Below are 57,671 nucleotides of genomic sequence, written 5' to 3' on the forward strand. Positions count from 1 at the left end.
CCCACCCCGCAGGACTACCCCATGACCCTTGCCCATCTCCTGGCCCGCCAGGCCCGCGTGGCGCCGCAGCGCACGGCCATCTACGACGGCACGCGCCCCTGGGCCACGCACGCCCAGTGGGCCGCCCGCAGCGCCGGCCTGGCAGGGCGCCTGCGCGGCGCGGGCCTGGTGCCCGGCGACCGCGTGGTGGTGTTCATGCGCAACCACCCGCGCTACCTCGAGATCCTGTGGGGCGCCTGGTGGGCCGGGCTGGCGGTGGTGCCCGTGAACGCCAAGCTGCACCCGGCCGAGGTGGAATGGATCATCGACAACGCCCAGGCCCGCTGGGCCTTCGTGACGGCCGACGTGGCGCCCCAGCCGCTGCGCGGCCTGGAAAGGCAGGTGGACGCCGAATCGCCCGAGGCCGATGCGCTGCTGGCGGCGGGCGACGACGGCGCCGATGCACCGCCCGACGACATGCAACCCGCAGACCGTCAACCCACAGAGCGCCACCCCGACGACCTGGCCTGGCTGTTCTACACCAGCGGCACCACCGGCCGGCCCAAGGGCGTGATGCTGACGCACCGCAACCTCATGACCATGGGGCTGACCTACTTCGTCGACGTGGACCCGGTGGCCGCCGACGACGCCATGGTCTACGCCGCGCCCATGTCGCACGGCTGCGGCCTGTACGCCATCCCGCACCTGATGGCCGGTGCCCGGCACGTGGTGCCGGCCTCGGGCGGGGTGGACCCGGCCGAGCTCTTTGCGCTGGGCCGCGCGCTGGGGCCGCTGTCCACCTTTGCCGCGCCCACCATCGTCAAGCGGCTGGTGGACCACGCCGAGGCCGAGGGCCTGGGCCCGCACGATGCCGCGGCGGCCTTCAAGACCATCGTCTACGGCGGCGCGCCGATGTATGTGGCCGACATCCAGCGCGCGCTGCGGGTGATGGGGCCGCGCTTCGTGCAGATCTACGGCCAGGGCGAGACGCCGATGGTGGCCACCGCCCTGTCGCGCGGCCACATCGCCGACGCCGGCCATCCGCGGCAGCGCGAGCGGCTGGCCTCTGTGGGCGTGGCGCAGACGCCGGTGCAGGTGCGCGTGGCCGACCCGCAGGGCCGCAGCCTGCCGCCGGGCGAACCCGGCGAGGTGCTGGTGCGCGGCGACACCGTGATGGCCGGCTACTGGCGCAACCCCGAGGCCACCGCCGCCGCGGTGCGCGACGGCTGGCTGTGGACCGGCGACATCGGCAGCCTGGACGTCGACGGCTTCCTGACGCTGAAAGACCGCAGCAAGGACCTGCTGATCAGCGGCGGCTCCAACATCTACCCGCGCGAGGTGGAAGAGGTGCTGCTGACCGCGCCCGGCGTGGCCGAGGTGGCCGTGGTGGGCGCCCCCGACCCCGAGTGGGGCGAGGTGGTCGTCGCCTTCGTCGTGCCCCGGCCGGGCGTTGCGCTGAGCGACGCGGTGCTCGATGCGCATTGCCTGGAGCACATCGCGCGGTTCAAGCGGCCGAAGCGGTATGTGTTCGTGGAGGCGCTGCCCAAGAACCACTATGGGAAGGTGCTGAAAACGGAGTTGCGGGAGCGGTTGCGGGGGGAGGGCTGACCGCCCGCGCTTGATCGCGCTGCGGTTTGCAGGGGGAAAGTGAGCGAGCCTCGTCCCAGCGCAATCGCAACGTCTAAGATAGGCGTCCATTGAGTGTGGAATTCTTGCCAAACCAATCGGCTACTTATTGAGGCTCGGGCGTTTCTCGTCTGCCACCCCGTTCTGAAGGTGCAACCAGCTTCAGGTGGAGAATGCCGGCGATGGTTGACGACAAGATGACCTCATGCGTCTCTGGTGGCGCCAATCGAGATTAAAAAGAGGTTGAACCGCAATGGCGAGATCATCGCAACACTTCGACAGTGTCCGCGCATCACGTGATGGCCACGAGTATCACGAAGCATGGGTTGCCCGAAGGTGTTTGGGCCTCCTCTTTTCCGTTGATGATCTCGTCGGCATTACCGTAGAAGGATTTTCGACAGAGGATCGAGGTAAGGTAAGCAAGGAAGCGAATGAGATAGCCGATGCTGTGTTGTACTACGGTGAGGCAGCTTCCTTTGTTGAGGCGCGCAGCGTTGTTGTCGTCCAGGTGAAGTATTCCAAGGCCGCAGAGCTGCTGCCGTTTCGCGCGTCAGATGCCAAAAAGACACTGGGAAAGTTCGCGCGCACGTATCTCGAACACAAGCGCAAGCATGGCGCCGCCAAGACGAGGGAGAAACTCCATCTCCAGCTCGTCACGAACCGAACCGTACTGCCGGAACTGATTGAAGCCGTGCGAGGATTGGCAGCTGGAACGACCCTACGCGGCACCGCGAGGGTCCAGGCCAATCAGGTCCGGGCTGCCTGCAAATTGAACGCAGGTGATCTCAGGGAGTTTGCAGGCCGACTGCAACTGATCGGCCTGACAGGTAACCTGCGGGAAGCAAAACATCAACTCGCAATCGCGCTTGCCGATTGGTCGCCAGCTTGCGACGCGATGGCCCGAGTCCGCTTGAACGACGTCAGAGAACTAGCGCGTGAGAAGGCCGGCCTGGCCAGCCAGGATCGAAACGTCATCTCTCGCACTGACGTCCTCACAGCGCTAGGGATCCAGGACGAAAACGACCTGCTCCCTTGCCCGGCAAGTTTTCCGATGGTAGGCGAGGTTGTCCCACGTCATCAGCTTGCCGAGGTCGTTGCTCGGGTACCGACGCTGACCCAACCGTTGCTTGTGCATGCGGACGGTGGCGTTGGTAAGACCGTATTCGTGAACTCTGTCGCGGCGGGGCTCGCAGAGGAACACGAAGTAGTGCTCTTTGATTGCTTTGGGATGGGCCAGTACCGAGCGCCAGGCGATGCCAGACATCTTCCAAAGCGCGGTTTAGTTCATATCGTCAACGATCTCGCATGTCGCGGACTATGCGACCCACTGCTGCCCACAAGCAGCAACAGTGACGACATCATTCGGACATTTCGTGTGCGACTGAAACAGGCGGCGCAGACCATTAGCAGGTCTCAATCGAACCGCTTGCTGATACTGTTTCTCGACGCGATCGACAACGCCTCAGACCAAGCTCGAGACCGAGACGAAGATGCATTTCCCAGATTGCTTCTTGAGAGCGTGACCGTCTCGGGACAGATTCCTGGAGTCAGGATCGTCGTAAGCGCACGCACTCATCGACGAACTCGTGCAGCCGGCGAAGCTTCCTATGATGAGATTGAACTGCGACCCTTCACACCGGCAGAGACAGAGCAGTTCCTTGCGACTCGCGTGAGCGAGCTGACGGATGTTGGTGTGCAGGTTGCCCAGTCTCGCTCCGGCGGCAATGCACGAGTCCTTGAGCACTTGGCGGCCAAGGGCGCCGAACGTCTTGCTGAGTCGGAAACAGACAAGCCTATCCTTCTTGACGACCTCATTCGGGAGCGCATCGCCAATGCCTTGGCCGTAGCGAAGACGCAAGGCTACCGAGACCAGGATGTCGGGACATTCCTCGCGAGCTTGGCCACATTGCCGCCCCCAGTTCCTGTCAGTGATCTTGCTGCCGCCAATCAACTGGCCATCGGCGCCGTTGAGAGTTTTGCCGCCGACTTGGCTCCGCTACTTGAGCGGACCAAACATGGCTTGATGTTCCGTGATGAACCGACCGAAACACTGATTCGAGAAACGTACTCCACAGACACGACGGCTCTTGGCGTACTGGCGAAAAGCCTCTACGGTATGCAAGGTACGTCGGTCTACGCCGCGGCCACTCTCCCCGTGCTACTGCAGCAACTTGACGACGGTGAGCAACTCTATCGCCTGGCATTCGAGGAACGGTTCCCGGTAGCGGCTGCGAGCACGGTTGGTCAACGAGCCATTCGTATTGCACGAATCAAGGCCGCTATCACGCATTCGGCAGGTCGAGATGATCCGGATCGACTCGTTCCACTGCTGGTAGAGATGTCCACCCTCGCCGCGACGGACCAGCGTGGCACGCAGTACCTCCTTGATCATCCGGATTTGACAGTCGCCTCTGGTGACGTCGAATCGCTGCGCAGACTCTTTGAAGTGCGGACTAAGTGGCCGGGCACAAAGCACGCCCGGCTCGCAATCGCACACGCTTTGTCCGGCGACATAGCCGACGCCTACCGGCATGCGCTGCGGGTTGAGGAGTGGAGATCCCACTACTTCGAACAGGACGAGGACTATCGACGCGACAACGGGAGTCCAACAGCGCTGGATATGGCCTCAATACCGTTTTGCCGACTGGCCAACGGTGATGTGCCAGGCGCAGCTCGCGACATTTCAGGTTGGCGCTATGACAGCTTCGTCTTCGAAGTAGCGGAGCACGTGTTTGCGCTGGCGCGCTGGTGCGCTATCGACCAAGAAGCGCTCACGAAGTTTATGCTTGAGCGTCAGATTCCCGGAGTGTTGATAGCAGCACTCTCAGCCGGCACCGTCAGTGAAGGCCTGCAGCGTACCCTCATCAAGTCGTTGGCACTGGCCCTAAAGAAGCGGCCTGAAGGGCTGAGCCTTGGCGTGGACGAGTTTCGCGCTCATGCTCGACCGATAGTCCGCGGGCTTCTTCACTCAGCCTGTCTGGCTGTCATCGGCGGAATGGACGAGGACGCGCAAACAATCCTTGCGGCGCTTGAAATTCCGACGCCGTCGCTCTTTACATTCATGGACAGTCACTGGACTAGGGATGTCTATCCGTTTGTTGCTAAACAGGTTCTTACCCGGCTCGCTTCTGGCAGACCAATCGCCGAGAGAGACCTTCTCCCCGAAGATCTGGAATCCATCGCGCGAGTCCTACCGCCGGGTCTGGCCGGAACCGACCTCCGCAAGGCGTTGAAGGCAGAGCACGAGAGGATAGAACGTGAGAAAGTTGCCACGGATCGAAGTTCTAGTACCTCCAATGCGCGCACCTCGGTCGAACGCTTTCTCGATAGCCGCCTCGACGGTTGGCTGCAAGTTGCACAAGCATTCTCCTGCGCGTTTCGCGGCGGGCAAGGACGCTCAAAAGCATCGCTGACGCCATTGCTCGATGCATGGACCACGCTTCGAAAGAAGCGCGACTATTACGGCGGTGTGGAGGCGCAACAGCAACACAACGCTGTTGGAGAGCGCTTGTTGTCCATGGCGCTAGGCGCTAATTCCAAACTTTATGCCACGGAAGTCCAGCGATACGTCGACGCACTGAGCGGAGATGGTGTGGTCAACGTATCGAGTCTCATCGAGGTGACTGGGACATTGTCGAGAAGGCCTGCGTTTCATGTCATTGCTGGAAAGCTTGCCACGCGAGTCAAGGCAAAGATCGAGTGTGAGGATGACGTCGACCAACGGGCAGCTGACTTGGCCGAACTTGCGAGAGCCATCGCGCCGGCCAGCGGCAAGGAGAGCATTGAGTACTTTCGGCTTGGGTTGAACCAGATGGACGCGATCGGCTCGGGGGACTACCAGTTCGTGAACGAACTAATGCATTTCGCCAGCTCTCTGCATGGCGAGCGGCTCTCCGATGTCGATAGCCACACGTTGTCGAACATCTGCGAACTCAACCTCGGAGAGGAGCGCAAGTTCAACTGGGGTGTGTATGGCGCCGCCATGGTCAAAGCTGCTGGACCTAGAGGTTTGGCCAAGCTTGCGCGCTGGGAAGATCGAGAGCGAGTCTCGCTTGATTACTCGCTGCTGTCGTACTTGCATGCGCTACTCGACGACGGGCAGATTGACCCATCTCTCGCGCTAACGATGCTGCGCATCTGCAACCCCACGGAGCTCTTTGTTTGCAACACCGCGCACTTGGTCGCATCGTTGGAGAAGTGGAACGACCCTCGCTTGAAAGAGTGGGCCAAGACGCTCTGCGAACAGTGGCTGCGGGACAATCCTGGGCTGTTCATGTCCAGCACGCTTGGTGCGCTGGTGCGCTTGGCAAAGCGAGCTCTTGGTGAGGCTTCGATTGAGTGGAAGTATCTGTCTGAGGCCGCGGCCAGGAACGATTCCACGATCGACACCTACAACGCCTTGAATAACTGGCGGCCTGGTGCCTCAGCAGTTCACGTGAAGAAGCAGGAGGCAGAAAAGGCGGCGGCACAGAAGGCCGTGAGGCGGCTGGCTGCCGAAACGGACCCACTGGACGAAATGGCTGTCGTCAAAGCAGTTGCTACCCTGGAGGCCCAACGCACCGGAGGGCGTCTTGAGTGGGACTTGCTAGCGCTTTTGCGAGCAAGAGTCTCGTATGCAGACTGGCCTGTGTACATCCACTTGGTCGCCAGGCAGCCGACCTTCGATATCTACACCAAGATGCGCGAACTCAGTGCCTGCAAGGAGGCTTGGTGTGAGGCGTCGAACGCGGTTGCCACCGCACTTCGAGAAAGTGCCGAAATTGTTGTACGCGAGAACGCCTCTGATTTCATCTCCTATGAGTACTTGTCGTCTTCGCACCTGAAGGAACTCTCCGACATCTCTGGCGTGAACCGCGAGATGCTTGTGAAATCCCTGACCAGAGAGTTCTCTCGGCCGGATGCCTCAATCCCGGCATCGGTGTGGCTGGGCATCGCGGCCGAGTTCAACGCCAAGGCCAAGCCCGGAGTTGGACAGCGAGCACTGGCGCGCCTGCTCAGCACAGGGCCAGAGAAGCTAGCCTCGTCTGTGGCTGATGGAGCTTACCAGTCGGACCTGTGTCCGCCATCTGATCCCGTAGCCGTCACGGCTGGCCTGATCTGGTTCGCCCTGGGAGCGCCAAAGGCTTCGCGGCGCTGGATGGCGGCCCACAGCCTGCGCACAGCTGTTCGCCTCGGACGAACGGACGTACTAGACCAGGTCGTCAACCAAGCTCACTGGACCAGTGCCGGCGCATTCCAAGCGAGGGAACTGCGCTTCTTTCACTTGCACGCACAGCTTTGGCTGCTAGTCGCACTCGCGCGCTTGGCGATCGACGCCCCACGAGCTGTCGCGAAACACCATAAGCTGCTTCTGAGCCTTGCCACAGACTCGAAGAACCGCCATGTTCTTCAAAGGAATTTTGCGGCACAGGCCCTGTTGGCGTGCCTCCGAGGCGGCACGGTCACGCTAGATTCGGCAACGCTCAAGCAGGTTCAGCAGGTCAATTCTTCACGTCGGCATTTGAAGACGATCTCGGGCAATGCTCGGTCTGCCGCGTATCTGGCCAGGCCGAAGACTTTTCCCGCGCCGACGAGTGAACTCCACCTGGAGTACGAGTTCGACAAGCACGAGGTCGCGAGTCTGAGCGAGTTGTTTGATCGACCGCATTGGGAAACTGCGGAGGCCATCGGCACGTGGGTGCGCCAATACGACAAAGAAATCACCCAAATGTCCGATTCCGATGGTCGCTCGGGTGTTCGTCAAGAGCGCACATATGGCATTAGTCCCGAACACCACTCTTACGGGGAGCACCTGTGCTGGCATGGGTTGCACGGCGTCGCCGGCGACCTCCTCGCCGCCTACCCCGTCGTACGCCACTCTTATGACTGCAGTGACCCTTGGGCCTATTGGCTTGACCAGCGTCTGCTCACGCACTCGCAGGGATTGTGGCTCGCCGACGGTACGGAGATCAGACCACTTGATACCCGCACAAACCTGCGAGAGGCGGGGAAATCGGGGGTGCAGCTGACAGGGAACCGCGACAAGCTCTTGTCGCTCCTGGGTATCTCATCGTCTGTAGGCGACTGGTTGGTTGCGGATGGGAGCTGGAACTCCTTGGACGGCGTAGACGTCCTCGTCCAAACAGCATTGGTTCCCAGTCGAAAGAGTGCGGCTCAGGCTAAGGTTCTGGCGTCAATGGACCCGTTCCAGGCCTACTTGCCTCGTCTGGAGGGGGACGAAGACGAGGACTTCGACTCCTTCCATCGTGAGACTCAGGCTCATCCATGGGTCGTCATTTCGAAGCACGATGGTCGGCTGGACGCAGCGGACGTGCTGGGAGTTACCGCAGCAGCGCGACGAGCCCGTCTCTCGGTCGATGTGAATGCGTCGTTTCGGCTGACGCCCAGGGACCCGTTCCGCCGAGAGTGGAGCGATCCCACAGGGCAGGTTCTCGTCCGATCCGAGGTGTGGGCAACTTCGACTGATCGCAATTCAGGCTCGCGCGACTGTGGAACTCGGCTGCTGGTGCACAGGAAAACGATCCAGGGGCTTCTGGAGGCACGGGCGTCTGACCTGTTGCTACTCCTGATCCTGCGACGCTACGAAGCTAGGTCAGGAGCTGACGACTCGAAGTATTGGCACACGACGGCAGTCGCCCGGGTGACGCAGGCGCTTGAGTTCGAGTTCTATCCGGGCCGGATCAACGCGCTTCACAAGTCGAGGTACTGAGATGCGCCAATCTGAACCAGCGCTTGAGGAGAGCACGGATGACAGCAATCTAGCCTAGACCAGATGCTCAAGCTGTAGCCGCGACAAGCCGCAACCGGTGCATACCGGCACACGGCGGAAGAACGTCGTACCACTGTGATTCGGGTGGACTGCGCACACAGACCCTCGGTTCGCCGCGAGCAAGGACGCACAGGAGCCCAAACGCACGAGGAGGCCTGCTGGACGCAAGCCCCCCCGCGCTCCACCTCACTTCGCCGTCTTCGCAAACTCCGCCGACTGTTCCTTGACCACGGCGTCCACCACGTCGCCGTAGGCGGCGATCCAGCCCGATTGGGGTACCCACTTCGTGCCGTCCCACATGTCGATGCGGGTTTCGCCGCCGCCGCCGTGGTCCTTGGCGGTCACGGTCACGGGGGCCAGCAGGTCGTTGACGTCGAAGTCCTTCAGGCTTTCTAGGCCGGCCTTGATCTTGGCCGGCGTCAGCGGCCAGCCGCCTTGCTTGATGGCCAGGCGGGTGCCTTCGAACATTGCCGAGTACATGGCCAGGCCGATGTTGGCAATGTCCACCTCGTTGAACCAGCTCACGACGATCAGCTTGTCCATCGGGATGCCGTTGCGCTTCATCTCCTTGGCGGCAACCACGTGCATGGCGCTCAGGTTCCAGCTAGCCCGCGGCGGCAGCGCGGCGATGTGCTGCGTCACCGCGGCCGCCAGCGCGTCGATGCCGGCGTCCAGGACGCGGGCGGCCATCACGTCCAGCATCCGTTGTCGAAGCGGCGTCATGAACTTCTCCGCGGTCGTGGCCCGGGCACATGCCCGTGGCGATCAAGGTAGGTTCAGCGGCGATCTCAAGCAAGACGCGCGCGACTCGACCCTTCGGCGGTGGACGCTCTCCTAAAGCGTTGGCGGTTCAGTTCAACGCTTGTTGGGCCATATGGCTTTCACCTAAGGTGCGGCCCGGGGGGGCGCCGACACCGCCGCGCCGCGCCGTCGGCAGGCGGGTGGCACCGAGGCGGGCCGGCCCCATACTCCTGCACTTTGCGCCGCATGCAAGCCTTGCTGAACGCCATCGCGACGATGGCCCTGCCCACCGATGCCCGGCGCGTGTTCCACGGCCGCGGCGGCCTGCACCCGGGCTGCGAGCACTGGGCGCTGGACGCCTTTCCGCCGGTCTTCGTGCTGACCAGCTTCAGGCCGGCCGGCGACGACGAGCTGGCCGCGGTGCACGCGGCGCTGGCCCAGCGCTGGCAGCAGCTGGCCCCGGGGCAGCCGCTGGCCTGGGTGGCACAGTGCCGGTACGACGGCCGCACCGAGACGCGCCTGATGGCCGGCAGCGTGCCCGAGCCGCACGTGGTGACGGAGCAGGGCGCGCGCTATCGGGTGCACGTGCTGAAGGGCCAGAACCACGGTCTGTTCCTCGACATGGCCGAGGGCCGGCGCTGGGTGCGCGAGCATGTGGCGGCGTGCCCCGGTGCCACGGTGCTGAACCTGTTTGCCTACACCTGCGCGTTCTCGGTGGTGGCGCGGCAGGCCGGCGCGCGCCAGGTGGTGAACCTGGACATGAGCGACGGCGCGCTGGCCATCGGGCGGCAGAACCACCAGCTCAACGGCCTGTCCGGCGGCGCCAGCTTCCTGGCCCACGACCTGTTCAACTCCTGGGGCAAGGTGACGCGCGGCGGCCCTTACGACCTGGTGATCGTCGACCCGCCCAGCTACCAGAAGGGCAGCTTCGTGGCCACCAAGGACTACGCGCGGCTGATGCGCCGGCTGCCCGATCTGCTGGCCCCCGGCGGCCATGCGCTGCTGTGCCTGAACGCGCCCGAGCTGGGCCCGGCCTTCCTGCAGGACGCGATGCGCGAACTGGCGCCGACGCTCGAGTTCGTGCAGCGCGTGGCCAACCCCGAGGCCTTTGCCGACGTGTCGGCCGAGCGCTCGCTGAAGGTGCTGGTGTACCGGGCGTCGGATGTTGCGGCTGCGGCCGCTTCTGCGGGGGAGGCCGGGTCTGCACTCGGCGAGCCCGCGTCGCCCGACGCCGCTTGACGCGGGCCCAGGGCGTGGCGCCCGCGGCGGCCGCGCCTCAGCCCTTCGCCGTCTTCAGCGCCGTGGCCATGGCCGTCAGCGCCGTCACCGCCTGCCCCACCGACTGTGCGGCCCGGGTGTCGCGCAGCGCACCGGCCTCGTCGAAGGCCTCGTGTGCCTTGCCCAGCGCAAACTGCTGCGGCACCACGACCATCTGGAAGGCCATCTGCAGGTACTGGCGCACGTAGTTCATCGAGCGCAGCGCGCCGCCGGGCCCCGGCGACGCCGACAGCAGCGCCACCGGCTTGTTGGCGGTGGCGGCCAGCCCGCTGGGCCGCGGGCGGGGCGGCGGCGATGCGCGACAGCCAGTCGAAGGCGTTGATGAACAGCGGCGTGGGAAAGCCGTTGTACTCGGGCGTGACCACCAGCACGCCGTCGCAGGCCAGCATCGCGTCGAGCAGGCGCTGGGCGCCCTCGGGCACGCCGGACGCCGCCTCCAGGTCGCCGTCGTACACCGGCAGCGCCAGCGCGCGCAGGTCGAGCTCGGTGACGCCCAGGCCCGCGGCCCGCGCCTGCCCGGCGGTGAACGCGGCCAACTGGCGGTTGAGCGAGCCCTGCCGCGCGCTGGCGGGGATGACGAGGAGGTGCGGTGTGCTCATGGGCGGCCCGTGCGTCGATCGGTGGACGCGCATGGTGCGGCATGGGCTGCGGCGCGGCAAGCGCGGCGGTTGTCCCTCACGCCGGCAAGGGCTGGATGGGGCTGGGGCGCAAGCCCCGTGGGCGGAGAGCGGGCGGCAGCGCGTCAGCGCCGCCGGCTTTCCGCGAGCATGTTGCAGAACAGCGCGCCTTGCTCCAGCGCGTCGTCGAGCGCCACGTGGGTGTGGGGGTGGTCGTCGAACCAGCGCTTGGGCATCGCGCTCTTGGTGCTGCGCCGGTAGTCGCGCCGCAGCATCACCATGGCCATGGTCTTGAGGTCGAGCGCCGAGAAACTGAAGGGGCTGCGGCCGGCGAAGCGGATCAGGTACCAGTAGACGAACATGAAGTCGAAGGCCGCCGGGTAGCCGACGAACACCGGCTGGCCCGGCAGCGCCTCGAGCCAGGCCACGTAGTCGGCCATCGCCGCGGCGGGCTCGCGCGGGGCGGCGCGGGCCGCCTGCCAGGCCTCGGTACGCTGCGCCCACCAGGCCATCGTGTCGGGGTGGCCGGTGGCGCCGGGCAGCAATTCGAGGTTGGCGGTGAAGGTGCCGAGCAGGGTCTTGTCGGCCAGGTAGGCCGCGGACGCAAAGCTCAGCATCGAGTGCGGCCCGGGGATCGGCCCGTCGACCTCGACGTCGGTGCTGACGTAGACCTCGGTGCGCGGCGTGTCCGTCATGGCGCCCTTGTATCACCGGCGGCCAGTGGGCCGCGCAGCCAGCGCGACACCTCGGCGCGACCGCGCTTCACCAGTGCGGGCGCCGCGCCGGCGCCGGGCCGAGAATCGGTGCCTCGATCCACAGCCGCCGATGCCATGCCGCCCCTGACGACCCCCGCCGTGCGCCTGAGCGAAGTCGGCCCGCCCGGCCAGCCGCCGTACGGCATGACGCCCGAGGCCGGCCAGGCCAAGGGCTGCGTGCATGCCGATGGGCGGCGGGCGGTGCCTGAGTCCAGGCGCGCGAAACCCGTCGGAGGCCGCGCATGACCGACGCGCAGAAGCTGCCGCTGGCCGGCATCCGCGTCGTCGAGTTCACCCACATGGTGATGGGCCCCACCTGCGGCATGATCCTGGCCGACCTGGGCGCCGAGGTCATCAAGGTCGAGCCACTGGCCGGCGACAACACGCGCCGTTTGCTCGGCTCGGGCTCGGGCTTCTTCGCGATGTTCAACCGCAACAAGCTCAGCCTGGCGGTGGACGTGAAGCAGCCGCAGGGCCGCGAGATCGTGCTGAAGCTGGTGGCCGGCGCCGACGTCTTCAGCGAGAACTTCAAGGGCGGCACGATGGAGCGCCTGGGCTTCGGGCCCGACGCGCTGCGCACGCTGAACCCGCGGCTGGTGCACGTGTCGCACAAGGGCTTCCTGCCTGGGCCTTACGAAGATCGGACTGCCCTCGACGAGGTGGTGCAGATGATGGGCGGCCTGGCCTACATGACCGGGCCCGAGGGCCGGCCGCTGCGCGCGGGCACCAGCGTCAACGACATCATGGGCGGCATGTTCGGCGCCATCGGCGCGCTGGCCGCGCTGCACCGGCGCGACAACGCGCGCAGCGGCACCGGGCAGGGCGCCGAGGTGCAGAGCGCACTGTTCGAGAACAACGTGCTGCTAGTGGCGCAGCACATGATGCAGTACGCGGTGACGGGCGAGCCCGCCGCGCCGATGCCCAGCCGCATCAGCGCCTGGGCGGTGTATGACGTGTTCACGGTGAAGGACGGCGGGCAGATCTTCCTGGCCGCGGTGAGCGATTCGCAGTGGGCCGCGCTGTGCGCCGAGTTCGGCTTCGCCGACCTGAAGGCCGACCCGCGCCTGGCCACCAACAACGACCGCGTGCGCGCCCGCGACTGGATGATGCCGCTGCTGCGCGAGCGCTTCGCGCCGCTGGGCGCCGACGAACTGAGCCAGCGTTTCGAGCGCATCGGCCTGCCCTACGCGCCGATCACGCAGCCGCAGGCCCTGTTCGACGACCCGCACCTGCAGGCCACCGGCGGCCTGGCCCCGGTGACCGTGCCCGCCGACGCCAGCAGCGCCGGCCACGCCATCGACACGCAGATGCCGCTGCTGCCGCTGACGCTGGACGGCCAGCGCCTGCCGCTGCGCCTGCCGCCGCCGGCGCTGGGCGCGGACACCGAGGGGCTGCTGCGGTCGCTGGGCTACCGAGACAGCGAGATCGAGGCGTTGCAGGACGCTCGGATCGTCGGTTAGCAGATCCCCGGCACGAACGCGTCCCCGGCCCCGCGCGCCGTCGGGATCACGGCACCACCAGGATGTCCAACCCCAGCGAGGCCGGGTGCGTGGCCACGCCGAGCAGCGCGATGACCACGCCCGCAGCGCCCACGCCCTCGCCATCGGCGTCGTAGGTGATCGCCCCGGTGGCCGGGTTGTAGGCGGTGAAGGCGTTGGTGTCGGGGTCGATCGCCGTGCCCACCGCCCCGGCCAGCGCCGTGAAGGTGGCCGCCGACAGCGCAAGCTTGTCGGTGCCGGGCGTGAAGTCGGTGACCGTGTCCACCGCCGTCAGCGCACCGGCGCCGGCAAAGGTGAAGCGGTCGCCGCCGCTGCCGCCGGTGAGCGTGTCGGCACCGTCGCCGCCGTTGAGGAAGTCGTTGCCCTCGCGGCCGTCGATCAGGTCGTTGCCGGACAGTCCGGTGAGCACGTCGCCGCCGATGTAGCCGACGATCGTGTCGTTGCCCGCGGTGGGCGTGATCACCATCGAGCGCACCACCACCGCCGACCACTGGGCACCGTTGGCGAACACGAAGCGCTCGATCGTCGGCACGCCGAGGGCGAAGTAGTCCCGCACCTCCAACTGGTCGGCCGTGCCGGCGATCGCCAGGCGCAGCGCATCACCCACGCGTGTGGGCAACAGGTTGGCTGTGGTGATGCCACTGGCCAGCGCCACGGTGTCGACATCCCCGCTCGCCGGCAGGTCTCCCAGGCCCACCGCATAGGCCGGCCCGACGCCGCTGAACAGCGCGGCGCCCCAGGTGGCCACCGCCAGCGGCTCGACGATCGTGTCCGAGCCGCTGCCCGGACCGAACTCGTAGCGGTCGCCACCCGCGCCACCGCTCATCGTGTCGTTGCCCGCGTCGCCGACCAGGGTGTCGATGCCCTCGCCACCGGCCAGCAGGTCGTTGCCGGCGCCGCCCAGCAGCCGGTCGGCCCCGGCACCACCGAACAGCGTGTCGTCGCCGCCCAGCCCCGACAGGCTGTCGGCGCCACCGCCGCCCGAGGCCCAGTCGGCCGTGCCGGCGCCGGCCAGGTCACCGGTGATGGTGTCGTTGCCAGGCAGTCCGACGAAGACATGGTTGCCGCCGTCGAAGGCCAGCGCCGCAGCGGCCATCTGCGCCTGGGTGAACACCTGGCCCGAGGCCAGGCGCAACTGGTCGATGGTGCCCGGGGCGATGCCTTCGCCCTGGAAGAAGTCGACGACCACGATCTGGTCCACGCTGGCCCCCACGCTCACCTGCACGACGAGATCGTCGAAGCTGTAGTGGCCACGCGAGAAGCTCACGTTGCCGGCCACGATGCCCGCGCCCAGCACGATGGCGTCGACGCTGCCGACGAGGGTGTCGTTCTGCTCGATCAGGTCNACCGACTGGCTCGACGGCGGAGATGGCAGCGACACCTACGCCTTCGGCCTGGGTGTCGTTCTGCTCGATCAGGTCCAGCCCGCCGCCCAGGCCGAAGGCGTAGGTGTCGCTGCCATCTCCGCCGTCGAGCCAGTCGGTGCCGGGGCCGCCCAGCAGCGTGTCGTTGCCCGCGCCGCCGAGCAGGCTGTCGGCGCCGCCGGCGCCGTCCAGGCTGTCGTTGCCGGCACCACCGTCCAGCGTGTCGCCATCGGCACCGCCGACCAGCGTGTCCGCGCCGGTGGAGCCGATGCTGGCGATCAGGCTGGCCAGCGTGACGACGGGCGCCGCGCCGAACTGAACGCGTTCGACGGTGGACACCAGCACGCTGCCGTCGTTGCCGGCGAAGCGCGCCTGCGTGGCGCTGGGGCGGGTGATGGTGTAGTCCGCCGCGTTGCCGGGCAACTGCAACAGGTCGTCGCCCAGGCCGCCGTCGACCGTGTCGGCGCCGTCGCTGGCCACGATGGTGTCGTCGCCCGCTGCGCCGCCGATCGAGTTGTTGCCGGTGTGGCCGCGCAGTGTGTTCGGCAGCCCGTTGCCGGTGAGGTTGACGATCAGGGGGGTGGCGGCGAACACCTGGGCGTTCTCGATGCCGGTCGGCAGCAGGTAGGTGCCGCCCGCTGTCGGCTCGAACCGGACCAGGTCCACGCCGTCGCTGCCCAGGGCGGTCTCGTTCACCACCTCGGTGGGCAGGTTGATCACGTAGGTGTCGTCGCCCGCGCCGCCGGCCAGATTGTCGGCGCCCGGGCCACCGTCGAGCGTGTCGTTGCCGGCGCCACCGGTCAGCGCGTTGGCGGCGGCGTTGCCGACCAGGTGGTTGGGCAGCGCATTGCCGTTGAGGCCCACGGCCAGGGCCGGTGCCGCGGTGACGGTGCCGTCCTCGACGTTCGGCGGCAGGGTGTAGCTGCCAACGGCGGCAAAGCGCACGTCGACCCGGTCGGTGCCGTCGTCGAGGGCCTCGACCACCACGTCGGCCGGCACGTCGACCTCGAACGCGTCATCGCCGGGGCCGCCGACGAGGCTGTCCACGCCGGCACCGCCGATCAGCGTGTCGTCACCAGCCAGGCCCAGCAGCGTGTCGTTGCCGGCCAGGCCGTCCAGCGCATCGGGGCCGGCCGTGCCGTTGATCAGATCGGCATTGGGGCTGGCGGTGTTGAGCCACAGCGCCGCGATGTCGCGCACGCCGTCGTCGAAGGCCACGCGCTCCACGTTGCGCAGCGTGAAGACCTGCGAGGCGCCGGTGAGCACGGTGTCGGTGGCCGTGGGGCGCGACACCGCGTAGGCTGCCAGGTTGCCAGGCATGACGGCGGTGTCGAGCGCGCCGGCGCCGCCATCGGCGGTGTCGTTGCCGTCGCCGCCGCGCAGGTCGAGCGTGTCGTCACCAGCGTCGCCCAGCAGGCTGTCGGTACCGCCTTCGCCGGCCAGGCTGTCGTTGCCGTCGCCGCCGGCCAGGGTGTCGTTGCCCGGGCCGCCGAGCAGGGTGTCGGCACCGAGCGCACCGCCCAAGCTGTTGGCGCCGGCGCCGCCTGTCAGGTGGTTGTCCAGCGCATTGCCGGTCTGGTTGATGGCCAGGGCGGTCTGGTCGATTGCCCGTTCGAGATTCGGTGCCAGCACGTAGGTGCCGGCCGCGGTGAACTGGATCAGGGCGAGGTCTATGCCGCCGTCGACGGCCTCTGTGACCACGTCGGCGGGCACGCTGAGCTGGTACTGGTCGTTGCCCGCGCCGCCGACCATCGTGTCGATGCCGGCCCCGCCGTTGAGCGTGTCCAGGCCCTCGCCGCCGACGAGGCTGTTGTTGCCGGCGCTGCCTTGCAGCAGGTTGTTCCTCGCATTGCCCGTGACGTGCACGGCCAGGGCGGGGCCCGCGGTGATGACCGCGAATTCGACCTCGGCGGACAGCACGTAGGTGCCCGCCGCGGTGAAGGCCACCTGCACGAGATCGTCGCCGCCGCCCGCGGCCTCGACGATCACGTCGCCGGGCACGTCGACGTTGTAGACGTCGGCGTCGGCGCCACCGACCAGGCTGTCCACGCCGAGGCCGCCGATCAGCAGGTCGGCCCCTTCGCCGCCGATCAGCGTGTCGTTGCCCGCGCTGCCCAGCAGGGTGTCGTTGCCGGCCAGGCCGTCGAGGCTGTCGTTGCCGGGCAGGCCGTCGATCGAGTCGGGGCCGGGGGTGCCGGTGAGGGTGTCGTCGAAGGCGCTGGCCAGGTTCACGACCAGCTCGGCGAAGGTCCGCGTGCCGTCGCTGAACTGCACCTGCTCGACGCTGCGCAGCCACAGCTGCTCGCCGGTGGCGGCGCGGTTGAGGAACACCTCGTCGGCGGCCACGCCCCGGCTGCGGCTGTAGTCGGCCCGGGCCCCGGGCACGATGGCGGTGTCGATGTCTGCGCCACCGTCCAGGCTGTCCGTGGCGCCCGCGCTGCCGCCGCCGATCAGGGTGTCATTGCCCGCGCCGCCGGTCAGCGCGTTGGTCCCGGCGTTGCCCCACAGCACGTTGTCCAGCCCATTGCCGGTGAGGTGGCCGGCCACGCTGCCACTGGGACGCAGGTCGGCCTCGTCGACGCCCGCCGGCAGCACGTAGGTGCCGGCCGCGGCCAGGGTCAGTTCGACCCGGTCGTGGCCGTCGCTGCCAACGGCGGTTTCGTTCACCACGTCGGCCACCGTGTTCAGGCGATAGGTGTCGTCTCCGGCACCGCCGGCCAGGGTGTCGATGCCGGCACCGCCGTCGAGTGTGTCCCCGCCCGCGGCGCCCTGCAGGCTGTTGCCGAGCGCGTTGCCGATGAGCAGATTGTTCAGGCCGTTGCCAGTGAGGTTCACCGCCGCGGTGGACGTGACGGTCGCGCTTTCCACCTGGTCGGGCAGCGCATAGGTGCCGGCCAGTGCGAAGCCGACCTCTACCCGGTCGGCGCCGGTGCCGAGTCCGGCGTTCTCCACCACCTGATCGGCCAGCACGTCAATGCGGAACACGTCGTCGCCTTTGCCGCCGACCAGCGTGTCGACGCCGGGGCCGCCGATCAGCGTGTCGTTGCCGCCCAGGCCGGTGATGCTGTCGTTGCCGGCCAGGCCGTCGAGCAGGTTGGCGTTGTCGTCGCCGATCAGTGCGTCGGGGCCGGTGGTGGCCGGCAGGCCGAGCAGGAAGGCGATGCTGCGCTGGCCGTCGGCAAAGCCCGCGATCTCGACGTTGCGCACGGTGAGGGTCTGGCCGCTGGCGGCGCGCGTGAGCAGCAGGTCGGTGCCGTTCAGCAGCGCCATGCCGTAGTCGGCCAGCGGAAAGGGCAGCACCAGCAGGTCGATGTCGGCGCCGCCATCGAGGGTGTCGTTGCCACTGTCGGCGCGGAAGGTGTCGTTGCCAGCGCCTCCAGCCAGGCTGTCGTCGCCCGAGCCGCCATCCAGGCCATTGGCCAAGCCGTCGCCGGTGAGCGTGTCGTTGCCCTTGCCGCCCCGCAGCGCCTCGATGCCGGACAACGAGTCGGTGTCGCCGTCGCTGAGCGCCACGCCGGTGGCCAGGTTGGCATTGACGGCGTTGCCGTAGATGACCAGGTCGAAGCCGGTGCCACCGACCAGCGTGTCGTTGCCCGTGCTGCCATCGAGCGTGTCGTCGCTCGCGCCGCCATTGATCGAATCGGCGCCGCCACCACCCCAGAGGTAGTTGGCGACATCCGAGCCGGTGAGGGTGTCGTTGAAGTTCGAGCCGTGGGCGTACTCGATGCCAGCCAGCGTGTCGACGTCGGTGCCGCTGGTGGCAAGGCCGGTGGCCAGGTTGAGGGCCACCGCACTGGAGGCATCGTAGTAGAACGCCTGGTCGATGCCGCCCCCGCCGTCGAGCAGGTCGCTGCCCGGACCGCCGGTGAGGAACTCCGGGCCGTTGCCGCCGCGCACGGTGTCGTTGCCGGTGCCGCCGTCGAGGTTGGCGAAGCCGGCTCCGCCGCTGATCGAATCGTCGCCGCCGTTGCCGAACAGCGCCACGCCGTCGGCGCTGCCCACCAGGGTGTCGCCGAAGCCCGAGCCCTGGACCGTCTCGATGCCCACCAGCGTGTCGGTGCCGGCCGCGCCGGCGACCACGCCAGCGCCGCCGTCGAAGGCCACCGGGCCGGGTGCCTCGCGATAGTCGGCCTGATCGGCATCGTCGCCACCGTCGAGCCTGTCGTTGCCTGGGCCGCCCACGAGGGTGTCGTTGCCCGCGCCGCCGGCCAGGGTCTCGCCCGCAGCGCCGCCGGTGAGGCGGTTGTTCAGCGCGTTGCCGGTGAGGTTCACCGCCACGGCCGCGACCACGCTGGCGTCCTCCACGTGGGCCGGCAGGGCATAGGTGCCGGCCAGCACGAAGTCGACCTCGACACGGTCGACGCCTTCGTCGGGCGCCTCGACCACCGCATCGGCCGGCACGTCGACGCGGAACACGTCGTTGCCGGGGCCGCCGACCAGCGAATCGATGCCGGGCCCGCCGATCAGCGTGTCGTCGCCGGCGAGCCCGGTGAGGGTGTCGTTGCCGGCCAGGCCGTCCAGGACGTTGGCGTTGTCGTCGCCCACCAGGTTGTCGGGGCCGCTGGTGGCCGTGGTGCCGAGCAGGAAGGCCATGCTGCGCAGGCCGTCGGAAAAGTTGACCTGCTCGACATTGCGCACGGTGACGGCCTGGCCGTTGGCCGTGCGCGTGAAGAGCACGTCGGTGGCGTTGGGCAGGCTGATGGCGTAGTCGGCCATTGCAGAGCCCAGCACCAGCACATCGGTGTCGGCACCGCCGTCGACGGTGTCGTTGTCGGCGTCGGCGTGCAGGGTGTCATTGCCCTTGCCGCCGACCAGACTGTCGTTGCCCTTGCCGCCGATCAGCCGGTTGTCGAGCCCGTCGCCGGTGAGGGTGTCGTTGCCCTTGCCTCCCTGCAGCGCCTCGATACCGCTCAACGAATCGGTCTCGGCGCCACTGGTGGCCAGGCCGCTGGCCAGGCTGGCGTTCACCGTGCCGCTGAAATTGGCCATGTCGAAGCCATCGCCACCGATCAGCGTGTCGTTGCCGCTGCTGCCCTCGAGTGTGTCGTTGCCCGTGCCGCCGCTGATCGAGTCGGCACCGCTGGAGCCGTAGAGGTAGTTGGCGCCGTCGTTGCCGACGAGGGTGTCGTCCTGCACCGTGCCATGCAGGTTGTCGATGCCCACCAGTGTGTCGACATCGGCACCTGCCGAGGCCAGGCCGGTGGCCAGGCTGGCGAAGACCGCCGCACCGGCGTCGAAGAAGTCGGCCGAGTCGATGCCGCCACCGGCGCCGCCGTCGAGCAGGTCGCTGCCCGGTCCGCCGGACATGAAGTCCGATCCGGTGCCGCCGCGCAGCGTATCGATGCCGTCGCCGCCCTTGAACTCGCTGGCCGTGTCGGCGCCGGTGATCGAATCGTTGCCGCCGCCACCGTACAGCGCGGTGATGGTGGCACTGCCGACCAGCACGTCGGCGAAGGCCGAGCCCTGGACGACTTCGATGCCCACCAGCGTGTCGGTGCCGGCCGCGCCCGTGACCACGCCGGTGGCCCCGGCCAGGGTCACCGGGCCGGCCGCGTCGCCATAGTCGGCCAGGTCGTATTCGTTGCCGCCGTCGAGGCGGTCATTGCCTGTGCCGCCCGCCAGCGTGTCGTTGCCCGCGCCGCCAGACAATGTGTCGGCCGCGGGGCCGCCGGACATCTGGTTGCTCGACGCATTTCCGGTGAGGGTGACGGCCAGCAGGCCGGCATGGCTGACCCGCGCGTTCTCCACGCCCGTGGGCAGCGCGTAGCTGCCGGCCACCGCGAGATTGAGTTCCACGGTGTCGATGCCGTCGCTGCCGGCCGTGGTCTCGTCGACCACGTCGGCCACCACGTTCAGACGATAGGTGTCGTTGCCGGCACCGCCGGCCAGTGTGTCAGTGCCGGTGCCGCCGTCGAGCGTGTCGTTGCCCGCCGCGCCGACCAGGCTGTTGGCGGCGGCGTTGCCGACCAGCAGGTTGTTCAGGCCATTGCCGGTGAGGTTCACTGCCGCGGCGGAGGTGACGGTGGCGTTCTCCACCTGGTCCGGCAGCGGGTAGGTGCCGGCCAGCGCGAACCCCACTTCCACCCGGTCGATGCCGCCGCTGGGTACGGCGGTCTCGTCGACCACGTCGGTCGGCACGTCGATGCGGAACACGTCGTCGCCCAAGCCCCCGATCAGTGTGTCGATGCCGGCGCCGCCGATGAGGGTGTCGTTGCCGCCCAGGCCGCCGATGCTGTCGTTGCCGGCCAGGCCGTCGATCGAGTTGGGGTTGTCATCGCCGATCAGGGTGTCGGCGCCTGTGGTGGCAATCGTCGACAGGATCGACGCTGCCGTGCGGGTGCCGTCGACGAAGGCGATCGACTCGACCTCTCGGAGCGTCACATTCTGCGATGCGGCCGCGTTGACCAGCAGCAGGTCGGTCGCATTCGGGCGGGTGATCGTGTATGTGGCGAAGTTGGCTGACAGCACCACGGTGTCGATGCCGGGGCCTCCGATGGCCAGGTCGATGCCGGTGCCGGGGATCAGCTGGTCGTCGCCGTCGCCGCCGCTCAAGGTGTCGTTGCCCGCATCGCCGCTCAGGTTGTTGGCGGCCGCGTTGCCGGTGAGTGCGTTGTTGAGTGTGTTGCCCGTCAGGTTCACGGCCACGGTGCCGTCGGCCGTCACCGTGGCGTTCTCGACGTTCAGCGGCAATGTGTAGCTGCCCGCCGAGGACAGGCCGACGTTGGCGAGGTCAGTGCCTTCGCCGATGGCCTCGACCACCGAGTCGGTCGTCAGGTCTATGTTGAACTGGTCGTTGCCTGGGCCACCCACCAGCGTGTCGGTGCCGCTGCCGCCGATCAGCGTGTCGTTGCCGCCCAGGCCGCTGATGCTGTCGTTGCCGCCAAGGCCATCGATGAGGTTGGCAGTGGCGTCGCCCACCAGGGTGTCGGGGCCGGCCGTGGGGCCACCAGGCGTCGGTTCCAGTGAGGCGGCCAAACGCGCGCCGTCGGAGAAAACGATGTTCTCGGCATCGCGGATCGTGACGCTCTGCGATGCCGCGGCACTGACCAGCACCAGGTCGCTTGCATTGGGACGGCTGATGACGTAACTGGCGAACGTGGAGCCGAGCACGACGGTGTCGAACCCTGCGCCTCCGATGACCAGGTCGATGCCGGTGCCAGGGGTCAACTGGTCATCACCGTCCCCGCCATCGAGCGTGTCGTTGCCGGCACCTGCGTCGATGAGGTCGTCGCCGCTGCCGCCGTCGACGGTGTCGTTGCCCAGGCCGGTGTGGATGTCGTCGTTGCCGTTGCCTGTGGCCAGCAGGTTGCTGATGCTGTCGTTGCCGCTGCCGGTGCTGATGAGCAGCCGCTCCAGGCCCTGGACCGAGACGCCGTTGACGACCTGAGGCAATGCGGGATCGTTGGCCCAGACGATGGGCGCGGTGGCGGCCGACCAGTTGGCGTAGAAGGTGTCGTTGCTGCCAGCGCCGCCGTTGTAGCGGGTGCCGTTCTGGAAGATCAGCAGGTCGTCGTAGATGGTGCCGGTGAGGTTGATCTGGAACTGCTCGATGCCGGTGGCGGTGGTGTCGCCCAGCGAGCCCAGCACGATGCGGTAACTGGCGTTCGCACCAGCCAGATCCGCGGTGAGCGAGGCATAGGTTGTGCCGAAGCTGCTGCGGAAGCCGCCACCGGCGAAGGCGTAAGACACGCTGGTGAAGCTGGACGTGGTGAGGTCCATGTCGCCGACCAGCTTGTCGGTGCCCGCTCCACCTTGCACCACGTCGGCACCCTCGGACAGCACGATCTGGTCGTCGCCATCACCGGTGTCGATGAGGTCGCCACCACGGCCGCCGTCGACGGTGTCGTTGCCCAGTCCGGTGCGGATGTCGTCGTTGCCGTTGCCGCCGGCCAGCACGTTGCTGATGTTGTCGTTGCCGCTGCCGGTGCTGATGAGCAGCCGCTCCAGGCCCTGGACCGAGACGCCGTTGACGACCTGAGGCAATGCGGGATCGTTGGCCCAGACGATGGGCGTGGGCACGGCTGACCAGTTGGCGTAGAAGGTGTCGTTGGTGCCTGCGCCACCGTTGTAGTGCGTGCCGTTCTGGAAGATCAGCAGGTCGTCGTAGTTGGTGCCGGTGAGGCTGATCTGGAACTGCTCGATGCCGGTGGCGGTGGTGTCGCCCAGCGAGCCCAGCACGATGCGGTAGCTGGTGGCTGCACTGGCCAGATCCGTGGTGAGCGAGGCGTAGGTGGTGCCGAAGCTGCTGCGGAAACCGCCTGTGGCGAAGGCGTAGGACACGCTGGTGAAGCTGGAACTGCTGAGGTCCATGTCGCCGACCAGCTTGTCGGTGCCGGAACCCCCATCGATCAGGTCGCGACCGGTGCTCAACAGGAAACTGTCATTGCCTGCCGTGCCGGTCAGCGTGTCGTTGCCGAAGGGCGCCGTGTTCGAGGTCGGTGTCCCGAAGATCCAGTTGCCGCCGAGAGCTCCGGCGTCGCTCATGGCGGCGCCGCCGGCTCCATTGACCAACATGCCGTACAGGCCCACGCTCTTCGACAGCGTGAGCCGCTGATCGGTCCCGGCGGGCAGGCTGGCCAGGGCTGCCTGCAACGAGATCAATGAGATGGGATGGGTGGGATCGCCGATGGGCGCTCCGTTGCGGTCGCGCAGCACGAGCGACTCGACGGCGTTGCCGCTGAGCGCCTGGCTGGCGATGATGATGCGACCCTCGTCATCGTCCACGAACACCGCGCCCGGGATGTCGAGGTCGATCCAGAGGTCATTGCCCTTCAGCTGGAACACCAGGTCGGACAGGTCGTCCAGCAAGGGGCCGGAGTTCGTGTCGGTGATCTGCAGCACGTCGCTGGCACCACCGAAGTCGAAGACGTAGTAGGTGGGCGTGTTGGCCGTCGTGCCGAAGTCGTAGTCAACCCGCGACACGGCGTATCGGTCGTTGCCATCGCCGCCGGACAACTGGTCGTTGCCGTCCACCGCGCTGAGCGTGTCGTCTCCAGTACCGCCGACCAGCGTGTCGGCGCCGGTGCCGCCGTCCAGCGTGTCGGCGCCACCCATGCCGAAAAGGGTGTCGTTGCCGGCGAAGCCGGTCAGCGAATTGGCGCCATCGCCTCCCGTGAGTTCATTGTCCAGGCCATTGCCGACCAGGTGCACCGGCAATGCGCCGCTGAAGATGGCCTTCTCGACGTTCACCGGCAGGGTGTAGGTGGTGGCCGAAGTGAAGGTCAGTTCGAGGAGGTCGATGCCTTCGTCGATGGCCTCCTGCACCGCATCGTTCGGCACATCGAGCACATAGTGGTCGTCACCGGGGCCACCCGCCACCGTGTCGATTCCAGTTCCGCCGTCCAGCAGGTTGTCCGCCGCGTTGCCGGTGAGCCGATTGGCCTGGGTGTTGCCTACGATGCCGACGGTTGCAGTGCCGAGGGCCGATCCATCTTCGATGGCCAAGGGGAGCGTGTAGCTGGCCGTCGCGGTGAAGTTCAGTTCGACCCGGTCGACGCCGCTGCTGCCCGTGGCGGTCTCGTTCACCACGTCTGCGGGTACGCTCAGCACATAGACATCGTTGCCTGGGCCGCCGGCCAGCGAGTCGACGCCTTGGCCGCCGTCGAGGGTGTCGTTGCCTGCGCCGCCGACCAGGGTGTTGGCGGCCGCGTTGCCGGTCAAGGCGTTGTCGAGGGCATTGCCCAGCAGGATCACGGCCACTGCGCCATCGGACGTGACTGTGGCGTTTTCGACATTGGCCGGTACGCTGTAGGTGATCGCGGCCGACAGCCCGACATTGACCAGGTCCGTGCCGGCACCGAACTCTTCGGTCACCACATCGGTGGGCACGTCGATGTCATAGGTGTCGTTGCCGGCGCCGCCGACGAGGGTGTCGGTGCCGGCCAGTCCGGAAAGCCAGTCGTTGCCGTTGCCTCCTACCAGTGAGTTGGCGAACTCGTTGCCTTCCAGCGTGTCGTCGAATGCCGAGCCTGTTGCATTTTCAATCTGGACGCCATAGGCAATGGTGAGGTTGTCTCGCACCATGGCCTGACCATTGCTGAATGCTTTTCCGATCTCCGACCACTTGCCGGGCGTGAGGAAGATCTTGGCGCCCTCGGCTTGATTGGCTGCGCTGATGACGTCAGTGCCACCCGTGTCCCAGATGGTCTGGAAGACGGGTGTGTCGGTGGGCCAAGAGTAGAGGGGGGAAAGGCCGCCTTCGGTGTCATTGTTCTCGCTGTTAAAGGTGGTGTTCTTCCCGTAGAGGAACTGCAGCGCCAGCACGTCGTTGATCATCGGCGTGGTGGGAAAGTAATCGCCCTTGTATCCACCACCAAACAGTCCATCCAGAGGCTGCCCGTCGTAGGACCGATAACTCATGATCGAGAACTTGAGTTGGTCCTGGCCCGCCGGGGGCGCCAGCGTGACCGGCATCCCTGCGGTGTCGAACTGGTGCGGATGCCGCAGTCCAAGTGCGTGACCCAGCTCGTGCATGAAGGTGACGTATCCCAGGTCACCGGCCACCGGGTTCTTGTACCTGTCACTCACGGTCCCGAACCAGATATCGCCCCCACTGCCCAGATTGCTCGGGAACAATCCGATCGCGGTCTTGAAGTTGTTGTCTGTGTGGCTGGTGTTGCCGAAGCGGATATCCCCCGCTTGCGATGCGTCGTCAACGATGGGTAAGAACGTCAAGCCCGAGATCGCGGCCATGGCGTCAACCGCAATCTTGGCGACCGCTCGCTGAGCATTCTCCAACGGCTCCTTTCCGGTAGCGAAGTCACTCACGTCACCGTATACCGATGCGTCAGTTGCCAGGCTGTAGGTCAGCGGTACAACCGACCCCAGAGACCCACCCCACTTGTATCCTGTCAGCAAGTACTGAAACTGGGGCGCCTGCGGGTCAGCCACCTCGGTCAACGGGTTGAATGCCGACGCCGCTTGGCGGGCGCCTGTGATGCCATTGCCTCCGCCCTCTACGGTGACCAGGTCGGGTGACAGCGGAGCATCCTCGGGCTCGAGTCCCGCGCTTTCAGCAGAGGCCAGCGGTGACGGACCGGCATCGATGCTTTGCCCAGCCGCAAGACCAGCGCCGCCCGCACGCATCCCGAACGACGGCGAGATGCAGCCCGCGCAGCAGCAGCGCAGGCCGGCGTAGGCGCCGACGATTGGATTGGCATCGACCGCCACGAGACGAACAGGAACCGATTCGACGGCGGAACCGCGGTCCGCTGTCATTGATCCAAGGGTGACGGACGCAATCTCGGCCGGTTCACCCAATTGCATGGCCTGTATCGCCCCGAAGTCGAGGCTGTAGCGCGAGCCACCGTCGATGGTCCCGCCGATTTCCCCACCCGTGCCCTGCATCCAGTCCCACGACTCGAGCGACAGTCGGTCCTTGTCGAGGTAGCGGGCAGGCGTGTTGAGTCTGTTCATGTCGGTCTGTCGAATGGTGGGTTCGACGGGCGTTGGGTGGCGTGGGGCGCGGTCATCGGCTGCAGGCGGCCCGGTCGCCTGCGCCGCCCAGGATGGCCATGGCAAGCGCGACATTCGCGGCGTCTTGCGATGGGTCAAGTGGATGGCTCATGCGCGATCGGGGCCCTGTCGACGGGATGAGGGCGTCCCGGCAGGCCAGGGTGACGCGCGAGGCGCAGCCCCCGGTCTAACTCGCTTGCGTGGTGAACTCCCCGGCCGAGTATCGGGGGCGCGCGCTCTTCAAGCCGAGGATGCTTCCCCCGCACTCGGGGGGTATCCGTGGTCAGCTTGAACCTGTCGTTCAGGTCAACGGCGGATTGCCGTCACGGTTGCGGCGGCGCATCCCGCGCCACCGCCCCTCACCCCTTCGCCACCGTCCTGCGCACCGCGTCGATGACGAACGCCTCCCAGTGCGCCATCGCCTCGGGCGAATCGAGGTTCTCGCCCAGGAAGGCCGACAGGGTGTGGCGGTTGGAGAGGTAGAAGTAGCCCATCGCGGCGATCATCAGGTACAGGTCGCGGGCCGACACGTCGGTGCGGAACAGGCCTTGCGCGGCGCCGCTTTCCAGCACGCGGCCGGTGATGCCGAGCGCTGGCGACGAGTACTCGCGCGCCCGCAGGCTCTTGCCGATGTGCTTGCCGCGGTGCAGGTTCTCGGTGTTCAGCAGCGTGATGAATTCGGGGTTCTTCTGGTAGTAGGTCCAGATGAAGCGGATCACGGTGTCCAGCGCGTCGAGCGGGCGCGTGGTGTCCAGCGCCAGCGCCGATTCGGCGTCGTTGAAGCGGCGGTAGGTGTCCTCCAGCACGGCAATAAAGAGGCCTTCCTTGCTGCCGAAGTAGTAGTAGATCATCCGGTCGTAGGACTTGGCCGCCTTCGAGATCTGCTCGATGCGGCCGCCGGCGAAGCCCTGCTTGGCGAAGACCTTGGTGGCGGCGCGCAGGATGGCGTCGCGGGTGGCGTGGGCCGCCAGTTCACGCACGCCGGGCGGGCGCCCGGCGGCGGTGGCCACGGGCATGCGGCCACCGGTGGTTGAGGCCGTCTTGCGTCCATTGGCGCCCGAGGCCGCCTTGCGTTCAGTGGCGGCCGGAGGCACCTTGCGGCTGTCAGCGCCCGAGTCCGCCTTCCGCCCGCCGGGCGCCGCCGCGGCCTTGCGCACGGCGGGCCTGGCCGCAGCCTTGGCCGCGGTCTTGGGGCCGGCGGCAGGCTTGGCCATCGGCCTACTGTTCGACGAAGGCGCGCTCGATGACGTAGTCGCCCTGCGTCGAGGTGTTGCCTTCCTTGAAGCCGCGGGCGTCGAGCATGCCTTTCAGGTCCTTCAGGAGGCCGGGGCTGCCGCAGATCATCACGCGGTCTTCGGCCGGGTTGATGGGCGGCACGCCCAGGTCGGTGAAGAGCTTGCCGTTCTCGATCAGCGTGGTGATGCGGCCGGTGTACTTGAAGGGCTCGCGGGTGACCGTGGGGTAGTACTTGAGCTGATTGCTGACCATCTCGCCCAGGAACTCGTGCTTGGGCAGCTCGGTCTCGAGGTAGTCGTGGTAGGCCAGCTCGGCCACTTCGCGCACGCCGTGCACTAGGATCACCTGCTCGAACTTCTCGTAGGTGGCCGGGTCGCGGCAGATGCTCATGAAGGGCGCCAGGCCGGTGCCGCTGGACATCATGTACAGGCGCTTGCCGGGCAGCAGGTAGTCGATGACCAGCGTGCCGGTGGGCTTCTTGCCGACGATGATGGTGTCGCCCACCTGGATGTGCTGCAGCCGCGACGTGAGCGGGCCGTCGGGCACCTTGATGCTGAGGAACTCGAGGTGCTCTTCGTAATTGGCGCTGACCACGCTGTAGGCGCGCAGCAGCGGCTTGCCGTTGACGCGCAGCCCGATCATCGTGAAGTGCCCGTTGAGGAAGCGCAGCGCCGGGTCTCGCGTGGTGGTGAACGAGAACTGGCGGTCGGTCCAGTGGTGCACGGTGAGGACGCGCTCTTCGAGGAATGCACTCATGGCGGTAGGGCTCTGAGGTTGGGACGGTCGGAGGGTCGGAAAGCAGTGGCGGCGCGCGTTGCGCCGTCCCGGACTATGCGCTACATTCGGCGCCAATGTAGCAGAGGCTACATCAACGTTAAGTGCACGCTACATGAAAAACAGCATTCCGCGGTGGCACGTATTGTGCCTCGAACTCCGGGTTCACCCAGGGGTGCGGATTGACGTCGATCATGGGCCTCGGGCATGACCGAGCACGAGCACACCAAGACCGACGGCCTGGGCGATTCGCCCGCGCTGCCCGCCGCGGCGGCGCTGGGCGAAGCCTGGCGGGTGGCGCCGCGCAACGAGCGCATGGCCGCGCACAAGATCGAGTGCAACGCCTGCCCGGTGCTGTGCCAGATCTCCGAGGGCAAGGCGGGTGCCTGCGACCGCTACGCCAACCAGGCCGGCGTGCTGGTGCGGCTGGATCCGGTGCTGCTGGTGCAGCGAACGGTGGCGGCGGGGCAGGGCGAGCTGGTACCCTTCGTGGCCGCGGCAGACCACGCCGACGCGCCGGGCGCCGAACCCGCCAGCGTGCCGGTGCCGGCCGGCGGCCTCTTTGTCACCGCGGTGGGGGCGTCCACCACCTACCCCGACTACAAGCCCGCGCCCTTCATTGTCTCGACCGAGGTCGACGGCGTCGACATGGTCACCGTGGTCACCGAGGGCATCTTCAGCTACTGCAGCATGAAGGTGAAGATCGACACCGACCGCTGGCTGGGCCCCGAGCAGGCCAACGTGCGCTGCAAGGGCGAGGTGGTGGGCCATGTCACCACGGCCGAGTACGGCTCGCAGATGCTGTCTCTGGGCGGCGTGCACCACATCACCGGCGGCAGCAAGAAGGAAGGCCGCGTCACGGTGGACATGATGCAGGCGCTGGGCAACAAGCAGGCGGTGGAGTTCACCATCGACGGCGGTGCCCGGTTGCTGGTGCAGGCCGGCCACGCGCCGGTGGTCGACGGCGTGCCCGAATCGCGCATGCGTGTGGGCTGCGGCTCGGCCACGGTGGGCATCTTTGCCGAGCAGTTCCAGGGCCTGGTCGACGAGGTGGTGGTGGTGGACGACCACATCACCGGCGTGCTCACCGAGCACCAGGCCGGGCGCTGCCTGCGCATGCGGCCGGCGGGGCTGCAGGTGCGCGGGCGCAAGTCCACGCCGGGCCGCTACTTCCAGGTGGCCAACCCGGGCACCGGCTGGGGCGGCACCGACATCTCCGATCCGCTGTCCATCGTCGAAAGCTGGGACCCCGCGCTGGCCTGGCCCGGCCTGCGGCTGCTGATGGTGTCCACCACCGGCGAGCATGCGGCCTGGTACATCCTCGACGACGCCCTCGTGCCGCAGCCGTCGGCCATGCCCGCGGCGGTGCAGGCCATCGTCGACCGCATCGGCGAGAACTGCGAGCCCTCGCTGGCCAGCGTGCTGTTCCTGGGCGGCGCCGGCGGCAGCCTGCGCGCCGGCGTCACCGACAACCCGATCCGGCTGACGCAGTCGATCAAGCGTGCGCTGGTCAACGTCACCTGCGGCGGCGCGCCCACCTACGTGTGGCCGGGCGGCGGCATCACGGTGATGGCCGACGTGACGCGCATGCCCGACGGCAGCTTCGGCACGGTGCCCACGCCGGCCATCGTGGCGCCCATCGAGTTCACGATGCGGCTGGACGACTACCGGGCGCTGGGCGGCCACATGGCCTATGTGCGGCCGCTGGCCCAGGTGCTGGCCACCGGTGCCTGGCACCGCGACGGCGCGCCCACCGCGCGCCGCACCATCGCCGCGGTGGCCGACAACCCCTGGCCGCTGGCCTGGCCGGGCCCGGGGCGCACCGTTGGCTGACGGCCCCATGGGTGGCGCCCAGCGGCAGCCCCTGCCCGGCAGGCGCTGGCACCTGCAGCACGGGCCGATCGACCTGGTGATCGTCGCCGACGGCGATCCGGCTGCGGTGGCCGCGGCGCACGAGGCGGCGTGGCAGCGGTTTCAGGGCGTGCTCGCCGAACTGGTGGCCGAGTTGCCGCTGCTGCGGCAGTCGGTGGCGGTGGCGTCGGCCTGCCCACTGCGCGGCCCGGTGGCCCGGCGCATGTGGGCGGCCTGCGCGCCCTACGCGACGCACTTCATCACGCCGATGGCGGCGGTGGCGGGCTCCGTGGCCCAGGAACTGATCGCCTGCTACCACCGCGACGGCATCCAGCGGGCGGCGGTCAACAACGGCGGCGACATCGCGCTGCACCTGGCGCCCGGCGCGTCGTTCCGCATCGGCATGGTGGCCGATATCGCCTCTGGCATTGGCGCACGCACCACGCCGGGGCCGATGCCGCTGGATGGCCACCTGACGGTGCAGGCCGGCGACCCGGTGCGAGGCGTGGCCACCAGTGGCTGGCGCGGCCGCAGCCTGTCGCGCGGCATCGCCGACAGCGTCACCGTGCTGGCCGCCACCGCGGCCATGGCCGATGCCGCGGCCACGATGATCGCCAACGCGGTGGATGTGGACGACCCGCGCATCGTGCGCCGTCCGGCGGGCGAGGTGCGCGACGACAGCGACCTGGGCGAGCGGCTGGTGACGGTGGACGTGCCGACCCTGTCGTCCGACGCGGTGCGCCGCGCGTTGCAGGCCGGTGCCGATGTCGCACGGCAGTTCCAGGCGCGCGGCTGGATCGTCGCCGCGGCCTTGCACTGCCAGGGGCAGCACCGGCGCGTGGGCGACGCGGCGTCAGGCGTCCTGGCCCCATCATTGCTACCGTCGGTCGATGGGCTTCCTCGCGGCCCGGGCCCGATCGGCAGAACCACCCGACCCAGCATGACGACACTCGCCCGACGACCCGGCACCTCCCACGAGAGCACCACGACATGAGCGACCCTGGCCTGATCGACATCCGCCGCATCGTCACCTGCGTGGAAGACATCGTCCACGAGGGCGGCCCGCGCGCGGCCGTGCCGTTGCGGCGCGGCGCCATCGCGGTGGTGCTGACCAACCCCTACGCCGGCCGCTACGAGCCCGACATCCTGCCGATGATGGACGCGCTGCAGCCGGTGGGCATCGACATGGCGCACCGCCTGCGCGCCGCGATGGACGTGCCGGTGGAGCGCATCCAGGGCTACGGCAAGGGCGCCATCATCGGCTCGGCCGGCGAACTGGAGCACGGCGCCCTGTGGCACGTGCCCGGCGGCTATGCGATGCGCGAACTGCTGGGCTGGAAGGGCGATGCCGCCGCCTACAAGCGTGGCGATGCGTCCAGTGGCCAGGCCGGCAACGCGCTGGCCATCGTGCCCAGCACCAAGAAGGTCGGCCCGCCGGGCGCCACGCTCGACGTGCCGCTCACCCACATCAACGCCAGCTACGTGCGCAGCCATTTCGACGCGATGGAAGTGCGCGTGGCGGGCTCGCCGCGGCCCGACGAGATCGTCTACATCCTGGCGATGAGCACCGGCCCGCGGGTGCACGCCCGCGTGGGCGGACTGGCCGCCGAGGCCATCGCCAAGTGGGACGGCCAGCGCTGATCCCCTCCGGAGAACCATCCCATGCCCGCACAGATCCGCAAGCTCATCGTCCAGGTGGACGAGACCCACCGCGAGATGGGCCGCCCCGTGCAGCCGCCCACGCGCCGGGCTCTGGCCATGGCGGTCATCCGCAACCCCTTTGCCGGCCGCTACGTCGAGGACCTGGGCGAACTCATCGCCATCGGCGAAGAGCTGGGCGCGCTGCTCGGCGCGAAGTGCGTGCAGGCGCTGGGCATCGAGCCCGCGCAGGCGCAGAGCTACGGCAAGGCCGCCATCGTTGGCGAGGCGGGCGAGATCGAACACGCCGCCGCGTTGCTGCACCCCAAGCTCGGCGCGCCACTGCGCAAGGCGGTCGAGAAGGGTGCGGCGCTGGTGCCGTCGGCCAAGAAGCAGGGCGGTGTCGGCACCGCCGTCGACGTGCCGCTGGGCCACAAGGACGCCGCCTTCGTGCGCAGCCACTTCGACGCGATGGAGGCGCGCGTGTCGGATGCGCCGCGCGCCGACGAGATCGTCGTCGCCGTGGTCGTCACCGACAGCGGCCGGCCGCTGGCCCGCATCGGCGGCCTGCAGGCGCATGAGGTCGTCGGCCAGGACGGCCTGCGCTGATGGCCTGCGTTCGGCGCCTCCACACCGGTTATCGTTTCCCCTTCGGCTCTTTCACCATCCCCCACGAGGACACCCCCACCATGTTCCGTCGCACCCTGATTTCGGCCGCCGCGATGTCCGCGGCCCTGCTGTCGATCGCTCCGGCCCAGGCCCAGGACGTGATCAAGATCGGCGAGGTCAACAGCTACAAGGTGCAGCCGGCCTTCCTCGAGCCCTACAAGAAGGGCATGGAACTGGCCGTCGAGGAGATCAACGCCGCCGGCGGCGTCAACGGCAAGAAGCTGCAGCTGATCACCCGCGACGACAATGGCAACCCGGGCGACGCGGTGCGCGCCGCCGAAGAGCTGGTGTCGCGCGAGCGGGTCGATGTGCTCACCGGCGCCTTCCTGTCGAACATCGGCCTGGCGCTCACCGACTTCGCCAAGCAGAAGAAGTTCTTCTACCTGGCCTCCGAGCCGCTCACCGACAAGATCGTCTGGGGCAGCGGCAACCGCTACACCTTCCGCCTGCGGCCGTCCACCTACATGCAGTCGGCGATGCTGGTGCCCGAGGCCGTCAAGCTCAAGAAGAAGCGCTGGGCCGTCATCTACCCCAACTACGAGTACGGCCAGTCGGCCGTGGCCACCTTCAAGCAGTTGCTGAAGGCCGCGCAGCCGGATGTCGAGTTCGTCGGCGAGCAGGCGCCGCCGCTGGGCAAGCTGGATGCCGGCAGCGCGGTGCAGGCGCTGGCCGACGCCAAGCCCGACGCAATCTTCAACGTGCTGTTCGGTGCCGACCTGGCCAAGTTCGTGCGCGAGGGCAACACCCGCGGCCTGTTCCAGGGCCGCGAGGTGGTGAGCATGCTCACCGGCGAGCCCGAGTACCTCGATCCGCTGAAGGACGAAACCCCCAACGGCTGGATCGTCACCGGCTACCCCTGGTACGGCATCCAGACGCCCGAGCACAAGGCCTTCTTCCTGGCCTACCACCGCAAGTACAACGACTACCCGCGCCTGGGCTCGGTGGTGGGCTACAGCGCCATCCATTCGCTGGCCGCGGGCATCAAGAAGGCCAAGAGCACCGACACCGAGAAGCTCATCACCGCCTTCCGCGGGCTGGAACTGATGACGCCCTTCGGCAAGGCCGTCTATCGCGCGCAGGACCACCAGTCGACCATGGGCGCCTACGTCGGCAAGACGCTCAACGACAAGGGCAAGGGCACGATGGTCGACTACCGCTATCTCGACGGCGCCAAGTTCCAGCCCACGGACGAGGAAGTGAAGAAGCTGCGCCCCGCGCAATGACGACCCCCAAGACGCCTTCGGCGTCGCCCCCCCGAGGGGGAGCCCGGCCGCCTTGGGGCGGCCCGGCGCCGGCCGGTATCTCCTTCGACTGACGCTCGATGACGCTTTCCGCCTTCGCCGTGCAACTGCTCAACGGGCTGGCCGGGGCGTCGTCGCTGTTCCTGGTGGCGGCGGGGCTGTCGCTCATCTTCGGCGTCACGCGCATCGTCAACTTCGCGCACGGCTCGTTCTTCATGCTGGGCGTGTACATCGCCTATGCGCTGGTCGAACGCTTCGGCGCCGGGCTGGGCTTCTGGCCGGCACTGCTGCTGGCGGCGGTGGCGGTGGGCGCCATCGCGGCGGTGGTGGAGGTGGTGCTGCTGCGCCGCATCTACCGCGCGCCCGAGCTGTTCCAGCTGCTGGCCACCTTTGCGCTGGTGCTGGTGATCAAGGACGCGGCGCTGTGGCTGTGGGGTGCCGAAGACCTGCTGGGGCCGCGGGCCCCGGGCCTGTCGGGCTCCATCGACATACTGGGCCGCCGCTTCCCCACCTACGACCTGCTGCTGATCGTCGTCGGCCCGGTGGTGCTGGGCGCGCTGTGGCTGCTGCTCACCCGCACCCGCTGGGGCACGCTGGTGCGCGCCGCCACGCAAGACCGCGAGATGGTCGGTGCGCTCGGCGTCAACCAGGCCTGGCTCTTCACCAGCGTGTTCGCGCTGGGCGGCGCGCTGGCCGGTCTGGGCGGCGCGCTGCAACTGCCGCGCGAGCCGGCCTCGCTGGCGCTCGACTTGCTCACCATCGGCGACGCCTTCGTCGTGGTGGTGGTCGGTGGCATGGGCTCGATCCCCGGCGCCTTCGTCGCCGCGCTGCTGATCGCCGAGATCAAGGCGATCTGCGTGGGCATCGGCACGGTGAACTGGTTCGGCGTCGACTTCGCGTTCTCCAAGCTCACGCTGGTGGTCGAGTTTTTGGTGATGGCCGTGGTGCTGATCGTGCGGCCCTGGGGCCTGATGGGCAAGCCGCAGGCGGCCAGCCGCAATGCCGCGGCCACCGAGCCGCCGCTGCGCTCGGCCAGTCGGCCGCTGCTGATGGTGGCGGGGGTGTTCGGCGTGGCGCTGCTGGCGTTGCCCTTTGCCACGGCCAACAGCCCCTATGTCACGGTGCTGGCGATCGACCTGCTCACCGCCGCGTTGTTCGCGACCAGCCTGCACTTCATCATGGGGCCGGCGGGCATGCACTCGTTCGGCCATGCGGCCTACTTCGGCCTGGGCGCGTATGCCGCGGCGCTGCTGATGCTGAAGGGCGGCTGGCCGATGGAGGCCGCGCTGGTGGCCGCGCCGCTGATCGCCGGGCTGGGCGCGCTGGTGTTCGGCTGGTTCAGCGTGCGGCTGTCGGGCGTGTACCTGGCAATGCTCACGCTGGCCTTCGCGCAGATCGTCTGGTCGGTGGCCTTCCAGTGGGACGATTTCACCGGCGGCAGCAACGGCCTCACCGGCGTCTGGCCGGCCGAGTGGCTGAGCGACAAGCGCGCCTACTACTTCGCCACGCTGCTGCTGGTGGTGGGCGGCGTGCTGGCGCTGCGGCGCATCCTGTTCTCGCCCTTCGGCTTCGCGATGCGTGCCGGGCGCGATTCGCCGCTGCGCGCCGACGCCATCGGCATCGACGTGCCGCGCATCCAGTGGGCGGCCTTCGTCATCGCGGCGGTGTTCGCCGGCCTGGCCGGCGCGCTGTACGCCTTCAGCAAGGGCAGCATCTCGCCCGACAGCATGGCGGTGGGCAAGTCGGTGGACGGCCTGGTGATGGTGCTGCTGGGCGGGCTGCAGACGCTCAGCGGCCCGGTGGCCGGCGCCGTCACGTTCACCTGGCTGCAGGACAGCGTGGCCCGCTCCACCGACTACTGGCGCGCCATGCTCGGCGGCATCATCCTGCTGCTGGTGCTGGCCTTCCCGATGGGCATCGCCGGCTTCGTCGGCCAGTGGTTCGAGCGGCGCACGCGGGGGCTGCCGTCATGAGCTTGTTGACTGTGCAGGGCCTGGGCAAGTCCTTCGGCGGCAACCGCGCCGTCGACGGCATCGGCTTCTCGGTGGCCAAGGGCGAGCTGCTGGCGCTGATCGGCCCCAACGGCGCCGGCAAGTCCACCACCTTCAACATGGTCAACGGCCAGTTGCGGCCCGATGCCGGCTCGATCCTGCTCGAAGGCCAGGAACTCATCGGCCTGAAGCCGCGCGAGATCTGGAAGCGCGGCGTGGGCCGCACCTTCCAGATCGCAGAGACCTTCTCGTCGCTCACCGTGGTCGAGAACGTGCAGATGGCGCTGCTGTCGGCCGACGCGAAGCTGTTCTCGCTGTGGCGCCGCGCCGCCGACCACCGCCGCGACGAGGCCATGGCGCTGCTGTCGCAGGTGGGCATGGCCGCGCAGGCCGAGCGGCCCTGCAGCGTGCTGGCCTATGGCGACGTCAAGCGGGTGGAGCTGGCCATCGCGATGGCCAACGGCCCGAAGCTGCTGCTGATGGACGAGCCCACCGCCGGCATGGCCCCGAAGGAGCGCAACGAGCTGATGTCGCTGACCAAGCGCCTGGTCGTCGACCGCGGCCTGGCGGTGCTGTTCACCGAGCACAGCATGGACGTGGTCTTCGCCCACGCCGACCGCCTGATCGTGCTGGCCCGCGGCCGCCTGATCGCCGAGGGCACGGCGTCTGAAATACGCGACCACCCCAAGGTGCAGGAGGTCTACTTCGGCAGCGGCAAGACCTTCGAGAAGAAGGTGCCTGCGTGACCGGCAGTCTATTGCTCGAAGTGGACGGCCTGTGCGCCTGGTACGGCGCCGCGCAGATCCTGTTCGACGTGGGCCTGCAGGTGAAGCGCGGCGAGGTGGTGGCGCTGATGGGCCGCAACGGCGCCGGCAAGAGCACCACGCTGAAGGCGCTGATGGGTCTGATCGACCGCCGCCGCGGCGGCGTGCGCTTCATGGGGCAGGACATCGCGCGCCGCGCGCCCTACGAGATCGCGCGGCTGGGTCTGGGCTTCGTGCCGGAAGACCGGCGCATCTTCAGCGACCTCACGGTCACCGAGAACCTCGACGTCGGCCGCCAGCCGCCGCGCCGCTGGCCCGACGGCAGCGCCGCGCCGGTGTGGACGCCCGAGGCCTTGTTCAAGCTCTTCCCCAACCTGGGCGAGATGCCCGACCGGCCCGGTGGCCGCACCAGCGGCGGCGAGCAGCAGATGCTCACCGTGGCGCGCACGCTGATGGGCAACCCCTTCCTGGTGCTGCTGGACGAGCCCAGCGAGGGCGTGGCCCCGGTCATCGTCGAGCAGATGGCGCAGATGATCCTGGCGCTGAAAAGCCAGGGCGTGAGCATCCTGCTGTCCGAGCAGAACATGCATTTCGCCGAACTGGTGTCCGACCGGGCCTACGTGCTCGAGAAGGGCCAGATCCGATACGAGGCCACCATGGCCGAGCTTGCCGCCAACGACGAGGTGCGGCGGGCGTATCTTTCCATGTGACCTCGTCGACCCTGCCCGTCAACCCCGCTGGAGTGAACACCATGAACCCGACCCACCGCCGTGCCTTCCTCCACACCCTGTCGCTGGCCGGACTGGCCGCGTCCGCGCCGCTGGCGGCCTTGGCCGCCGGCAAGGTCAAGCCCGGCGCCAACAGTGCGCTGATCGTCGTCGACGTGCAGAACTGCTTCGTCACCGGCGGCACGCTGCCGGTGAAGAACGGCGAAGAGGTGGTGCCGGTGATCAACAAGATCGCGGGGGCGTTCCAGAACATCGTGGTCACGCAAGATTGGCACACCGCCGGCCACGCCTCGTTCGCCAGCAGCTATGGCGGCAAGAAGCCCTTCGAGACCACCACGCTGAAGTACGGCCAGCAGGTGCTGTGGCCCGACCACTGCGTGCAGGGCACCGACGACGCGGCGCTGCACAAGGATTTGAAGCTGCCCACCGCGCAGTTGATCATCCGCAAGGGCTACAACAAGGGCGTCGACAGCTACTCGGCCTTCCAGGAGGCCGACCGCAAGACGGTCACCGGCCTGGCCGGCTACCTGAAGGCGCGGGGCATCAAGACGCTCTACGTCACCGGCCTGGCCACCGACTTCTGCGTCGCCTGGACGGCGATGGACGCGCGTGCCGCCGGCTTCGAGGTCAGCGTGATCGAGGACGCCTGCCGCGGCATCGACTTGAACGGCTCGCTCGCCGCCGCCTGGAAGCAGATGACGGCCAAGGGCGTCAAGCGCCTGCAGTCGGCCGACCTCGACCTCGCCTGACGCTTGGGCCGCACCGTGCGCCTGCACGTCAACGGCCAGGTTCACGACCTTGACGTGCCGGGCAGCGCACCGCTGCTGCAGGTGCTGCGCAACGACCTCGGCCTGAACGGGCCGAAGTACGGCTGCGGCCTGGGCGAGTGCGGCGCCTGCCTGGTGCTGCTGGACGGCGTGCCCGCACGGGCCTGCTGCATTCCGGTGGCGGGTGTGGACGGGCGCAAGGTGACCACGCTCGACGGCCTGGGCAGGCCCGGGCAGCCGCATCCGGTGCAGCAGGCCTTCATCGACTGCCAGGCGGCGCAGTGCGGTTACTGCCTGAACGGCATGGTGATGACCACTGTGGCACTGCTGCGCCGGCACCCCCAACCCACCGAGGCGCAGGCGCGCGCGGCGCTGTCGCACAACCTGTGCCGCTGCGGCACGCACCTCGAGATCCTGGCGGCGGTGCAGCGGGCGGCGCAGCTGTCGGCTGCGGTCCCCGCCAGCCCCGGCGTCCCATGACCGGGCGGCACCGCGCCTGGCGCACACGGCAGGACATCCGCGCCGCCGAGGGCGTGCTGCTGGTGCTGCGCGACGCGCCCGCGCCGCCGCCCCCGGCGCGCGGCCAGCCGCCCATCGTGCCGGGCAACCCGGCCGAAGGCCCGGAGATCCTGCTGGTCGTCGGCGACGACGGCCAGGCCACCGTGCTGGCCGGCCATGTCGACCTGGGCACGGGCATCCGCACCGCCTACGCCCAGCTGGTGGCGGAGGAACTGGACCTGCCGCTGGCCCAGGTGCAGGTGGTGCTGGGCGACACCGCCCGCGCGCCGAACCAGGGCCCGACGATCGCCAGCACCTCGATCCAGATCCACGCCCAGCCGCTGCGGCTGGCCGCGGCGCAGGCGCGGGCCTGGCTGCGGGCCGAGGCGGCGCAGCGCTGGGGCGTGCCGCCCGAGTCGCTCACATCGCGCGATGGCCTGCTGTCGCTGCCCGACGGCCGCCAGGTGGGCTACGGCGCGCTGCTGCGCGGCCGCCATGTCGAGCTGATGCTCGACGCCAGCACGCCGCTGAAGCCCGTCGCCGAGCACCGCGTGGTCGGCACCTCGGCGCCGCGGGTGGACATCCCGGCCAAGGCCACGGGCCAGGCCGTCTTCGTGCACGACATGCGCGTGCCCGGCATGCTGCACGGCCGCGTCGTGCGGCCGCCCTATGCCGGCGTCGATGCCGGCGACTTCGTCGGCCGCACGCTGAAGTCGGTGGACGAGTCGTCGATCGCGCACCTGCCGGGCATCGTCGGCCTGGTGGTGCAGGGCGACTTCATCGGCGTGGTCGCCGAGCGCGAAGACCAGGCCGAGGCCGCGATGCACGCGCTGCGCGTCGATTGGCACCCCTGGCCGGCGCTGCCCCCGCTGGACGACCTGGCGCAGGCCCTCAGCGCCCACCCATCGACGCCGCGCGTGGTGGCCGAGCAGGGCGATGTCGACGCGGCGCGCGCCGCCGCCGCGCAGCCGATGGATCGGCGCTACGTTTGGCCTTACCAGATGCACGCGTCCATCGGCCCCTCGTGCGCGCTGGCCGACTGGCGCGGCGATGCGCTCACCGTGTGGGCCGGCACGCAGAACCCGCACGTGCTGCGCGCCGACCTGGCCCGGCTCACCGGCCTGGCCGACACCGCCATCGAGGTGGTGCGCCTGGAGGCCGCCGGCTGCTACGGCCGCAACGGCGCCGACGACGTGGCGGCAGATGCGGCGCTGATGTCGCGCGCCGTGGGCCGGCCGGTGCGCGTGCAGCTCACGCGCGAGCAGGAGCACGCCTGGGAGCCCAAGGGCGCCGCGCAGCTGATGGACGTGCGCGGCGGGCTCGACGCGCAGGGCGCGCCAGTGGGCTACGACTTCGCCACCAGCTACCCCAGCAACGGCGCGCCCACGCTGGCGCTGCTGCTCACCCGCACCATCGAGCCGGTGGCGCAGGCCTTCGAGATGGGCGACCGCACCGCGGTGCCGCCCTACGGCTACCCGCACCAGCGCATCACCGTCAACGACATGGCGCCGATTCTGCGCGCGTCGTGGCTGCGCGGCGTGTCGGCGCTGCCCAACTCGTTCGCGCACGAGAGCTACATCGACGAGCTGGCCACGGCGGCCGGTGTCGACCCGGTCGCGTACCGATTGCGATATCTGAAGGACGAGCGCGCCGCCGAGCTGGTGCGCGCCACCGCCGACAAGGCCGGCTGGAAGCCGCACACCGTGCCGCAGCAGCAGGGCGCCCGCGGCGACTGGCTGCAGGGCCAGGGCTTCGCCTACGCGCGCTACGTGCACAGCCGCTTCCCCGGCTTCGGCGCCGCCTGGGCGGCGTGGGTGGCCGACGTGGAGGTGCACCGCGAGACCGGCGAGGTGCATGTGTCGCGCGTGGTCGTCGGCCACGACGCCGGCCTGATGGTCAACCCGGCCGGCGTGCAGCAGCAGGTGCACGGCAACGTGCTGCAGACCACCAGCCGCGCGCTGAAGGAGCGGGTGCAGGTGGACCCCGACACCCGCGCGGTGGCCAGCCGCGACTGGGGCGCCTACCCGATCCTCAGCTTCCGCGAGGTGCCGGTGGTCGAGGTGCTGCTGATGCCGCGGCCCGGCGAGGCGCCGCTGGGCGTCGGTGAATCGGCCTCGGTGCCCGGCACCGCGGCCATTGCCAACGCCATCTTCGACGCCACCGGCGTGCGCTTCCGCGATCCGCCGTTCACGCCCGAGGTGGTGCGCGCGGCGCTGCACCCGCTGCCCGCACCCTCGGCGGTCGCCGAGCCCGCACCGGCCAGGGCGCCGGTGGTGCCCGTGGCACCTGCCGCCGACCCGCAGCGCGGCCGCAAGCGGCCCTGGGCGGTGGCGCTGGCGCTCGTGGGCGGCGCGCTGGGCCTGGGCGCCGCCGCGCTGGGCTGGCGTCCGGCCATCGCGCCGGTGCAGGGCTCGGCCAGCGGCGTGTACGGCGCGGCCATCGTCGAGCGCGGCCGGCAGCTCGCCGCGCTGGGCAACTGCGCCGTGTGCCACACCGCACCGGGCGGTGTCGTCAACGCCGGCGGCCGCGCGATGGTCACGCCTTTCGGCACGCTGTACTCCACCAACCTCACCCCCGATGCCGACACCGGCCTGGGGCGCTGGTCGTTCTCGGCATTCCAGCGAGCCATGCGCGAAGGCGTCTCGCGCGATGGCCACCACCTCTACCCGGCCTTCCCGTTCACCTCGTTCACCCAGGCCAGCGACGACGACCTGATGGCGCTGTACGCCCACCTGATGTCGCAGCCGCCGGTGCGGGCCGAGACGCCGGCCAGCACGATGCGCTTCCCGTTCAACCTGCGCCCGCTGATGGGCCTGTGGAACGCGCTGCACCTGCAGCCCGGCCCGGCACCGGCGGTGGCTGGGCATAACGCACAATGGCAGCGTGGCGCCAGCCTGGTCAACGGCCTGGGCCACTGTGGCGCCTGCCACACCCCGCGCGACGCCACCGGTGCCGAGCGCACGCAGTCGGCTTACCTGGGCGGCGCGCTGGTGCAGGGCTGGGACGCGCCGGCGCTGGGCGCGCTGAGCCGGTCGCCGGTGCCCTGGACCGAAGACACCCTGGTGCAGTACCTGCGCCAGGGCCACAGCCCGCAGCACGGCGTGGCCGGCGGGCCGATGGCCCCGGTGGTGCGCGGCCTGGCCACGCTGCCCGAAGACGACGTGCGCGCGATGGCCCATTACCTGATGTCGCTGCAGGCCACGCCGCGCGAGGCCAGTCCCACCGCATCGGCCGAGGCACTGATCGCCCGCAGCCAGGCCCAGGCCGCCGTGCTGCGCGGCCCGGCGCAGCGCATGTTCGACAGCGCCTGCGGGGCCTGCCACCACGACGGCGACGGCCCCGAGGTGGCGGGCCTGAACCTGCCGCTGGCCCTCAACGGCAAGCTGCATGCCGAGCGGCCCGACAACCTGCTGCGCACGGTGATCGACGGCATCCAGGACCCGGCCTTCCCACGGCTGGGCCACATGCCGGCCTTCGGCCGCGCCATCGACGACCGGCAACTGGCCGAACTGGCCGCCTACCTGCGCCAGCGCTTCGCCCCCGGGCAGCCGGCCTGGGACGACCTGCCCGCGGCGGTGGCGCGCGCGCGGGCGGCGCAGTGAGCCGCCGCGCCGGGCCGGCGATCGGCCACGGCGCGGGCACCGGCGCTGGCCGACGGTCCGCGTGCGACGCCGCCGACAGGCCGGCTGCCCGCGACGCCTCGATCCGCGCACCACGATGACGGCCGCCCCGCGCAGGATGTCCCGCGAGGCGCTCGGCCTGTGGCTGGGCGCGGCCGCGATGGCGATGTTCGGCCTGACGCTGCCGATGACGCAGATCGCCATCGGCGACGCGGTCTCGCCGCGGCTGTCGCCGGCCTTCGTCACCTTCGCCCGCGCCGTGGTGGCCGCGGGCCTGTCGGCGGCGCTGCTGCTGGCCCTGCGTTCGCCCTGGCCGCCGCGCGCGCTGTGGGGTGCCCTGGCGGTGGCCGCGCTGGGCAATGCCATCGCCTACCCGCTGGGCCTGGCCTGGGCGCTGCGCAGCGTGCCCACGGCGCATGCGGCGGTGGTCACCGCGCTGGCCCCGCTGCTCACCGCCGTGGTGGCCGCGTGGGTGCTGCGCCAGCGCTGCAGCCGCGGCTTCTGGGCCTGCGCCGTGGCCGGTTGCGCGCTGGTGCTGATGTACTCGCTGTGGCGCGCGCACGCGGCCGGCCACGGCTGGGCGCTGCGGGCCGAGGACGGCGTGCTGGCCCTCGCGGTGCTGGCGGCCTCGGTGGGCTACGTGCAGGGCGCGCGCGCCACGCCGGTGCTGGGCGCCGAGCGGGTGATCTGCTGGGTCAACCTGGCGGCGCTGCCGGTGACGCTGCCCGGCGCGCTGCTGAACTGGCCGGCGCAGGCGCCCGAGCCGGTGGCCTGGGTGGGCTTCGCCTACGTCAGCGTGTTCTCGATGTGGGTCGCGTTCTTCGCGTGGTATCGCGCGCTGGCGCTGGGCGATGCGGTGCGCGTGAGCCAGGTGCAGCTGCTGCAGCCCTTCTTCGCGATGGCCTTTGCGTGGCCGCTGCGCGGCGAGCGCATCGAATGGCTGAGCGTGGCCTTCGCCGCCGCGGTGATGGCCACGGTGTGGCTGGGGCGGAGGCTGTCGGCGCCGCGGTGACCCGCGCCGTGCGGCGCGCGAATCGGGGCCCGAAGGTGACCGGTGTCACATTGGATCATCATTTCGCCCATTAGGCTTGCCGTCCGAACCGACCGAGAGCGACGATGGCTGCGATGAGACAGAGCATGATGATGCCGGTGCTGGCCGCCTTGGCCCTGGCCGGCTGCGGGGGCGGCTCGGGCACCGCACCCGCCGATCCCGCGCCTGCCACCGTGCAGGTCACCGGCCTGGTGGCGGACCGCAGCGCGTGGGCGGGCGCCGATCTCGAGTTCGTGTGCACCGACGGCCAGGCCAGGCGCACACAGGCTGCGTCGGATGGGCGATATGCCATCGGCCTGCCCGCCGCCGCACTGCCTTGCCTGGTCCAGGCGACTGCGTCCCCTGGAGACCGCCTGTGGTCCGTCGCCGTGGCGGCGGGCACGGTGCACGTCACGCCCGGCAGCGACTGGACCGTGTCGCGCCTGCTGCGCACCACCACGGCCGGGCTGCGGGCCGACCGGTCGATGCTGGCCGCGTTGTCTGTGGCGAGCGTGGCGCAGGCACAGGCCGACGTGCGGCTTGCCTTGGCCGCCAGCGGCCTGGCCACCGACGGCGACCTGGTGTCCACACCGGCCGTCGGCGCTGCCGATGCCCTGCTGGTATCCCAGCAGCAGGTGCTGTCGGCCCTGTCGGCGCGTGACATCGGGCCGCTGGCGCTGCGCCAGGTGCTCGCGCTGCAGCCCGACATGGGGGCGGCCCGTGATGCGTTGGCGGCGGGGCAGCTCTCCGCCGCGTTGGCGCTGCCTGCGCTTGTGTCCGACGACGCGTCTGCGCCGCATCTCGTCAGCGGCCTGGTCCAGCGGCTCACCGGCCCGGCCGACCTGATCTTCGGTGTCAATGCAGAAGGCAGCTGGCGCAGCACCGATGGCGGCCGCCAATGGACCCACGTCAACCACGTGCTGGCCCAGGTGGTGCCCTACAAGGGCAGGCTGTGGGCCCGTGACCTGGACGGCCTGGTCGTCAGCGACGACGGCGGCCTGCATTGGACGGCCCCGGCGGGCATGCCTTCGACCTGCCTGCAGCGAGCGGACGTGATGTCGATCTCGGCACAGGGCCGGTTGTGGTTCTTTCCTGACACGATGTGCGCCGGCACGGCCAACCACTTCACCGACGATGGGGTGGTCTGGAAGAGCGAGCCGTACGACGAGGCCGTTCGAATCGCCTCACGCGACGGCCTGGCCGATCGCTCGTCGCCGCTGCGCAGGGTGTTTTTCCGCGACAACAACCATGCGCGCGTCACGTCCTGCCTGTCGGGCAGTTGCGTCGACAGGACGGTGCTCGACTGGCCCGAGGTGCAGACGCTGCGCCCTGTGGTCGGCAGTGGCGAGGTGGTGGCCGGCCTCAGCGACCGCAGCACGGGTCGGCCGCCGTCGATGGCGCTCAGCAGCGACGGCATCACCTGGCAGGCGATGGGCTTCATGCCGTCCAACGACTTCGTGCGTGTGCCGCAAGGGGGGCTGTTGGCCAGCCCCGGGGGCGATCCGAATGCGGTGCCCAACCTCAACACCCGGGTGCAGCGGTCCGACGACAACGGCATCACCTGGCGGCCCAGCGATCCGGCGCTGAACGCCGTCGACGGCTGGCTCACGCTCGGCGCCGACACGCGGCTGCGCAAGGCGGGCGCACAGGCCGATCTCAGTGTCGACGCCGGACGCACCTGGCGCGCCGTTCCCGAGGCCCAGGTGCAGCGCGACCGGCAGGCCTGGCAGCGCGCGCCCGACGGCACGCTGCTGCGGGCCGGGGTGACGGTGACGGTGCAGGCCAGCACCGATGGCGGGACGACCTGGCGCGATGTGCTGACCGTGGTCGATGCGCTCGGCAACGCGTTTCCCACCACCGGGCCGGTGTGGATGGGTGACCGCTGGGCCGTCATGGCCGCGGGCGGCCTGCACACCAGCCTCACGGGGCTGGCGTGGACGAAGGTCGAGACCTCGGTCGACGGCGTGGCCGGCCCGCTGCCGGCAGGTGCATTGGGCCTGGACGGTGGCCTCTGGGTGCTGGTGACGGCGACGGGGCCCCAGCCGACCACCACGGACGTGCGCGAGAGCCGCGACCAGGGCCGAACCTGGACCGCCAGCACGCGCGGCGATGCAGTGGCCACGGCCTGTGGCGGCCTGCGCGTCCTGTGGCGGCCGCGCGCGTCGGACGGCGTGCCCGACTGGCAGGTGCGCAACGAGGCCGATGCGGCGTGGCGCGCGCTGTCCCTGCCCGCGGGGGTGGTGCGAGACCGCGGGCTCGAACTGTCGTGTCAGCAGGGTCTGCTGATGCTGCGGGTCGCGGGGCGGCAAAGCTCGGCCGGGCCCGCGCTCGGCGCCCGCGGCCTCAGCCACTGGCTCACGCCCGACCACGGTGCGCACTGGTTTGCCGTGGGTCGGCCGGGCACCGACCTGTTCCGTGTCGAGGGCCACTGGTGGTCACTCGGGACGGACAGCGTGATGCTGTGGCCTTGATCCGCCCGCGGCCTCAGCGCATCCAGGCCAGCAGCCCCAGCGCCGCCGGCAGCCCGGCCATCGCCAGCAGGGTCGACACCGTTACCAGCCCCGACACGTAGCCGCCGTGCCCACCCATGCGAGTGGCCAGCACGTAGGCGCTGCTTGCGGTGGGCATGGCGCAGAAGGCCACGATCACTGCCTGCTGGGCCGCGGGCAGGCCGGCGCGTACGACCAGCGCGATGGCCAGCAGCGGCAGCACCGCGTGGCGGATGGCCATGAAGCCGGCGGCCAGCCACGGTGCCTCGCGCAGCGCGCCGAAGCGCAGGCCGGCGCCCACCGCCATCAGTCCCAGGGGCAGGGCGGCGGCGCCGATGCGGGTGAGTGTGACCGTGGCCAGTTCGGGCAGCCGCAGCCCCAGCAGGTTGGCCACCAGCCCGGCCACGGTGGACACGATCAACGGGTTGCGCGCCAGTTCGCCCAGGAAGCCCTGGCCGCCGTGCCGCGCCAGAGGCCACACCGCGGCCACGTTGCACACCGGCACGCACAGCGACACCAGCAGCGCCACCCAGGCCAGGCCGGGCGCGCCGGCCAGGCGCTCGGCCATGGCCAGCGCCACGTAGGAGTTGAAGCGGAAGGCCGTTTGCGCGCCCGAGGCGTGCAGCAGCGGATCGACCCCCGGCGCCCGGCGCAGCGCGTAGGCCAGCGCGATGCCCACCGCCGACACGGCCAGGCCGATGCCGCCGATCTGCGCGAAGTGGCTGGCCTGGATGGGCTGCTGCACGATGGCGTTGAACAGCAGCACCGGGAACAGCAGGTAGTACACCAGCCGCTCGACGCTGTCCCACACCGGGCGTCCCAGGGCGGTGTGCCGGCAGATCAGGTGCCCGATCAGGATCAGGGCGAAGTCGGGCAGCAGCAGCAACGGGGACGGCATGTCGCCGAGTGTGCCAGTGCCCCTGGCGGCCAAGGGCGGCCTGCACCTGACGCAGCCGATGCCGCCATGGACCTGTCACTGTTCGCACGCCGCCGTGTCGGCGCGCAGGGCCCCTGGCGCGTTGAGCCGTTCGTTGTCCATCTCCGGGATCCCCAATCCATGTCGCTTCGTCGTCGCACCCTGTTCCTGGCGGGGGCCCTGGCCCTGTCGGTCCTTGCCGGCCCGGTCGCCCACGCCGCCGACAAGGGCACCCGCATCGAGGGCGTGAGCTTCGAGCCCCGCGCCCAGCTGGCCGGCAGCAGCTTGCAGCTCAATGGCGTCGGCGTTCGCGCCGTGGCCTGGTTCAAGGGCTACGCCGCCGGCCTGTACCTGGGCCAGCGCGCGCAGACGCCCGAGCAGGTGCAGGCCATGGCCGGCCCCAAGCGACTGCAGATGCGCATGCTGGTGGACGTGCCGGTGGGCGAGTTCGTCAAGGCCTTCCACAAGGGCATCGAGCGCAACACGCCCGAGTCCGGGCATGCCGCCCTGGCCGAGCGCATGGCCGATTTCGATCGCCTGCTGCAGCCGCTGGGCAAGGTGCGCAAGGGCGATTCGGTGAACCTCGACTTCGTGCCCGGCACCGGCATGGTGTTCACGCTGAATGGCCGCCGCGTCGGCGCGCCGATCGCCGGCGACGACTTCTACGACGCGCTGCTGGGCATCTTCCTCGGCCCCAAGCCGGTGGACGACAAGCTCAAGGCCGGGCTGCTGGGCGCCGCGGCCACCTGACACCCGAGGCCTCGGTGGGGTGTGGCGCCGCTGGCGCACAATCGCCGCCACCCTCTACCTTCGACGGAGCATCCCAGGCATGAAGACCGGCATCGTGAAACACCTCGTCGTGGCCCTGGCCGCTTGGCCGCTGCTGGCGTTGGCCCAGTCGTACCCGACCAAGCCGGTGCGGCTGGTCGTGCCCTTTGCCCCTGGCGGCACCACCGACATCGTGGCCCGGGTGCTGTCCGAGAAGATCTCGTCCGCGCTGGGCCAGACGATGATCGTCGAGAACAAGGCCGGTGGCGGCGGCTCCGTCGGCGCCAACGAGACGGCCAAGGCCGCGCCCGATGGCTACTCGCTGGGCATGGCCACCGTGTCCACCACGGCCGCCAACCCGGCCATCAACACGAAGATCCCGTACAACCCGCTCACCGACTTCACGCCGATCATCAACGTGGCCGCCACGCCCAACGTGATCGCGGTGCACCCGTCGTTTCCGGCGCGGGACTACAAGACCTTCGTCGCCGAACTCAAGAAGAACCCGGGCAAGTACAGCTTCGCCAGTTCGGGCACCGGTGGCATCGGCCACCTGCAGATGGAGCTGTACAAGAACCTGTCGGGCACCTTCATCACGCACATCCCCTACCGGGGCGCCGGGCCCGCACTCAACGACACCGTGGCCGGCCAGGTGACGATCATCTTCGACAACATGCCCTCGGCGCTGCCCTTCATCAAGGACGGCCGGCTGATCCCGATCGTCGTGGCCGCGCCGCAGCGCCTGGCGCAGTTGCCCAACGTGCCCACCTTCAAGGAAGTGGGCCTGGAGCCGGTGAACCGCATGGCCTATTACGGCATCTATGGCCCCAAGGGCCTGAGCAAGGAAGTGGTCGACAAGGTCAACGCCGCGGTGCGCAAGACGGTCGAACTGCCCGACGTGAAGAAGCGCATCGAGGACACCGGCTCGCTGATCGTGGCCAACGCGCCGGCCGAGTTCGGCGCGCAGATCAAGGCCGAGTTCGAGGTCTACAAGAAGGTCGTCGAAGCGCAGAAGCTCAAGCTCGATTGACGACCCCCGGGGCCCGATCGATGCCGGGGACGCTGCCCTCGCGCGCAGCCTCGGGTGCGGTGGCCGACACGCCCGACGTGCCGCTGCCGATGGCCAGCCTCGACGCGATCGAGCGCTTCGTCGACGCGCTGTGGATCGAGGACGGGCTGGCCCGGCTCACCCTCGAGGCCTACCGGCGCGACCTGCGGCTGTACGCGCAGTGGCTGGCCAATCGCGGCGCCGTCGGCGGCAAGGCCGCCCGGGCGCTCGACAGCAGCACCGAATCCGACCTGCTGGGCTACATCGCCGAACGCCATTCGGCCACCCGCGCCACCACCGCCAACCGGCGGCTCACGGTGTTCAAGCGCTACTTCCGCTGGGCCCTGCGCGAGCACCTGGTGTCGGCCGACCCCACGCTGCGGCTGGGCAGCGCGCGCCAGCCGATGCGCGTGCCCAAGACGCTGTCCGAGGCGCAGGTGGAAGCGCTGCTGGCCGCCCCCGACGTGGCCGAGCCGCTGGGCCTGCGCGACCGCGCCATGCTCGAGCTGATGTACGCCAGCGGCCTGCGGGTGAGCGAGCTGGTCGAGATCAAGACCGTGCGCGTGGGCCTGACCGAAGGCGTGCTGCGCGTCGTCGGCAAGGGCGCCAAGGAGCGGCTGGTGCCCTTCGGTGGAGAGGCACAGGCCTGGATCGAGCGCTACCTGGCCGAGGCGCGCACGGCCATCCTCAAGGGCCAGCACAGCGATGCCCTGTTCGTCACCGGTCGCGGCGGGCCGATGACGCGGCAGATGTTCTGGATCCTCGTGAAGCGCCATGCGCTGCACGCCGGCATCACCGCACCGCTGTCGCCGCACACGCTGCGCCACGCCTTCGCCACCCACCTGCTGAACCACGGCGCCGACCTGCGCGCGGTGCAGATGCTGCTGGGCCATGCCGACATCTCCACCACCACCATCTACACCCACGTCGCGCGCGAACGTTTGCGCCTGTTGCACGCCGCTCACCATCCGCGCGGCTGACTGTGGCGCGGCCCCGGCAGGCGGTGCCGCCGGTGTCGACCCTGACAACGCATCGGTGAGGCTTGGGGTATCGTCTGACCAGTGCCCTGGGGCGCGCCGAAGGAGACTCACGCATGATGCTGGACTGCACCCGACGCCTGCGTGCCACCGTGGCAGGGTGCCTCATGGCCAGTCTGGCCGGCCTGGCAAGCGCACAGGCGTGGCCTGCGCGCGCGGTGACGCTGGTGGTGCCTTTCGCTGCCGGCGGCCCCACCGACGTGGTGGCGCGCACGCTGGCTGGGCCGATCGGCAAGGCGCTGGGCCAGCCGGTCGCCGTGGAGAACAAGGTGGGCCTGGGCGGCACGCTGGGCGCCGGCCACGTGATGCGGGCGGTGCCCGACGGCTACACCTTCCTGCTGCACCACAGCGGCATGGCCACCGCGCCGGCGCTGTACCGCCGCCTGCCCTACAACCCGCTCACCGATTTCGAGCCCGTCAGCCAGGTGGTCGACGTGCCGATGACGCTGATCGCCCGAAAGGACGTGCCGGCCGGCAGCATGGCCGAACTGCAGGCCCACATGAAGGCCAAGGGCGACAAGGTGTTCATCGCCCACGCCGGGGTGGGCGCGGCATCGCACCTGTGCAGCATGGTCTTCCAGCAGGCCGTGGGCATGGACCTGACCACCATGCCCTACCAGGGCACCGCCCCGGCGATGTCGGCCCTGCTCACCGGGCAGGTCGACCTGCTCTGCGACCAGACCACCAACACCACGCCGCACCTGCGGACGGGCCTGGTGCGCATGATCGGCGTGACCACCGCACAGCGCGTGAAGACGCTGCCCGATTCGCCCACGCTGGCCGAGCAGGGCTTGGCCGGGATCGACCTGGTGGTGTGGCACGGTGTGTATGCGCCCAAGGGCACGCCGCGCGAGGCCATCGACAAGTTCGGTGCGGCCTTGCGCACGGCGCTGAAGGACCCCGCCGTGCTGCAGCGCCTGGCCGAACTCGGCGCCACGCCCGCGGCCGACGCCAAGCTCAGCCCCGAAGGCCTGCGCAGCTGGCTGAAGCAGGAGACCGATCGCTGGGCCCCGGTGATCAAGGCGGCGGGCGCCTACGCCGATTGAGCCGGCGCCACCCGCCTGGCGGGGCTGCGCTCAGCCGCCGGTCGACAGCCAGGCCAGTTCGGCCTCCGAGAAGCCGGCGGCGCGGCGGGCCTCCAGGTTGAAGGGTGGCCGCAGCCGCGGCGCGGCGTAGCGGGCCACCAGCGTGGGGTACAGCGCCTCGGCGTCGAGCCCGTCGCGCGCGCACAGCCAGTGGTACCAGCGGTTGCCGATGGCCACGTGGCCCACCTCCTCGCGCAGGATCACGTCGAGGATCTCCACGGCGCGCAGATCACCGGCCTTGCGCAGCTTGGCCTGGATGGGCGGCGTGGCGTCCAGGCCGCGCGCCTCCAGCGTGCGCGGCACCAGCGCCATGCGCGCCACCGGGTCGGCCTTGGTGGCCTCGGTCATGCGCCACAGGCCGTCGTGGGCATCGAAATCGCCATAGGCCTGGCCCAGCGTGGCCAGGTGGTCGCGCAGCAGGCAGAAGTGCTGGGCCTCCTCGCCGGCCACCTGCAGCCAGTCGAGGTAGTAGCGCTCGGGCATGCCGTCGAAGCGCCACACCGCGTCCAGCGCCAGGTTGATGGCGTTGAACTCGATGTGGGCGATGGCGTGCAGCAGCGCCGCCCGGCCCGCCAGCGTGAAGGGCGAGCGCTGCGGCACCTGGTCGGCGGGCACCAGGCGCGGCAGCGCCGGGCGGCCGGGCAGGCCCGGTGGCTCGGCCATGGCCCGCAGGGGGTCGAGCGGCAGCGACCCGGCCCGGGCAGCCGCCAGCAGCGCCTCGGCCGCAGGGGCCTTGACGTCGGGGTCGGGGATCTGGAGCACCTCGAGGGCGCGCTGGCGCAGCATCCGTAAAATCATACGTTTGATCCAGGAGCGGGCCGTGGCCATCTATCAGTTCGGGGACGACCGTCCCCAGGTTGCGGCCACCGCCTGGGTGGCCGACAGCGCCCAGGTGATCGGCCGGGTGACGCTGCACGAGGGCGCCAGCGTCTGGTACGGCGCCGTGCTGCGCGGCGACAACGACCGCATCACCATCGGCCGCGACAGCAACGTGCAGGACGGCAGCGTGCTGCACACCGACACCGGCATCGCGCTGACGGTGGGCGAGGGCGTGACCATCGGCCACCAGGTCATGCTGCACGGCTGCACCATCGGCGACCATTCGCTCATCGGCATCCAGTCCGTCATCCTCAACCGCGCACGCATCGGCCGCCACAGCATCGTCGGTGCCGGCGCGGTGGTCACCGAGGGCAAGGAGTTCCCCGACGGCGTGCTCATCGTCGGCGCGCCGGCCAAGGTGGTGCGCGAGCTCACGCCCGAGCAGATCGAGCGGGTGAAGCAGTCGGCCGTTCACTATGCCGAGCAGACGGCGCGGCATCGGTCGTTGGTGAAGCGCGTCGACTGATGGACGAGCTGCACAAGTTCATCTTCGAGGGCCTGGCCGTGCGCGGCATGCTGGTGCGCCTGGGGCCCAGCTGGCGCGAGCTGCTGTCGCGCCGCACCAGCCGCGACGACGGCGGCCATGCCTTCCCGGCGCCGGTGCGCGCGCTGCTGGGCGAGATGGCCGCCGCCGCCTGCCTGATGCAGGGCACGCTGAAGTTCAACGGCGCGCTGGTGCTGCAGGTCTTCGGCGACGGGCCGGTGAAGCTGGCCGTGGCCGAGGCGCAGGCCGACCTGGGCTTTCGTGCCACCGCCAAGGTGGTGGGCCCGGTGGCCGCCGACGCGCAGTTGGAGGCCATGCTCAACCTGCATGGCAAGGGCCGCTGCGCGATCACGCTCGACCCACGCAACCGCCAGCCCGGGCAGCAGCCCTACCAGGGCGTGGTGCCCCTGCACGGCGACCGCCGCGAGCCGCTGCAGCAGCTGTCCGAGGTGCTGGAGCACTACATGCTGCAGTCCGAGCAGCTGGACACGCGGCTGGTGCTGGCCGCCGACGACGAGCGCGCCTGCGGCCTGCTGGTGCAGCGCCTGCCGCTGGCCGGCGGCGCCAACCTGGGCGGCGGCACCGCGCCGCGCGACGAAGACCAGATCGGCCGCAACGAAGACTACAACCGCATCGCGCTGCTGGCCGGCACGCTCAAGCGCGACGAGCTGCTGACGCTCGATTCGATGGTGCTGCTGCGCCGCCTGTTCTGGCAGGAAACCCTGCGCCTGTTCGAGCCGCAGGTGCCGCATTTCGCGTGCTCCTGCTCGCGCGAGCGCGTGGCCGGCATGCTGCGCGGGCTGGGCCGCGAAGAGATCGAATCGCTGATCGCCGAGCGTGGCGAGGCCGAGGTGGGCTGCGACTTCTGCGGCGCGATGTACCACTTCGATCCGGTGGATGCGGCCGGGCTGTTCACCCTCGGTCGCGACACACCGCCGGCCAGTTCGGGCGTGCAGTAGGGCCTGCGGGCAGGCCTTCCCATCCTCCGGGATGGGGCGTCCTGCCGTGCGGTGCGCCTACGATGCGGGCTGTCATGCCGAGCCAGGGTCCACCCGGCCGGCAGTCGCTCATTTCGCGAGGAAGCACCCACCCATGTTCGCCTTCTCCACCCTGCGCGTCGCCGTGGCCACCGTGGCCGTCGTGCTCGCCGGTTGTGCCGCCAAGCCGGTGCCGCCGCCCCCTCCGCCGGCCCCCGCGCCCTACACCGGGCCGGTGCTGCAGATCGAGCAGATCGACCGCGGCGTGCAGATCGTGCTGCCCAGCGTGGTGCTGTTCGACGTCAACAAGTCCACCTTCGATGCGGCGCAGGCCGGCCCCTTCCTCGAGCGGCTGGCCGGGCTGTTGACGCGCAAGACCGACAAGCGGGTGTCGGTCGAGGGTCACACCGATTCTGACGGCTCGGCCGCGCTGAACGACACCTTGTCCAAGGCGCGCGCCGCCGCGGTGGCCGAGGCCATGGCGGCGCGCGGCGTGCAGGCCAGCCGCATGGTCACCGCCGGCTATTCGTTCAACCGGCCGGTGGCGTCCAACAGCACCGAGGACGGCAAGCGCCTGAACCGCCGCGTCGAGCTGATCGTGCTCGACGAGAAGGTCGAGAACCTCACCGCGGGCGAGCCGGCCGGCTCGTTCGAATCGGCCTTCGCCAAGCTCAAGAGCCTGGTCGACCGGGGGCTGGTCAAGCCGGTGGAGCAGGGCAAGCCATGAGACACCCTGTGTCAACCCTTGCGAGCGGGCCGAGCGCCGGGCCGCTCCCAAGCCGGCCCGCCATCCCCTCGGGGGATCGGCCGACGTACACGTCGGTCGAGGGGCTGTCATGAGCGATACCCGCCGTCGCGACCTGGCCCGCCTGTTCGTTGGCGGCAGCCTGGCCTCGTCCTCGTGGCTGCAGGCACAGGCCGCGGGATCGTCCGGTGCCGCGTCGCCCGACCTCCGGCTGGCGCAGGGCACCGGTCCGCGCGGCGACGCTGCGGCATCGAAGGCACCGCGCATCGGCCTGGCCCTGGGCAGCGGCTCGGCGCGCGGCTTCGCGCACATCGGCGTGCTCAAGGCGCTGGACCAGGGCGGCATCCGCCCCGAGGTGATCGTCGGCAGCAGTGCCGGGGCGCTGGTGGGTGCCTTCTATGCCGCCGGCTTCACGCCCTGGCAGATCGAGGAGGTGGCGCTGCGCGTGCGCGACGCCGAGGTGGCCGACTTTGCCTCGGCCAGCAAGCGCGGCATGCTGGTGGGCGATACGCTGGGGCGCTTCGTCAACGACATCCTCAAGGGCGCGCGCATCGAGAACTTGCGCACCAAGTACGCGGCCGTGACCACCGACCTGCGCACCGGCGAACTGGCCGTGCTGCGCAGCGGCCCGGTGGCCGATGCGGTGCGGGCCTCGTGCAGCATCCCCGGCGTGTTCATCCCGCGCGAACTGGGCGGGCGCGAACTGGTCGACGGCGGCCTGGTCTCACCGCTGCCGGTGAAGACGGCGCGCAACCTGGGCTGCGACTTCGTCGTCGCGGTCGATGTCGGCACGCGGCCGCACCGGCAATCGCTGCCGGGCATGTACGAGGTGATCCTGCAGTCCTTCGAGATCATGGGCCGCGCCCTGTCGGAGCAGGAATCGCTGACCGCCGACCTGCTGGTGCGCCCCGACACCTCGCAATACGCCAGCAGCGACTTCAACGTGCGCCGCGAGATGATCCAGGCCGGCTACGAGGCCGGGCAGCGGGCGCTGCCCGAGCTGAAGCGACGCCTCGACGCGCCAGTGCGAACCCGCCGCGGCTGACGGGCTGCCGCGGCCCGGCCGGCAGGCTCAGGCCCGGCTGCGCTGCCAGGCCAGGTGCTCGCAATCGGGTTCGTCGCAGTCGGCGCACACGCCGCGCCAAGGCTGCTGCGCCGCGTCGCGCTCGGCCAGCCGGGTGAAGAGCCCGGCGCCCGGCCGCGCGCGCGGGCGCAGCAGCGGCGTCACGGCGTCGAGCGCGGCCTCCAGCCGCGCCGCGCCCTGGCCGCCGACCAGGGCCCAGGGCAGGGCGTGGGCGCTGAGCAGGTCGCGCACCGCATCGTCCACCGGCAGGCGCACGTGCGGGCCGTCGCGCTGCAGGCCGTCGGCCACCCAGGGCAGGTCGAGTGCGGTGAGCAGTGTGAGCCCGTGGTGCCGCTGCACCTCGACCGCATAGGCGTCGAGCGAGCGGTCGCCGAAGACGATGCGGCTGTACACGGCGGTCATCAGCGGCGTGGTGTCGCAGACCACCACCTCGTGACGCTGTGCCGCCTCGTCGATGCGCGCCTGCTGGGTGCGGGCGATGGCGGCCTGCTCGTCGGCGCGCGGCGTGCGCCCGGTGCGGTCGCACCACTCGCGCAGGTGCTCGCCGACCCAGGCGCTGCGCAGGCCGGTGTCGGCGCCGATGCGCTCGGCCAGGGCCTTCGCCAGCACGGTCTTGCCGGTGCTCTCGGCCCCGACGATGGCGATGCGCAAGGCCTCAGCCATGGGCCGGGCCCAGTTGCGCGCGCCAGGCGCGCCAGCCGGCCACCGACAGCACGGCGAACAGGGCGTACAGCAGCGTCGTCAGCCACAGGCCCTTGACGGCGAACAGCGCGACGCTGAAGACGTTGACGGCCAGCCACACCGCCCAGTTCTCGATCCACTTGCGGCCCAGCATGAACTGGCCGGTGATGCTGCCCGCGGTGGCCAGCGCGTCCAGCCAGGGCACGTCGCTGTCGGTCCAGCGGGCCAGCGCGGTGGCCAGCAGCGGCCAGGCAGCCAGGGTGAGCCCCAGCGCCATCCAGCGCTCGCGCGGCGACATGCGGCCCACGGCGACGGCCTGGCCACGGCCGTGGCGGCCTTCGAGCCACTGCCGCCAGCCCCACACCGCCACCCCGATGAAAACCCACTGCAGCGCCGCCTCGCCGTACAGCCGGCTGGCGGCAAAGAGCAGCGAATAGAGCAGCGACGACACCATGGCCAACGGCCACCCAAGCGGGTCGACGCGCATGTTGCAGACCACCATCCACAGCGACAGCCCGAAGGCCACCAGCTCGAGCCAGGTGACCGGGCTGCCCCAGGCCGTGAAGGCCACGGCCAGCAGCGGTCGCGCCGCGCCGATCAGGTCGCCCACGGTGTCCGGGCGCGGGTCAGCGGCGGGCGGTGAGCTGGACGAAGATCTCGTCCGGCTTGACCATGCCCAGCTCGCCGCGGGCGCGGTCCTCGACCATCTCGAGACCCTGTCGCAGGTCCTCGACCTCGGCCTGCAGGTGGTCGTTGCGCTGCTTCTGCTCGGCGTTGCGCTGCAGGTTGGCATCGAGCTGCGCCTGCAGGCGCATCACCTGCGGCAGGCCGCCGGCGCCGGCCCACAGGCCCACCTGCACCAGCCCCAGCAAGGCGAGCAGCGCGAAGGTCAGGTAACGCACGGTGAGTCGACCTCCGGCGCGTCAGCGCAGGTTGTAGAAGGCCGCACGGCCCGGGTAGCTGGCGATGTCGCCCAGGTCTTCCTCGATGCGCAGCAGCTGGTTGTACTTGGCGATGCGGTCGCTGCGGCTCATCGAGCCGGTCTTGATCTGGCCGGCGTTGGTGCCCACCGCGATGTCGGCGATGGTGGAATCCTCGGTCTCGCCCGAGCGGTGGCTGATGACCGCGGTGTAGCCCGCGCGCTTGGCCATCTCGATGGCGGCGAAGGTTTCGGTGAGGGTGCCGATCTGGTTGATCTTGATGAGGATCGAGTTGGCGATGCGCTTGTCGATGCCTTCCTTCAGGATCTTGGTGTTGGTGACGAAGAGGTCGTCGCCGACCAGTTGCACCTTGCTGCCGAGCCGCTCGGTGAGGTGCTTCCAGCCCGCCCAGTCGCCTTCGTGCATGCCGTCTTCGATGCTGATGATCGGGTACTTGTCCACCCAGGTGGCCAGCATGTCGGTCCAGGCCTCGGCGCTGAGCTTGATGCCGCCTTCGCCTTCGAGCACGTACTGGCCGTCCTTGTAGAACTCGCTGGCGGCGCAATCCAGGCCGATGGCGATCTGCGTGCCGGGCGTGTAGCCGGCCTTGTCGATGGCCTCGAGGATCATCTGGATGGCCGCCTCATGGCTGGCCACGCTGGGCGCGAAGCCGCCTTCATCGCCCACGGCGGTGCTGATGCCCTTGTCGTGCAGGATCTTCTTCAGCGCGTGGAAGGTCTCCGCCCCCCAGCGCACCGCCTCGCGGAAGCTGGGAGCCCCCACCGGGATGATCATCAGCTCTTGCAGGTCGAGGCTGTTGTTGGCGTGGGCGCCGCCATTGATGACGTTCATCATCGGCACCGGCAGGCTCATCGCGCCCGAACCGCCGAAGTAGCGGTACAGCGGCAGGCCGCTCTCTTCGGCCGCGGCGCGGGCCACGGCCATGCTGACCGCCAGCGTCGCATTGGCACCCAGCCGCGACTTGTTCTCGGTGCCGTCCAGGTCGATCAGGGTCTTGTCGAGGAAGGCCTGCTCGGACGCGTCCAGGCCCAGCACCGATTCGCTGATCTCGGTGTTGACGTGCTCCACCGCGCGGAGCACGCCCTTGCCGAGGTAGCGGCCCTTGTCGCCGTCGCGCAGCTCGATGGCCTCGCGGCTGCCGGTGGACGCGCCCGAGGGCACGGCCGCACGGCCCATGGTGCCGCTCTCGAGCAGCACGTCGCATTCGACGGTGGGGTTGCCGCGGCTGTCGAGGATCTCTCGGCCGACGATGTCAACGATGGCACTCATCTGGTTTTCCTTGGATGACGAAAGGGATCAGACCGGTCCGGGCACGCCCTCGACCACGATCATGTTGAAGAATTCGGTGGCGCCGGCGCGCTTGGCGCGCGCGGCCCGGTATTGCTCGGCGTCGTAGAAGGCCTTGGCCTGCTCGAGGCTGGGGAAGCGCAGCATGGCCACGCGGGCCGGCTGCCACTGGCCTTCGAGCACCTCGTGGCGGCCGCCGCGCACCAGGTACTCGCCGCCGAAGGCCGCCACGGCGGCCGGTGCCGCGGCCATGTACTGCTTGTATTGCTCCATGTCGGTGATCTGCATGTCGACGATGACGTAAGCGCAGGGCATGGCGGGCTCCGATTTCAGCAGGAAAAGTCGTTCTCGAGCAGTGGCT

The 57,671-nt window shown here is 69.6% G+C and carries 37 protein-coding genes and 3 pseudogenes (1 of these 40 running past the window's edge); 25 read left to right on the forward strand and 15 right to left on the reverse strand.

Going from position 1 to position 57,671, the window contains the following annotated elements:
• Positions 1–21 precede the first annotated feature (21 nt).
• Positions 22–1,587 carry an AMP-binding protein gene (locus EOINJALH_RS11165; RefSeq protein ID WP_088280481.1) on the forward strand — a complete coding sequence of 522 codons (1,566 nt, stop codon included), beginning with the start codon at positions 22–24 and terminating at the stop codon, positions 1,585–1,587.
• Between the two features lie 358 nt (positions 1,588–1,945).
• Positions 1,946–8,314 (forward strand): NACHT domain-containing protein, encoded by a 6,369-nt coding sequence (locus tag EOINJALH_RS11170; RefSeq protein WP_158219724.1) that lies wholly within the window; start codon positions 1,946–1,948, stop codon positions 8,312–8,314.
• 246 nt (positions 8,315–8,560) lie between these two features.
• Here EOINJALH_RS11170 and EOINJALH_RS11175 read toward each other — a convergent pair whose 3' ends face one another.
• Positions 8,561–9,097 (reverse strand): hypothetical protein, encoded by a 537-nt coding sequence (locus EOINJALH_RS11175; RefSeq protein ID WP_234413790.1) that lies wholly within the window; start codon positions 9,095–9,097, stop codon positions 8,561–8,563.
• Between the two features lie 264 nt (positions 9,098–9,361).
• Between EOINJALH_RS11175 and EOINJALH_RS11180 the strand changes: the two genes are divergently transcribed.
• Positions 9,362–10,354, forward strand: coding sequence for a class I SAM-dependent methyltransferase (locus EOINJALH_RS11180; RefSeq protein WP_088280442.1), 993 nt, complete (start codon positions 9,362–9,364; stop codon positions 10,352–10,354).
• A 37-nt stretch (positions 10,355–10,391) separates the two neighbouring features.
• On the opposite strand, the pseudogene EOINJALH_RS33470 reads toward EOINJALH_RS11180, so the two are convergent.
• A pseudogene (locus tag EOINJALH_RS33470) lies at positions 10,392–11,025 on the reverse strand (NADPH-dependent FMN reductase).
• A gap of 110 nt (positions 11,026–11,135) precedes the next feature.
• Positions 11,136–11,705, reverse strand: coding sequence for an exonuclease (locus EOINJALH_RS11195; RefSeq protein WP_088280444.1), 570 nt, complete (start codon positions 11,703–11,705; stop codon positions 11,136–11,138).
• A gap of 302 nt (positions 11,706–12,007) precedes the next feature.
• On the opposite strand from EOINJALH_RS11195, the pseudogene EOINJALH_RS11200 reads away from it, so the two are divergent.
• Positions 12,008–13,219 (forward strand): annotated as a pseudogene (locus EOINJALH_RS11200) (CaiB/BaiF CoA transferase family protein); the annotation flags it as partial.
• 52 nt (positions 13,220–13,271) lie between these two features.
• Here the strand turns inward: EOINJALH_RS11200 and EOINJALH_RS33310 are convergent.
• The 4 genes and pseudogenes from EOINJALH_RS33310 to EOINJALH_RS11255 form a co-directional block, all read right to left on the reverse strand.
• Positions 13,272–14,609 (reverse strand): calcium-binding protein (locus tag EOINJALH_RS33310; protein WP_310732301.1); only part of this gene is annotated, 1,338 nt, incomplete at its 5' end.
• A 1-nt stretch (position 14,610) separates the two neighbouring features.
• A pseudogene (locus tag EOINJALH_RS33475) lies at positions 14,611–26,157 on the reverse strand (hypothetical protein); the annotation flags it as partial.
• 284 nt (positions 26,158–26,441) lie between these two features.
• Positions 26,442–27,098, reverse strand: coding sequence for a TetR family transcriptional regulator (locus EOINJALH_RS11250; RefSeq protein ID WP_088280484.1), 657 nt, complete (start codon positions 27,096–27,098; stop codon positions 26,442–26,444).
• Between the two features lie 202 nt (positions 27,099–27,300).
• Positions 27,301–28,074: a ferredoxin--NADP reductase gene (locus EOINJALH_RS11255; protein ID WP_088280448.1), complete on the reverse strand. Its 774-nt coding sequence runs from the start codon at positions 28,072–28,074 to the stop codon at positions 27,301–27,303.
• 225 nt (positions 28,075–28,299) lie between these two features.
• On the opposite strand from EOINJALH_RS11255, the gene EOINJALH_RS11260 reads away from it, so the two are divergent.
• The 13 genes from EOINJALH_RS11260 to EOINJALH_RS11320 all read left to right on the forward strand — a co-directional run bounded on the left by EOINJALH_RS11260 (position 28,300) and on the right by EOINJALH_RS11320 (position 45,360).
• On the forward strand, positions 28,300–29,925 hold the full coding sequence (locus EOINJALH_RS11260; protein ID WP_088280449.1) for a 6-hydroxynicotinate reductase: 1,626 nt from the start codon (positions 28,300–28,302) through the stop codon (positions 29,923–29,925).
• A 7-nt stretch (positions 29,926–29,932) separates the two neighbouring features.
• The gene (locus EOINJALH_RS11265) at positions 29,933–30,937 is read left to right on the forward strand and encodes a UPF0280 family protein (RefSeq protein WP_088280450.1); all 1,005 of its coding nucleotides are present in this window, start codon (positions 29,933–29,935) and stop codon (positions 30,935–30,937) included.
• A gap of 11 nt (positions 30,938–30,948) precedes the next feature.
• Positions 30,949–31,584 (forward strand): amino acid synthesis family protein, encoded by a 636-nt coding sequence (locus EOINJALH_RS11270; RefSeq protein ID WP_088280485.1) that lies wholly within the window; start codon positions 30,949–30,951, stop codon positions 31,582–31,584.
• A 21-nt stretch (positions 31,585–31,605) separates the two neighbouring features.
• Positions 31,606–32,190, forward strand: coding sequence for an amino acid synthesis family protein (locus tag EOINJALH_RS11275; RefSeq protein ID WP_088280451.1), 585 nt, complete (start codon positions 31,606–31,608; stop codon positions 32,188–32,190).
• Positions 32,191–32,270: 80 nt separating this feature from the next.
• Positions 32,271–33,473, forward strand: a complete 1,203-nt coding sequence (locus EOINJALH_RS11280) for an ABC transporter substrate-binding protein (RefSeq protein WP_088280486.1) — start codon at positions 32,271–32,273, stop codon at positions 33,471–33,473.
• A 98-nt stretch (positions 33,474–33,571) separates the two neighbouring features.
• Complete coding sequence (locus EOINJALH_RS11285) at positions 33,572–35,464, forward strand: ABC transporter permease (RefSeq protein WP_088280452.1); 1,893 nt, start codon at positions 33,572–33,574, stop codon at positions 35,462–35,464.
• The gene (locus EOINJALH_RS11290) at positions 35,461–36,228 is read left to right on the forward strand and encodes an ABC transporter ATP-binding protein (RefSeq protein WP_088280453.1); all 768 of its coding nucleotides are present in this window, start codon (positions 35,461–35,463) and stop codon (positions 36,226–36,228) included. The genes EOINJALH_RS11285 and EOINJALH_RS11290 overlap by 4 nt, the downstream gene beginning before the upstream one ends.
• Positions 36,225–36,956 carry an ABC transporter ATP-binding protein gene (locus EOINJALH_RS11295; protein ID WP_088280454.1) on the forward strand — a complete coding sequence of 244 codons (732 nt, stop codon included), beginning with the start codon at positions 36,225–36,227 and terminating at the stop codon, positions 36,954–36,956. Before EOINJALH_RS11290 ends, EOINJALH_RS11295 begins: the two co-directional genes overlap by 4 nt.
• Positions 36,957–36,997: 41 nt before the next feature.
• Positions 36,998–37,723 (forward strand): bifunctional nicotinamidase/pyrazinamidase, encoded by a 726-nt coding sequence (pncA, locus tag EOINJALH_RS11300; RefSeq protein WP_088280487.1) that lies wholly within the window; start codon positions 36,998–37,000, stop codon positions 37,721–37,723.
• 15 nt (positions 37,724–37,738) lie between these two features.
• Positions 37,739–38,221 carry a (2Fe-2S)-binding protein gene (locus EOINJALH_RS11305; protein ID WP_404872756.1) on the forward strand — a complete coding sequence of 161 codons (483 nt, stop codon included), beginning with the start codon at positions 37,739–37,741 and terminating at the stop codon, positions 38,219–38,221.
• A complete protein-coding gene (locus tag EOINJALH_RS11310; RefSeq protein WP_088280456.1) occupies positions 38,218–41,841 on the forward strand; it encodes a molybdopterin cofactor-binding domain-containing protein in 3,624 nt (1,207 codons plus the stop codon). The genes EOINJALH_RS11305 and EOINJALH_RS11310 overlap by 4 nt, the downstream gene beginning before the upstream one ends.
• 115 nt (positions 41,842–41,956) lie before the next feature.
• Positions 41,957–42,871 carry a DMT family transporter gene (locus EOINJALH_RS11315; RefSeq protein WP_088280457.1) on the forward strand — a complete coding sequence of 305 codons (915 nt, stop codon included), beginning with the start codon at positions 41,957–41,959 and terminating at the stop codon, positions 42,869–42,871.
• Between the two features lie 104 nt (positions 42,872–42,975).
• Positions 42,976–45,360: a hypothetical protein gene (locus EOINJALH_RS11320; protein ID WP_144289977.1), complete on the forward strand. Its 2,385-nt coding sequence runs from the start codon at positions 42,976–42,978 to the stop codon at positions 45,358–45,360.
• A gap of 13 nt (positions 45,361–45,373) precedes the next feature.
• Here EOINJALH_RS11320 and EOINJALH_RS11325 read toward each other — a convergent pair whose 3' ends face one another.
• Entirely contained in the window at positions 45,374–46,276 is a 903-nt protein-coding gene (locus tag EOINJALH_RS11325; RefSeq protein WP_088280459.1) for an AEC family transporter, read from the reverse strand.
• 159 nt (positions 46,277–46,435) lie between these two features.
• Between EOINJALH_RS11325 and EOINJALH_RS11330 the strand changes: the two genes are divergently transcribed.
• The 4 genes from EOINJALH_RS11330 (at position 46,436) to EOINJALH_RS11345 (ending at position 50,193) form a co-directional block, all read left to right on the forward strand.
• Complete coding sequence (locus EOINJALH_RS11330) at positions 46,436–47,044, forward strand: chalcone isomerase family protein (RefSeq protein WP_158219725.1); 609 nt, start codon at positions 46,436–46,438, stop codon at positions 47,042–47,044.
• 79 nt (positions 47,045–47,123) lie between these two features.
• The gene (locus EOINJALH_RS11335) at positions 47,124–48,092 is read left to right on the forward strand and encodes a tripartite tricarboxylate transporter substrate binding protein BugE (protein ID WP_088280461.1); all 969 of its coding nucleotides are present in this window, start codon (positions 47,124–47,126) and stop codon (positions 48,090–48,092) included.
• Between the two features lie 89 nt (positions 48,093–48,181).
• Positions 48,182–49,090 (forward strand): site-specific tyrosine recombinase XerD, encoded by a 909-nt coding sequence (xerD, locus tag EOINJALH_RS11340; RefSeq protein ID WP_088280488.1) that lies wholly within the window; start codon positions 48,182–48,184, stop codon positions 49,088–49,090.
• Between the two features lie 113 nt (positions 49,091–49,203).
• Complete coding sequence (locus tag EOINJALH_RS11345) at positions 49,204–50,193, forward strand: tripartite tricarboxylate transporter substrate-binding protein (RefSeq protein ID WP_404872757.1); 990 nt, start codon at positions 49,204–49,206, stop codon at positions 50,191–50,193.
• A 30-nt stretch (positions 50,194–50,223) separates the two neighbouring features.
• On the opposite strand, the gene EOINJALH_RS11350 is transcribed toward EOINJALH_RS11345, so the two are convergent.
• Positions 50,224–51,018, reverse strand: a complete 795-nt coding sequence (locus EOINJALH_RS11350) for a ferritin-like domain-containing protein (protein WP_088280462.1) — start codon at positions 51,016–51,018, stop codon at positions 50,224–50,226.
• Positions 51,019–51,052: 34 nt separating this feature from the next.
• Between EOINJALH_RS11350 and EOINJALH_RS11355 the strand changes: the two genes are divergently transcribed.
• From EOINJALH_RS11355 to EOINJALH_RS11370, 4 genes are all read left to right on the forward strand, one after another.
• Positions 51,053–51,577: a gamma carbonic anhydrase family protein gene (locus EOINJALH_RS11355; protein WP_088280463.1), complete on the forward strand. Its 525-nt coding sequence runs from the start codon at positions 51,053–51,055 to the stop codon at positions 51,575–51,577.
• Entirely contained in the window at positions 51,577–52,554 is a 978-nt protein-coding gene (locus EOINJALH_RS11360; protein ID WP_088280464.1) for an Hsp33 family molecular chaperone HslO, read from the forward strand. Before EOINJALH_RS11355 ends, EOINJALH_RS11360 begins: the two co-directional genes overlap by 1 nt.
• Before the next feature lie 133 nt (positions 52,555–52,687).
• Complete coding sequence (locus tag EOINJALH_RS11365) at positions 52,688–53,299, forward strand: OmpA family protein (protein ID WP_158219726.1); 612 nt, start codon at positions 52,688–52,690, stop codon at positions 53,297–53,299.
• Positions 53,300–53,408: 109 nt separating this feature from the next.
• Entirely contained in the window at positions 53,409–54,362 is a 954-nt protein-coding gene (locus EOINJALH_RS11370) for a patatin-like phospholipase family protein (RefSeq protein ID WP_088280466.1), read from the forward strand.
• A gap of 27 nt (positions 54,363–54,389) precedes the next feature.
• On the opposite strand, the gene EOINJALH_RS11375 is transcribed toward EOINJALH_RS11370, so the two are convergent.
• The 6 genes in view from EOINJALH_RS11375 to kdsA are tightly spaced (at most 27 nt apart) and all read right to left on the reverse strand, a layout consistent with a single transcriptional unit that may run on beyond the window.
• Positions 54,390–55,064 (reverse strand): AAA family ATPase, encoded by a 675-nt coding sequence (locus EOINJALH_RS11375; RefSeq protein ID WP_088280467.1) that lies wholly within the window; start codon positions 55,062–55,064, stop codon positions 54,390–54,392.
• Positions 55,057–55,692, reverse strand: coding sequence for a nicotinamide riboside transporter PnuC (pnuC, locus tag EOINJALH_RS11380; RefSeq protein ID WP_088280468.1), 636 nt, complete (start codon positions 55,690–55,692; stop codon positions 55,057–55,059). The genes EOINJALH_RS11375 and pnuC overlap by 8 nt, the downstream gene beginning before the upstream one ends.
• A 16-nt stretch (positions 55,693–55,708) precedes the next feature.
• On the reverse strand, positions 55,709–55,984 hold the full coding sequence (ftsB, locus tag EOINJALH_RS11385; protein WP_088280469.1) for a cell division protein FtsB: 276 nt from the start codon (positions 55,982–55,984) through the stop codon (positions 55,709–55,711).
• 21 nt (positions 55,985–56,005) lie between these two features.
• Complete coding sequence (gene eno / locus EOINJALH_RS11390) at positions 56,006–57,292, reverse strand: phosphopyruvate hydratase (protein ID WP_088280470.1); 1,287 nt, start codon at positions 57,290–57,292, stop codon at positions 56,006–56,008.
• Between the two features lie 27 nt (positions 57,293–57,319).
• Positions 57,320–57,625, reverse strand: coding sequence for a DUF1330 domain-containing protein (locus tag EOINJALH_RS11395; protein WP_088280471.1), 306 nt, complete (start codon positions 57,623–57,625; stop codon positions 57,320–57,322).
• Positions 57,626–57,639: 14 nt separating this feature from the next.
• Positions 57,640–57,671: the 3' end of a 3-deoxy-8-phosphooctulonate synthase gene (gene kdsA / locus EOINJALH_RS11400; RefSeq protein ID WP_088280472.1), read on the reverse strand. Its footprint extends 826 nt past the window's final position; 32 of the gene's 858 nt are visible here — the last part of the coding sequence; its start codon lies off the right edge, out of view — the gene reads right to left on this strand; it ends in the stop codon at positions 57,640–57,642.

This window comes from Ideonella sp. A 288 (assembly GCF_002198735.1).
Lineage (GTDB): Bacteria > Pseudomonadota > Gammaproteobacteria > Burkholderiales > Burkholderiaceae_C > Pseudaquabacterium.

Excerpts from the sequence above, each read along its gene's own strand:
- EOINJALH_RS11165 (WP_088280481.1), top strand. The coding sequence starts at position 22 with ATGACCCTTGCCCATCTCCTGGCCCGCCAGGCCCGCGTGGCGCCGCAG.
- EOINJALH_RS11175 (WP_234413790.1), bottom strand. The coding sequence starts at position 9,097 with ATGACGCCGCTTCGACAACGGATGCTGGACGTGATGGCCGCCCGCGTC.
- EOINJALH_RS11180 (WP_088280442.1), top strand. The coding sequence starts at position 9,362 with ATGCAAGCCTTGCTGAACGCCATCGCGACGATGGCCCTGCCCACCGAT.
- EOINJALH_RS11195 (WP_088280444.1), bottom strand. The coding sequence starts at position 11,705 with ATGACGGACACGCCGCGCACCGAGGTCTACGTCAGCACCGACGTCGAG.
- EOINJALH_RS11250 (WP_088280484.1), bottom strand. The coding sequence starts at position 27,098 with ATGCCCGTGGCCACCGCCGCCGGGCGCCCGCCCGGCGTGCGTGAACTG.
- EOINJALH_RS11255 (WP_088280448.1), bottom strand. The coding sequence starts at position 28,074 with ATGAGTGCATTCCTCGAAGAGCGCGTCCTCACCGTGCACCACTGGACC.
- EOINJALH_RS11260 (WP_088280449.1), top strand. The coding sequence starts at position 28,300 with ATGACCGAGCACGAGCACACCAAGACCGACGGCCTGGGCGATTCGCCC.
- EOINJALH_RS11265 (WP_088280450.1), top strand. The coding sequence starts at position 29,933 with ATGGGTGGCGCCCAGCGGCAGCCCCTGCCCGGCAGGCGCTGGCACCTG.
- EOINJALH_RS11275 (WP_088280451.1), top strand. The coding sequence starts at position 31,606 with ATGCCCGCACAGATCCGCAAGCTCATCGTCCAGGTGGACGAGACCCAC.
- EOINJALH_RS11280 (WP_088280486.1), top strand. The coding sequence starts at position 32,271 with ATGTTCCGTCGCACCCTGATTTCGGCCGCCGCGATGTCCGCGGCCCTG.
- EOINJALH_RS11285 (WP_088280452.1), top strand. The coding sequence starts at position 33,572 with ATGACGCTTTCCGCCTTCGCCGTGCAACTGCTCAACGGGCTGGCCGGG.
- EOINJALH_RS11290 (WP_088280453.1), top strand. The coding sequence starts at position 35,461 with ATGAGCTTGTTGACTGTGCAGGGCCTGGGCAAGTCCTTCGGCGGCAAC.
- pncA (WP_088280487.1), top strand. The coding sequence starts at position 36,998 with ATGAACCCGACCCACCGCCGTGCCTTCCTCCACACCCTGTCGCTGGCC.
- EOINJALH_RS11310 (WP_088280456.1), top strand. The coding sequence starts at position 38,218 with ATGACCGGGCGGCACCGCGCCTGGCGCACACGGCAGGACATCCGCGCC.
- EOINJALH_RS11315 (WP_088280457.1), top strand. The coding sequence starts at position 41,957 with ATGACGGCCGCCCCGCGCAGGATGTCCCGCGAGGCGCTCGGCCTGTGG.
- EOINJALH_RS11320 (WP_144289977.1), top strand. The coding sequence starts at position 42,976 with ATGGCTGCGATGAGACAGAGCATGATGATGCCGGTGCTGGCCGCCTTG.
- EOINJALH_RS11325 (WP_088280459.1), bottom strand. The coding sequence starts at position 46,276 with ATGCCGTCCCCGTTGCTGCTGCTGCCCGACTTCGCCCTGATCCTGATC.
- EOINJALH_RS11330 (WP_158219725.1), top strand. The coding sequence starts at position 46,436 with ATGTCGCTTCGTCGTCGCACCCTGTTCCTGGCGGGGGCCCTGGCCCTG.
- EOINJALH_RS11335 (WP_088280461.1), top strand. The coding sequence starts at position 47,124 with ATGAAGACCGGCATCGTGAAACACCTCGTCGTGGCCCTGGCCGCTTGG.
- xerD (WP_088280488.1), top strand. The coding sequence starts at position 48,182 with ATGGCCAGCCTCGACGCGATCGAGCGCTTCGTCGACGCGCTGTGGATC.
- EOINJALH_RS11345 (WP_404872757.1), top strand. The coding sequence starts at position 49,204 with ATGATGCTGGACTGCACCCGACGCCTGCGTGCCACCGTGGCAGGGTGC.
- EOINJALH_RS11350 (WP_088280462.1), bottom strand. The coding sequence starts at position 51,018 with ATGCTGCGCCAGCGCGCCCTCGAGGTGCTCCAGATCCCCGACCCCGAC.
- EOINJALH_RS11360 (WP_088280464.1), top strand. The coding sequence starts at position 51,577 with ATGGACGAGCTGCACAAGTTCATCTTCGAGGGCCTGGCCGTGCGCGGC.
- EOINJALH_RS11365 (WP_158219726.1), top strand. The coding sequence starts at position 52,688 with ATGTTCGCCTTCTCCACCCTGCGCGTCGCCGTGGCCACCGTGGCCGTC.
- EOINJALH_RS11370 (WP_088280466.1), top strand. The coding sequence starts at position 53,409 with ATGAGCGATACCCGCCGTCGCGACCTGGCCCGCCTGTTCGTTGGCGGC.
- EOINJALH_RS11375 (WP_088280467.1), bottom strand. The coding sequence starts at position 55,064 with ATGGCTGAGGCCTTGCGCATCGCCATCGTCGGGGCCGAGAGCACCGGC.
- eno (WP_088280470.1), bottom strand. The coding sequence starts at position 57,292 with ATGAGTGCCATCGTTGACATCGTCGGCCGAGAGATCCTCGACAGCCGC.
- EOINJALH_RS11395 (WP_088280471.1), bottom strand. The coding sequence starts at position 57,625 with ATGCCCTGCGCTTACGTCATCGTCGACATGCAGATCACCGACATGGAG.